This window comes from Streptomyces sp. Ru71 (assembly GCF_002920535.1).
Classification (GTDB): Bacteria; Actinomycetota; Actinomycetes; order Streptomycetales; family Streptomycetaceae; genus Streptomyces.
The window spans coordinates 114,670-162,667 of sequence record NZ_PQSS01000007.1; the positions used below are offsets into that span (position 1 = coordinate 114,670).

A 47,998-nucleotide genomic window follows, 5' to 3' on the forward strand; every position below is an offset into this window, starting at 1 on the left:
CGGCAAGCACATCTACACCGAGAAGCCGACCGCGACCGGCCTGGACGGTGCCCTGGAACTGGCCCGGCTCGCCCACGACAAGGGCGTCAGGCACGGCGTCGTCCAGGACAAGATCTTCCTGCCGGGCCTGCTGAAGCTGAAGCGCCTCATCGACGGCGGCTTCTTCGGCCGCGTCCTGTCCGTGCGCGGCGAGTTCGGCTACTGGGTCTTCGAGGGCGACTGGCAGGAGGCCCAGCGCCCGTCCTGGAACTACCGCGCCGAGGACGGCGGCGGCATCGTCGTCGACATGTTCCCGCACTGGGAGTACGTCCTGCACGAGCTGTTCGGCCGCGTCACCTCCGTGCAGGCCCTGACCGCCACCCACATCCCGCAGCGCTGGGACGAGCACGGCAAGCCCTACGACGCGACGGCGGACGACGCCGCGTACGGCATCTTCGAGCTCGAAGGCGGCGCCATCGCCCAGATCAACTCCTCCTGGGCCGTGCGCGTCAACCGCGACGAACTGGTCGAGTTCCAGGTCGACGGCACCGAGGGCTCCGCCGTGGCGGGCCTGCGCAAGTGCCGCGTCCAGCACCGCTCCGCCACCCCCAAGCCGGTGTGGAACCCGGACATCCCCGCCACCGAGGTCTTCCGCGACCAGTGGCAGGAGGTCCCCGACAACCAGGACTTCGACAACGGCTTCAAGGCCCAGTGGGAGCTGTTCCTCAAGCATGTGTACGCCGGTGCCGACTACCACTGGGACCTGCTCGCCGGCGCCCGCGGCGTCCAGCTCGCCGAGCTGGGCCTGAAGTCCTCGGCCGAGGGCCGCCGTATCGAGGTTCCGGAGATCGCGCTGTGACCATCCGCCTTCCCGACGCGCAAGGGGCCCTGCGCACCTACGAGCCGCGCACCGAACCCCTCCTCGTCACCTCCTCCACCCCCCTCACCTCCCGCACGGTCTTCTCGGCGGCGCACGTCGTCGCCGATCCCTTCGCCGACGTCACCCCCGACTCCCCGGCCGCCGTCGACTGGGACGCCACCCTGGCCTTCCGCCGCCATCTGTGGTCCCACGGGCTCGGCGTCGCCGAGGCCATGGACACCGCCCAGCGCGGCATGGGCCTGGACTGGGCGGGCGCGGCCGAACTGATCCGCCGCTCCGCCGCCGAGGCCAAGGCGGTCGGCGGCCGGATCGCCTGCGGGGTCGGCACCGACCAGATCACCGGCGGGACCCTGCCGGAGATCCGGGCCGCGTACGAGGAGCAGCTCGCCGTCGTCGAGGACGCGGGCGCGCAGGCCATCCTGATGGCGTCGCGCGCCCTGGCCGCCACGGCGAAGGGCCCCGAGGACTACCTGGAGGTCTACGGCCACCTCCTGCGCCAGGCCTCCGACCCGGTGATCCTGCACTGGCTCGGCCCCATGTTCGACCCGGCGCTGGCGGGCTACTGGGGGTCCACCGACCTGGACGCGGCCACGGACACCTTCCTGGAGGTGATCTCGGCGCACCCGGAGAAGGTCGACGGCATCAAGGTCTCCCTGCTGGACGCCCAGCGCGAGATCGACCTGCGTCGCCGTCTGCCGCAGGGCGTGCGCTGCTACACCGGCGACGACTTCAACTACCCGGAGCTGATCGCGGGCGACGAGCAGGGCTTCAGCCACGCCCTGCTCGGCATCTTCGACCCGCTGGGCCCGCTCGCGGCCGAGGCGGTCCGCGTCCTGGACACCGGCGACAGGGCCGGCTTCCGCGCCCTGCTCGACCCGACGGTCGAACTCTCCCGCCACCTCTTCCAGGCGCCCACCCGCTACTACAAGACGGGCGTGGTCTTCCTGGCCTGGCTGGCCGGCCACCAGTCCCACTTCACGATGGTCGGCGGCCTGCAGTCGGCCCGCTCCCTGCCGCACTTCGCCCGCGCCTACGAACTCGCCGACTCCCTCGGCCTGTTCCCGGACCCCAAGCTGGCCGAGGAGCGGATGAAGACCCTGCTCGCGCTGTACGGAGTGACCCAGTGACCGGCGACCTGTCCCGCTTCTCCATCAACCAGATGACGGTCAGGCAGCTGTCGCTGCCCGAACTCGCCGACGCCTGCCGCGAGTTGGGTGTCGACAAGGTCGGCCTGTGGCGCGAACCGGTCCAGGCGTACGGTCTGGAGGCGACCGCCAAGCTGGTCCGCGACGCGGGCCTGACCGTGACGACGCTGTGCCGCGGCGGCTTCCTGACCGCGATCGACCCGGCCGAACGCACGAGGGCGCTCGACGACAACCGGCGCGCGGTCGACGAGGCGGCCACCCTCGGCACGGACGTCCTGGTCCTGGTCTCCGGGGGCCTCCCGGACGGCTCGAAGGACCTGCGGGGCGCGCGTGAACGCATCGCCGACGCGCTGGCCGAGCTGGGCCCCTACGCCGAGGCGCATGGCGTGAAGCTGGCCATCGAACCGCTGCACCCCATGTTCGCCTCCGACCGCTGCGTGGTCTCCACCCTCGCCCAAGCGCTGGACCTCGCCGAACGCTTCCCGGCCCGGCAGGTGGGCGTGACCGTGGACACGTACCACATCTGGTGGGACGACCAGGCGCCCGCGCAGATCGCCCGGGCCGGCGCGAGCGGCCGTATCCACACCTTCCAGCTCGCCGACTGGACCACTCCGCTGCCCGAGGGCGTCCTCAACGGCCGCGGCCAGATCGGCGACGGCGCGATCGACATGCGGGAGTGGAAGGGGTACGTGGAGGCGGCCGGCTACACCGGCCCGATCGAGGTCGAGCTGTTCAACGACGGCCTGTGGGCGCGGGACGGCCGGGAGGTGCTGGACGAGACCGCGGAACGGTTCGTGGAGCACGCGATCCGCTAGCGGGGCCCGCGAAAAAAATATGCGGAACCGAGTACAACCCTTCCGCTACCTGGTGGGTCGTACTCGGTGTCAGGACTTCTGGAGGGGGACCCGGGGGGGATCTCGGGGGGTTCTGATACGGAGGGGAAACCGAGGGGCCCGGTCGACGGACCGGGCCCCTCGAAGACTTTCCCGGGCAGGTCGGATCCTCACAGCGCGGCCACCTCGTCCGCCGTTGGATACGACTCCTGCGCGCCCCGCCGGGTCACCGCCGCCGCCCCGACCCGCGCCGCGTACGCCGCCGCCTCGGCCAGGGACGCGCCCGTGCCCAGCTTCCACGCCAGCGCCGCGGTGAACGCGTCCCCGGCGCCGGTGGTGTCCACGGTGTCCACCTTCACCGACGGCACCCGGGTCACGCCCCGCGCGTCGGCGACCAGCGCGCCCTCCGCGCCCAGTGTGATCACCACCGAGCGCGGGCCCTTGGCGAGCAGCACCCGCGCCCACTCCTCGGGGGTGTCCCCGGCCCGCGCGTCCCCGAGGATCACCTTCGCCTCGTGCTCGTTGAGGATCAGCGGGTCGCAGGCGTCCAGCACCTCGCGCGGCAGCGGCCGCGGCGGCGACGGGTTCAGTACGAACCGGCTGCCCGGAGCCAGCGACCGTACGACCTCCACGACCGACTCCAGCGGGATCTCCAGCTGCGCCGACACCACCCTGGACGCCTGGAACAGGCTGCCCGCGGCCTGTACGTCCGCCGGGGTGAGCCGGCCGTTGGCGCCCGGCGACACCACGATGCTGTTGTCCCCGGACGGGTCGACCGTGATCAGGGCGACCCCGGTCGGCGCCCCGCCGACCAGCACGCCCACCGTGTCCACCCCGGCCGCCCGCTGCGAGTCCAGCAGCAGCCGGCCGTACGCGTCGTCACCCACCCGCGCCAGCAGGGCCGTTCGCGCCCCGAGCCGGGCCGCCGCGACCGCCTGGTTGGCGCCCTTGCCGCCCGGGTGGACGGCCAGGTCGGAGCCGAGGACGGTCTCCCCGGCCGCCGGGCGGCGCTCCACGCCGACCACCAGATCGGCATTGGCCGAGCCGACGACCAGCAGGTCGTAGTCGTACATGTGTTGACTCCCAACCGTCAGCCACCGAGCCGGCCCGATGTCGCGCGGGACGACCCGCACCGGCACTGTTCCCCTCGTCCCCGGCGCTCGCCGGGCCGGGCCGGGCGCTGTGCCGTGAACGCGTACAGCGTGCCAGCCCCGGAGCGGCGACGAGGGGATCTAGGCTGCCCCTGACCACTGCGGGTGACATGCCCGCGCCAAAACGGGAGAGAGTACGACTTATGCGCACACGCCGCGTCCTAGGTGCGTCCCTGGCCGCCGCCGCCCTCGTCGGTACGGCCGTCATCGCGGGCACGCCCGCCGTCGCCCAGACGAACGCGACCGCCTCCAGCTGCACGGCGAAGGCCCTGGAGACCGTCCTGATCCGCGACCGCACGAGCACCAGCGGCACGGCGCTGGGCCAGCTCAACAAGGGCCAGACCGCGTCGTCCCCGTGCCAGATGTACTACGGCGGCTCCTACACGGCGTGCGGCATCACCAGCACCCGCTGGGTCAAGGTCACGAAGAACGGCATCACGGGGTACGTGGTCGGGACGTGCGTGCTGCAGCCCGCGTAGCACGCGTCGGTTCCGGCCGGGCCGGGTGAGAAGTGCCGTGGCCGGTGGAACGTTTTGCGCGGACGGCGCCTCTGGAGGGCGACGGAATACCGAAGTCGCCCCCAGGAGGACCCATGCCGCACCGGCCCGGCACCCACGCTCCGACCCGCGCCGCCGTGCTCGTCACCTCGGTGCTCGGCGCGGACGCCCTGCTCCACCTGTACTGGACGACCGGCGCCACTTGGCCGGCGGCCGACGACGGCAGCCTGTCGCAGGCGGTCCTGGGCACGGACGTACCGTTCACGCCGCCGATCCTGCTGCCGCTCGTCGCGGTCCTGCTGACCGGCGCCACCTGCGTGCTCGCCCGCGTTCTGCGCCCCCGCCGGCCCGTCCTGCGGCTCGGCACCCTGGCCGTGGCGGCAGGTCTGTCCCTGCGCGCCCTCGCGGGCGTCTACTGGCTCTTCGCCAAGGAGACCGGCACGACGTTCTACTGGCTCAATCTCGTGCTCTACACCCCGCTGTGCGCAGCCCTGGCCGTCGCCGCCCTGCGGGTGGCGCGGTGGAAGGACGACGTCCGTGCCCGCTGAAGGACCCGATGACCGGACGGCCGCGCTGGTGCGCGCGGCCCAGCGCGGCGACACCCTCGCGATGGCGGAACTCCTGGACCTCCTGGCGCCGTACGTGGGCCGCGTGTGCGCGCCCATCGCGCTGGACCAGGGAGCGGACGCGGCACAGGAGGCCCTGACGGCGGTCTTCAGATCACTGCGCACCCTGAAGGACCCGGCCGCCCTGCACGGCTGGGTCCGTGCCATCGCCGTACGCGAGGCGGTACGCGCCGCGCAACGCGCCGCGCGTACCGTGCCGGCCGATCTGAGCACGCTCCCGGCCCGGGGCGACCCGCAGCTGTCCGCCGACATCAGGGACGTACTGGAACGGCTCTCGCCCGAACACCGTGCGGTGCTGATGCTGCGCGACGTGGAGGGCCTGGACGAGCGCACCGCGGCCGCCCTGCTCGGCGTGCGCACAGGCACCGTCAAATCGCGGCTCCACCGGGCGCGCGACACCTTCCGGAAGGCGTGGACGTCATGAACGAGTTCTGGCCGGCCACCGACGTCGACCCCGTGCGCCGTCTGCACGCCCTGGCCGCCGGCGTGCGCGGCGCGCACGTGACCGAGGCGTACGTGGACGCGCCCTTCGAGCGGGTCTGGTCCCTGCTCGGCGACCTGGAGGGCGGGTTCGGGCAGGTGGTGACCGACATGGAACGGCTGCGCGTCGTCCACCGCCGGGGCGAGCGGGTCGAGGCGCTGGCCCGCAGCAGATTCGGCCCGCGGGCCCGGCTGCGCGGGGTGCAACGCCCGGGCTGGTGCTGGCTGCAGAGCCGCTTCCTGCTGATCGGGGTGGCGGCGAGGCCGGACGGCACGGGCACGAGGGTGGCCTTCACGGGCGGAGTCCGGGTCCCGACCCGCGCGGCCCTGATCCCGGTGGGCGTACGCCGGGAGGGCACGCGCAACGTGTCCAGACTGACAGCACTGCTGTGACCGGGTGGGCGCCCGCCCGGTTCGATCAGCGAGCCCGCCATCACGCGGCCCCCAGCTGGCACCAGACGTACTTCCCCCGGTCCCCGAACCGGGCCGACGGCTGCCAGCCCCACACGTCCGCGCACGCCACGATCAGGCCCAGGCCCCGGCCCTCCTCCAGTTCCAGGGCCTGTTCCAGCTCCCTTGGCGGCTCGGGCGGTGCGGGGTCGGTGTCCCACGCCCCGATCCACACCGCCCCCTCCCGGGTACGGCGCACCCTGAGCGCCGCCGGCCCCTTGGTGTGCCGTACGGCGTTGGCGACCAGCTCCGCGGCGAGCAGCTCCGCCGTGTCCACGAGGCCGATCAGGCCGTGCAGGGTGAGGATCAGACGCAGGGTGCGGCGCGAGACGGTGACGGCTCTGGGGTCGTTGGGGAGGTAGAGCGTGTAGTCCCAGGTCTCGTTTTCGGACATGCGGCATCAACTCCGTCGTTTGCCAGGGGATTTCACGCCGGGTGGCATCGCCGCAGCCGTCATGGCACGACGGCGCGGTGCACTTCCGCTGCGTGTGCGCTACGTCACCGACGGTATGGGTTACATGTAACCTCGGGCAAGCTGATCGCGTAATCTGAACCCCAACGAGCGGCAGTGGCCGCATCGTTGGATCAAGGAGCAACTGATGGGCCCGAGGCGTGAACCGACCGCACGTGAGTTGCGCCTGGGTGTGGAACTACGCAGGCTCCGCGAGGCGGCAGGGCTCACCGCCATCGAGGCGGCGGCGCTGCTCGGGGTGAACCGGGTGCAGATCAGCCAGATCGAAGCCGGGGTCAAGGGTGTGAGTGAGCAGCGCGTGCGCCGCCTGGCCTCTCACTATGCCTGTACGGACGAGGAGTTCGTCGACGCACTCGTGGCGATGGCCACCGATCGCTCACGCGGTTGGTGGGAGGAGTACCGGGGTCTGCTGCCCACGTCTTTCCTGGACCTGTCCGAGTTGGAACACCACGCCCGGTTCCTGCACCACGTGGCCATCCTGTACGTGCCGGGCCTCTTGCAGACGGAGGGCTACGCCCGTGCCGTCTTCTCCTCCAGGCTTCCGGAACTGACCGACGAGGAGGTGGAGTTGCGGATCCGGCACCGGCAGGAGCGTCAGAGGGTCACCGCTCCCTATGTGGCGCTGATCCACGAGGCGGCGCTTCGGATCCGGGTCGGTGACCGTGCCACCTCGAAGGCCCAGCTCGCCCGGCTCCTGGAACGCTCGGAGGCGGACCAGGCGACCGTTCGCGTCATCCCGTTCGACCGGGACGGTTTCGTGCCCTCAAGCGCGATGACGTATGCGGGCGGTCCCGTGCCAAAGCTGGACACGGTGATGCGGGACGCGCCCCACGGGAGCGTGCTGATCGACGCCGAGGCCCAACTCAGTATCTATCGAACGCGCTTCCGTATGGTGGAGGCTGTATCACTGGAACCGGATGAGTCCCGCGACTTCATCCACCGGCTGGCACAAGAGCTGTGAGGCCTCCCATGAACACCTGGCGGAAGTCTTCCTACTCGGGCGAGGGCGACGGCAACGAATGCGTCGAGGTCGCCACCACCCCCACCCACACCGCCGTCCGCGACTCCAAGGACCCCGCCCGAGCCACCCTCACCTTCCCCACCCCCGCCTTCGCCGCCTTTCTCGCGTCGCTGAAGCGTCCGTAGGGGACGGTCCCAGGGTTCGGCCAGGGGCGTCCCGGAGGGCCGCGTAGGCCGGGACGCGGAACCATCGACCGCATGACCTCTCTCTCCCGACGCGCCGTCACCGGCGCCCTCGCGGCCGGCGCGCTCGCGCTCGTCGGCACACGCGCCCCGGCAGCCGCGGCGACCCCGCGTTCCGCAGCCTTACAGGCGGCCATCAGTGACCTCTCCCACCCCGAGGCGATCGCCTCGCAACTGCTGGTGGAAGGCCGGGACGGCCGCTGGTACGGAACCGCCGGCACCGCCGACATCGCGAGCGGCCGGCCGGTGCGGGCGGACGACCCCTTCCGGGCGGGCAGTGTGACCAAGGCCTTCGTGGCGACGGTCGTCCTGCAGTTGTGGGCGCAGGGCTGGCTGGATCTCGACGCCCCGATCACGCGCTGTCTTCCCGATCTGCCGCTGCCTGCCGGTTTCGGCGAGATCGCGGTGTCCCACCTGCTCAACCACACCAGCGGTCTGCCCGACCACCGGGGCCTGCCGGACCTCGGGACGCCGGAGGCGGTCGTGCGCCACCGCTTCGACCACTGGACACCGCGGGCCCTGGTCCGCACCGTGACGCACGAAGGCCTCAAGTTCACCCCCGGCGACAAGCAGGAGTACCGGGGCATCAACTACGTTCTGCTCGCGCTGCTCATCGAGGAGGTGACGGGGCGGCGGTACGGCGACGTGATCGCCTCGCGCATCCTGCGTCCCCTCGGACTGACCGGCACGGTGATCCCCGGCGGCGATCGCCGCGTCCACGGCTCAGCCGTGCACGGCTATCTGCGCATGACGGACGGCAGCCTGTGTGACGTGACGACCTACGACCAGTCGTCGTCCTGGGGCGAAGGCGAACTGGTCTCCACCGCCGACGACCTCTTTCGCTTCCAGCACGCCTTGTTCACGGGGGCGCTGCTGCCGCCCCGAGCGCGGGAGAAGCTCTTCACCCTGCCTCCGGTGACCATGCTGGACGGCACCGACGCCCGCTACAGCATGGGCTTGCAGGCGGCCCGGGTGAACGGCACCACGTTCTGGGGGAAGACCGGCGAGAACTACGGCTACCGCACCCGCATGTTCGCCACGCGGGACCTGAGCACCCGCTTCGTGCTGTCCTACACACCGACCCCGCTCAACGCGCGCGAGGACATGATCAAGCGAGTCGTCGACGTACTCGCGCCACCGTCCTCGTAGGAGATGGACCTAGCTCATGGACCAGACGTACGGGTCGTGCTCGACCGGTGAGGTCCGGCGGGTGACGGTTGTCGTGCGCGTCGGCTCGGGGGACTGAGTGCCGGAGTAGACGGCCAACGCGTTTTCGACGTCGGCCTTGCCGATCTCCAGCGGAACGTCGCGGGTCGGCTTGTCCGCGTTCTGCTTGGCCTTGCGGCGTTCCGCGATCAGTTGCACCTCCCGGTGGCGCATCGAGGCCGCTCGCTCGTAGTCCTGCTCCTCGATGGCCGCCTCTTTGCCCCGCCGGGCCTCGGCGATCTCCGCGTCGTACCGCTGCAGAGTCTCCTGCAGCCGCGCCTCGAACGTACGGATCTCACTGACGCGTACCTGTGCGCTCGCCTCGTCCAGCAGGTCGATGGCCGAACCCGGCAGATGCTGGTCGGGAACGTGGTGGCTGGCGAGTGATGCGGCGGCCTCCAGGGCCTCGTCGCGAATGGCCACCTGGTGGTGTTCCTCCAGGCGGTTGCGGCAGACTCTGAGGATCTCCAGCAGATCCTCGGGCGCGGGCTCGTCGACGGGGACGGGCTGGATCAACCGGTCGACGGCCGGTTCGAGGCCGCGTTGTTCGAGCTCCACCCTGGTACAGGAACCCAGAACCAGGACTCCGGGAGTGCCGAGCAGCGAGCGGAACAGGCTGAGGGGGTTGGTCGTTCCGTCGGGCAGGTGCAGCGGACTGAGGGCGCCACTGAGGTACACCACGAGGGACCGGTGAGAACGGACCTCGCTCAGCAGCGCGGTCACCAGGTCGATGCCCCGGCCCCGGTGCTGCGGGTCGGCGAGCAGAGTACCCAGGTCCAGCGACCGCACGGTCCGGTGCTGCAGGGCCGGCGGCACGTCACCCGCGGCGACGCTCTGCGCGAAGCCGAACGCCACCGCCGTCTTGCCGACGCCGGGTTCACCGACGAGCAGCGGCACGTTCCTGTTCCGGCGGGTGAGGATCTGGACGACCCGCTCGATCTCCTTCGTCCGCCCGACCACCGGATCGAGCCTGGACTGCCGGGCCGCCGCGGTGAGATCGCGACCGCACTGGTCGAGAAGGGGCCATGCCTGCTCCGCCTTGGCCGGCTCGTCGAACTCCCTCTGACGGCGTTCGGCCAGGACGCGCCTGACCTGCTGCCGTGCGATGTCCAGATGGGTGCCCAGCCGCATCAGGACCTGGGCGGCGACGCCTTCGCCGGCACGTGTCAGGCCGAGCAGGAGGTGCTCCGGGCTGATGTCGTTCCGCCCGTCGTGCTGTGCCTCGTCCAGGGAGAATTCGAGCACGTTCTTGGCGCGTGGCGTGAACGGAAGCGGGTTCTTCGGCGCCGGCTGCTGGCCCAGCCCGATGATCTCCTCGACCTCCCGGCGGACCGCTGCGAGAGAAATGCCGAGATCCTCAAGGGCTTTGGTGGCGACACCGGCACCCTCGTGGGTCAGGCCCAGGAGGATGTGCTCGCTGCCGATGTAGTTGTGGTTGAGCATCCGGGCTTCTTCTTGAGCCAGAACGACGACACGGCGAGCCCCGGCATCGAAGCGGTCGAAGAGCGTCGCCATCAACCACCCTCCCTGTCCACGGCGCTGCGGAGATCCTCTTGTGCCCGCCTGGTGTGCGGATGCTCCCCGCCGAGAATCCGTTCGCGCTCCGTCACCAGCTGGCGCAGCAGGGCCACGGCTTCGTCCTTCGCCCCCAGCAGCAGGAGGTTGCGCGCCAGCATGTGCCGGGTGCGCAGCGTATGGAGGTCCTCGGCGCCGAGCACGCGACCCCGGTCGGCGAGCAGGACCCGCAGCATGCCGACGGCCTCCTCCCGGTAGCCGGCCTCGCCGAGATTGACCGCGAGGAACTGCCGGGTGCGCAATGTGTCCTCGTGGTCCGGGCCGAGCAGCTGCAACTGGTCGGCGAGGAGCTGGCGCAGCAGCTGGGCGGCGGTCATCGCGTCGCCTGCGCCGCCGAGGCTGTGCGCGTACGACTGACGGGTCCGCAGTGTGTCGACGTGCTCCTGGCCCAGGACGCGGACCTGCTCGTCCAGGATCTTCTGCAGCGCGTCCGCAGCCCCCTTCCAGTCACCGTCCTTGCCCTGCTGTACGGCGGCGACGTGCTGCTTGCGCAGCTCAGGGCCGGCCGTGGCGGCGAAGGCGCGGTTGACACCGAGGGCGAGCCGGCTGGCTGTGCCGGCGCCACGGTTGAGCGGCACGGGCAGCCCCTCGGCCGTCATGTTCTGCCTGAGCCGTTTGTACAGGTCCTCGATGGTCAGCAGCTCGGGTCCGCCGACGATGCCCTCCCGCAGGAGGCGCATCAGGCGTCCGGAGAAGGCGGTGTGCGGTTCCCCGGCGAGGGCGAGGGCGAGTTGGTCGCGCGCCGCCGACGTCAGGACGTAGGTCCCCGCCACTTCGAGCTGCCCGATCTCCGTGGCGCCGTCTCCCGCCATGGTGCCGGTGAGGGCCCGGCCGGAGAAGCAGCAGTCGATGATCACCAGCTTGTTGACGGCTGGGCTGTTGAGCACCGCGTGCCGCAGCTTGTCGTATTCGAGGGAGTTGAACTCCGGGTGAGCCAACTCGCTGTCCGGCAGGGCGAGGGACAGGTCCCAGCGTGGCTCGCTGATGAGGCCGTGCCCGGCGTAGTAGATGAGGAGCAGATCCTCGGCTTCGGTGACCGCGGCCCACAGTCGCTGACCGACGGTCCGCAGGTCCCCTTCGTCGAGCAGCACCGTGCAGTGGTCCTCGGGGACCACCCCGTAGACCTGGTCCGTCAGCAGCTCAGCCAGGTCGGTGATCGTACGGTGGACGGCCGGCAGGTCGGGGAGCGCCGGATCGGAGTACTGACTGGCCCCGATCAGCACGATCCGGGAGCGCTGTGGATCGGGAAGACGCACGTCACTCCTGTACGTCCGAGTCCTGCCCCGGCTCCGGCTGCTCCTGCAGGGCCTGATGCAGGAGCTTCTCCACGTCGGCGCGCTTCACGCGTTTCGCGTCGATCTCGACGGTCGCCCCGCCTTCGCGCCGGACCTTGAGCCGGACGTCACTGCGGCGCGGATGGGCGAGCCAGGTGCGCAAGGAGGTGACCAGTGCGGTGACCGTGCCGCCGGTGCCGAGCGCCACGGTCAGGGTGTCGAGTACGGCTCCGAGCTCTTGCGGACCGGGCGTGTGACCGGTCCGGCGCACCCGGCCGGCAAGCTCGGGTTCCCCTCCGAGCCAGCCCGCCAGCGACTCGGTATCGGCCACAGGTGCCTCGCTCAGCACCGAAATCTCCGCAGTAGCCACGGCTCCCCCGAATGTCCTTGTGCGCCAAGGGCGTTGAGAGGGGCCAGTCTAGAACAGCGGCCCCACCTCCACGCCGCACTGCGGAAACGCACTCAAGGACCCTCAGCCGACGTCGTCCTTGCCGTAACGCCGGAACTCCGACGTGCGGGATGCCCATGGCCGGGTAGTCCGCGAGCTTCTCGCCGTAGTCGTTGTTCGGGTTGGACGGCGAGACGATCTCGATGGCGGCCGGCACCCGCGTCGCGTCGACGGCCAGGCCCTCCTCGTCGAGCACGGACTCGGGGATGACGACGGCGTCAGGGCGGCGCATACGGCCGATCGCAGGGTCCTCGATCACCGGGCCGTTGGCGCAGACGCAGCCGGGGTGGGTCTGAGGCAGCAGGGCGTCGAGCTGCTCGCGGGTGCGGCGGATCACCCCTTCGCGGCGCTTGGACGCGCGCCGCATGGCCAGCACCGGGCCGGAGGGGCCGATCTCCACGGTCCACGCCCCTGGAAGTCCCTGCGCATACGCGTCGAGTTCCTCGGCGAGGGCACGCGTCCTGGGGTAGTCCACGTGCCGAGGTTAGTGGCCAAACCCTTCCGGACCCTCCGCTGTCACACCCCACCGGTAACGTCGGATCATGGCTCAAGCGGAGGGGACCCCGTACGGCGGCGCGGAGGCGCGGCGGCTCGCCACGGTCGAAGGCGTGCTGGAGCGGATCACGTACGCCAACGAGGAGAACGGCTACACCGTCGCCCGGGTGGACACCGGCAGAGGCGCCGGTGATCTGCTCACGGTCGTCGGCGCGCTGCTCGGGGCCCAGGTGGGGGAGTCCCTGCGGATGGAGGGGCGCTGGGGGTCCCACCCGCAGTACGGCAAGCAGTTCCACGTCGAGAACTACACGACCGTGCTGCCGGCCACCGTCCAGGGCATCCGGAGATATCTCGGCTCCGGGCTGGTCAAGGGCATCGGGCCGGTCTTCGCCGACCGGATCACGCAGCATTTCGGGACGGACACGCTCCGGATCATCGAGGAGGAGCCGAAGCGGCTCGTCGAGGTGCCGGGGCTCGGGCCGAAGCGGACCAAGAAGATCGCCGACGCCTGGGAGGAGCAGAAGGCGATCAAGGAGGTGATGCTGTTCCTGCAGACCGTGGACGTGTCCACCTCCATCGCCGTGCGCATCTACAAGAAGTACGGCGACGCCTCGATCCAGGTCGTCAAGGAGCGGCCCTACCGGCTCGCCTCCGACGTGTGGGGCATCGGCTTCCTCACCGCCGACAAGATCGCCCAGTCCGTCGGCATCCCGCACGACAGCCCGGAGCGGGTCAAGGCGGGCCTGCAGTACGCGCTGTCGCAGTCCGCCGACCAGGGGCACTGCTATCTGCCGGAGGAGAAGCTCATCTCCGACGCCGTCAAGCTGCTCGGCGTCGACACCGGGCTCGTCATCGAGTGCCTGGCCGAGCTGGCCCAGCCGGGCGAGGACGGCGAGGAACCCGGTGTCGTACGGGAGAAGGTGCCGGGGAACGACACCGACGAGCCCGTCACCGCCGTGTACCTGGTCCCGTTCCACCGGGCCGAGCTGTCCCTCTCCTCCCAGCTGCTGCGGCTGCTGCGCACCGACGAGGACCGGATGCCGGGCTTCAAGTCCGTGCAGTGGGACAAGGCACTCGCGTGGCTCAAGCAGCGCACCGGCGCCGAGCTGGCGTCCGAGCAGGAGGCGGCCGTCAAGCTGGCGTTGACCGAGAAGGTCGCCGTCCTCACCGGTGGTCCGGGCTGCGGCAAGTCCTTCACGGTCCGTTCGATCGTCGAGCTGGCCCAGGCCAAGCGGGCCAAGGTGCTGCTCGCCGCGCCCACCGGGCGGGCCGCCAAGCGGCTGGCCGAGCTGACCGGGGCGGAGGCGTCCACCGTGCACCGGCTGCTGGAGCTGAAGCCGGGCGGGGACGCGGCCTACGACCGTGACCGGCCCTTGGACGCCGACCTCGTGGTCGTCGACGAGGCGTCGATGCTGGATCTGCTCCTGGCCAACAAACTGGTGAAGGCCGTACCGCCGGGGGCCCATCTCCTCTTCGTCGGGGACGTCGACCAGCTGCCGAGCGTCGGCGCGGGCGAGGTGCTGCGGGATCTGCTGGCCGACGGCAGCCCCGTGCCCGCCGTGCGGCTCACGCGCGTGTTCCGGCAGGCGCAGCAGTCCGGCGTCGTCACCAACGCGCACCGGATCAACGCGGGGCAGCATCCGCTCACGGACGGGATGAAGGACTTCTTCCTCTTCGTGCAGGACGACACCGAGGAGGCCGGCCGGCTCACCGTCGATGTGGCGGCGCGTCGGATTCCGGCCAGGTTCGGGCTCGATCCCCGGCGGGATGTGCAGGTGCTGGCGCCGATGCACCGGGGTCCGGCCGGGGCCGGCACGCTCAACGGGCTGTTGCAGCAGGCCATCACCCCGGGGCGGCCCGATCTGCCGGAGAAGCGGTTCGGCGGGCGGGTGTTCCGTGTCGGCGACAAGGTCACCCAGATCCGCAACAATTATGAAAAAGGGAAGAACGGTGTCTTCAACGGCACCGTGGGCGTGGTCACCTCGCTCGACCCGGTCGACCAGCGTCTGACGGTGCTGACGGACGAGGACGAGGAGGTTCCGTACGAGTTCGACGAACTGGACGAGCTGGCGCACGCGTACGCGGTGACCATCCACCGTTCGCAGGGCAGCGAGTATCCGGCCGTGGTGATCCCGGTCACCACCGGCGCCTGGATGATGCTCCAGCGGAACCTGCTGTACACCGCGGTGACCAGGGCCAAACAGCTGGTCGTCCTCGTCGGTTCGCGCAAGGCGATCGGCCAGGCCGTGCGGACGGTGTCGGCGGGGCGGCGCTGCACCGCCCTGGACTTCCGGCTCATGGGCGCCATGGGTTCCACGGCCGCCGCGGGCTCCATCGCAAAAAATGATCGATCAAACGAGTCGTGAAGGTCACAGAGCACTTCCCGACGGGCAGAGAAGGGGGCAGGATGAGCAAGTTGGCGGCACTGAGTGCCGCCGATAAGCCCAATGGTCGACCCCGAGTGCACTCTCCTGAGCCAAATGGGGGATGGTAGAGACAGTCAGGGCAACCTCGAAGATGAGGCACAACGTCGGTGAGGGAAGACGTGAGCGACAACTCTGTAGTACTGCGGTACGACGGCAACGAGTACACCTACCCGGTGGTCGACAGCACCGTCGGCGACAAGGGCTTCGACATCGGGAAGCTGCGCGCCCAGACCGGTCTGGTGACCCTGGACAGCGGGTACGGCAACACCGCCGCCTATAAATCGGCCATCACCTACCTCGACGGTGAGGCCGGCATCCTCCGGTACCGCGGTTACCCCATCGAGCAGCTGGCCGAGCGCTCCACCTTCCTGGAGGTCGCCTACCTGCTGATCAACGGCGAGCTGCCGACCGTCGACCAGCTCACCGCGTTCAAGGACGAGATCACGCGGCACACCCTGCTGCACGAGGACGTCAAGAACTTCTACCGGGGCTTCCCGCGCGACGCCCACCCGATGGCCATGCTGTCGTCGGTCGTCTCCGCGCTGTCCACGTTCTACCAGGACAGCCACAACCCGTTCGACGAGAAGCAGCGCGACCTGTCCACGGTCCGCCTGCTCGCCAAGCTTCCGACGATCGCGGCCTACGCCTACAAGAAGTCGGTGGGCCACCCGTTCGTCTACCCGCGCAACGACCTCGGCTACGTCGAGAACTTCCTGCGCATGACCTTCTCGGTGCCGGCGCAGGAGTTCGAGCTCGACCCGATCGTCGTCTCCGCGCTGGACAAGCTGCTCATCCTGCACGCGGACCACGAGCAGAACTGTTCGACCTCCACCGTCCGCCTGGTGGGCTCCTCGCAGGCGAACATGTTCGCGTCGATCTCCGCCGGCATCAACGCCCTGTGGGGCCCGCTGCACGGCGGCGCCAACCAGTCGGTGCTGGAGATGCTGGAGGGCATCCGCGACGCCGGCGGCGACGTCGACTCCTTCATCCGCAAGGTGAAGAACAAGGAGGACGGCGTCCGCCTGATGGGCTTCGGCCACCGGGTCTACAAGAACTTCGACCCGCGCGCCAAGATCATCAAGGCCGCCGCGCACGACGTGCTGTCCGCGCTCGGCAAGTCCGACGAGCTGCTGGACATCGCGCTGAAGCTGGAGGAGCACGCGCTCTCCGACGACTACTTCGTCTCGCGCAGCCTCTACCCGAACGTCGACTTCTACACCGGCCTGATCTACCGGGCCATGGGCTTCCCGACCGAGATGTTCACGGTCCTGTTCGCCCTCGGCCGCCTGCCGGGCTGGATCGCCCAGTGGCACGAGATGATCAAGGAGCCGGGCTCCCGCATCGGCCGCCCGCGCCAGATCTACACGGGCGTGGTCGAGCGCGACTTCGTCCCCGTCGAGGAGCGCTGAGCCGCAGCCGACGCCTCGATGTGTGCCCCGTGTCCGGCGCTGCCGGGTGCGGGGCATCGTCGTACGACCCGTCAAGCGGTGAGCGGCAAGCGGCAGCGGTGAGCGGCAAGAGGTAAAGCAGAAGGCGCCCCGGTGCGCCGGTCCCCCCACGGGCCGGCGACCAGGGCGCCTTCCCGTGTCCCGGTGCGGATTCCCCCCACGGGATCCGGCCGGGCGCTTGCGAGAACAGCGCCTGAATCGCTGTCTGAGCACGCCGGGCGAGCCCGCCGTGCTCCAGTGATGTGTGCCGGGACAACGCACGCTGGGAGGGCCGCTCAAAGCTTCCCGGTGTACGCGTCCCGGCAACGCAGCTCTGGAGAAGTCCCCCAAGACGACTCCAGATGCCAGTAGGCGCCCCCCAAGACGCTTCCTGACATCGCCAACTTAGACCCTCGCACCCCTTCGGTGGTTGGGTTCACATCACTGTGATCTGTGTCTCTTGCATACGTCCTTTAAATGCGCAAGAGCCCCGATGCGACGATCGGAACCCCCGCGTAAGGAAGATGCGCGAGGCTTGTGAAGAGCTTATGTGAGGCTGCCGCCGGACTCCAGAGGGGCTCCGGTCTTGTGCTGTGACGAACACATCACAGACAGTTCACCGGAACGCCCGCAGCCGCAGGCTGTTGGTGACGACGAACACCGAGGAGAAGGCCATCGCCGCCCCCGCGATCATCGGGTTCAGCAGCCCCGCGGCGGCCAGCGGCAGCGCGGCCACGTTGTAGCCGAAGGCCCACACCAGATTGCCCTTGATGGTGGACAGCGTCCGCCGGGACAGCCGGATCGCGTCCGCGGCCACCCGCAGATCCCCGCGCACCAGCGTCAGATCGCTCGCCTCGATCGCCGCGTCCGTGCCGGTGCCCATCGCCAGGCCCAGATCCGCCGTGGCGAGCGCCGCCGCGTCGTTGACGCCGTCGCCGACCATGGCGACCGTCCGCCCCTCGTCCCGCAGCCGCCGTACGACGTCCACCTTGTCCTCGGGCAGCACCTCGGCGATCACCTGGTCGATGCCCACCTGGTGGGCCACCGCCTCGGCCACCGTCCGGTTGTCCCCGGTCAGCAGCACCGGCGTCAGCCCGAGCGCGCGCAGTTGCGACACCGCCTCGGCGCTGGTCTCCTTCACCGCGTCCGCCACCGCGAGCACACCCCGCGCCTCGCCGTCCCAGCCCACGACGACCGCCGTACGTCCGGCCCGCTCGGCCTCCTCGCGCACCCGGGCCAGCGCGGGCGGGAGCGTGTCGAACAGGCGGCCCACGGCCACCTCGCGGCCGTCCACACGCCCCCGCACGCCCCGACCGGGGACGTTGGCGAAGTCCTCGACGGGCGGCAGCTCACCGGCCCGCTCCTCGGCGCCGGCCGCGACGGCACGGGCGATCGGGTGCTCGGAGGCGTGCTCCAGCGCGCCCGCGAGCCGCAGCACCTCCTTCTCGTCGGCGCCCTCGGCGGCGTACACCTCCTGCAGGGTCATCCGGCCGGTGGTGACGGTGCCGGTCTTGTCCAGGACGACGGTGTCGACGCGGCGGGTGGACTCCAGGACCTCGGGTCCCTTGATCAGGATGCCGAGCTGGGCGCCCCGGCCGGTGCCCACCATCAGCGCGGTCGGCGTGGCCAGGCCCAGCGCGCACGGGCAGGCGATGATCAGCACGGCGACGGCGGCGGTGAACGCGGCCGTCGCGTCCCCGGTCGCGCCGAGCCAGCCGCCGCAGGTGGCGGCCGCGATCAGCAGGACGACCGGTACGAAGATCCCGGAGACGCGGTCGGCGAGCCGCTGCACCTCGGCCTTGCCGCTCTGCGCGTCCTCGACCAGCTTGGCCATGCGCGCGAGCTGGGTGTCCGCGCCGACCCGGGTGGCCTCGACGACCAGCCGGCCGCCCGCGTTGACGGTCGCGCCGGTCACCGAGTCCCCGACCCCGACGTCGACCGGCACCGACTCGCCGGTCAGCATGGAGGCGTCCACCGCGCCCGAGCCCTCGACGACCGTCCCGTCGGTGGCGATCTTCTCGCCGGGCCGCACCACGAACCGGTCGCCGACGGCCAGCCGGGACACCGGCACCCGCACCTCGCGGCCGGCGCGCAGCACGGCCACGTCCTTCGCGCCCAGCTCCATCAGCGCCCGCAGCGCGGCACCGGCGCGGCGCTTGGAGCGCGCCTCCAGATAGCGGCCCAGCAGGATGAACGCGGTGACGCCGGCGGCGACCTCCAGATACAGCGTGGAGGAGGCGTCGCCGCGCGCGGGCGTGAGGTCGAAGCCGTGCCGCATGCCGGGCATGCCCGCGTCGCCGAGGAACAGCGCCCACAGCGACCAGCCGAACGCCGCCGCCGTACCGACCGAGACGAGCGTGTCCATGGTGGCCGCGCCGTGCCGCAGGTTGGTCCAGGCCGCCTTGTGGAAGGGCCATCCGCCCCAGACGACGACCGGCGCGGCGAGCGTCAGCGACAGCCACTGCCAGTTGTCGAACTGCAGGCTCGGCACCATCGCCAGCAGGACCACGGGCGCGGCGAGGACGGCGGAGACGACCAGCCGCTGCCGCAGGGACGCCGGCTCGGCGTCCTGCGGAGGCTCCTGCTCCGCACCCTGTTCCGGCGGGGCGGGCGGCGCGGGCTCCTCGGCGGTGTACCCCGTCCTGACCACCGTGGCGATCAGGTCGGCGACCTCGGTCCCGGCGGGGTAGACGACCTTCGCCTTCTCCGTCGCGAAGTTCACCGTGGCGGTGACGCCGTCCATGCGGTTGAGCTTCTTCTCCACGCGGGCGGCGCAGGAGGCGCAGGTCATCCCGCTGATGAGCAGCTCGACCTCGGACGTCTCGGGGGAGGCCGTCGCGGGGGCCGGTGAGGTGCTGGACATGTCCGTACTACTCCTGGGAACGGACCGGGCCGTACAGATCCAGTATCAGCTGGTCGGTACGGCCCGGTCGGACAGATGCGCGAGATGTGCGGTGCGGCTCAGGCCTTGCCGACCAGCTCGTAGCCGGCCTCGTCGACGGCGGCGCGCACGGCCTCCTCGTCCAGCGGGGCGGCGGAGACGACGGTGACCTCGCCGGCGGAGGCGACGGCCTTCACCGAGGTGACGCCGGGGATCTCGGAGATCTCGGCGGAGACGGAGCCCTCGCAGTGTCCGCAGCTCATGCCGCTCACCTTGTAGACGGCGGTGACGGAACCGGGGGTGTCGGTCTGGGCGGTCATGTCGTTACTCCTCATCGAGGCGTGTGGGTCCGGTGGGGCCCCTCGGGGCGCCACCTCCCTTACTTTATACCCCTAGGGGGTATGAACGCCATCATCGGGCGGCCGTCGGCGCGTCCGGGCCGTGCACAGCGCGGGCCGGAAAGGGGCGAGTACCCCGCGCGGGGGTGCGCCCGGCGGGACGAGAGCCCCGGGATAGCGTGCGGTGGTCCGGCCGTCGGGGGTGAGAGAGGGACCTGTGCGCGCTGTGGTGTTCGAGCGGTTCGGTGAGCCCGCCGAGGTGCGGCAGGTGCCGGACCCGGCGCCCGCCGAGCACGGCGTGGTGGTGCGGGTGGCGGCCACCGGACTGTGCCGCAGCGACTGGCACGGCCGGCAGGGCCACGACCCGGACATCCTCCTGCCGCACGTCCCCGGGCACGAACTGGCCGGGGTGGTGGAGGCGGCTGCGGCGGCGTCGGCCTGTCCGCCGTGATGATCGCGGCGGCCTCGGGCGCCCGGGTGGTGGCCGTCGACCTCTCCGAGCGCGCCCTGGAACTGGCGCGCGGCTTCGGAGCGGTGGCCTGCGTGAACGCCGGGCGCGGACGCCCTCGGCCCACCCGTCACCTGCGCGGCCTCCGTGAACGGCCTGCGCCGCCGCGGCCGGCACGTCCAGGTCGGCCTGGTCACCTCGACGATCCCGCTGGCGGACGCACCGGCCGCGCTCGCGGCGATGGGCACGGCGGCGGGCGCGGGCGTGACGGTCGTCGAGTCCTGACGGCCCGAAGTCACGGACTCCCACAGCCCCGAGCGCAACACGCCGCGCGCTGGCACCGGCGTGCGCCTTTGCTGCACTCGTGTCACGAACGCCCCGGTCCTGTCACACATGTCCCGGGTACGCGGGCCTTGCGTCACACCCGTTCGACAGCCCCTGCCCGTCCGCCGTCCGCCTCGTTCACCGAGCACAGGCTTGGTGAACGCCGGCGCAGCGCCCGGCTCCCCCGGCGGCCGTCCCCCGGCCGCCGCCGCGGCGCGCGCAGGGAGGTGCACGACATGACCGACCGCAGGCTCTGGTCGTACAAGGAGATCGCGGCGCACATCAAGGTGCAGCCGGACACCGTACGTTCCTACCGCAAGCACGGACTGCTGCCGCCGCCCGACCAGGTGGAGGGCGGCAAGCCCTACTGGTACGCCGAGACCGTCCGGGCCTGGGTGGCCTCCCGCCCGGGCAACCGGAACCGCCGGCAGGAGTGACACGCCCACCCGCCGTTCCGGGGCGGCAGGACGGGCCGCCGACGAGAGTGACGGGCCCCCGTTGCGGGGCAGCAGGGCGGGCCGGACCTGCTGCGTCAAGTCCGGCCCGCCGGCTTCCTGGCCGCCCCCCCGTGCCGCGCGACCGGCTGGTTGCAGAGCCTGCCGTCAGCGCCGGGCGCGGGTCTTGGAAAAATCCGCACTCGGCGAGAAGGGCGACGCAGCGCCACCGCCGGGCAGCAGCAGGCTCGTCGCCTCACCGCTGATCCGGTCGGCCATCGGTGACCCGGCCGGCGGCAGCCGCCGTGCCGCCGCGAACTGGCCCGGGGTGCAGCCGGTCATCGCCCGGAACTCGCCGCTGAGGTGCGCCTGGTCGTAGAAGCCGCAGGCCGCCGCCGTCTCCGCCTGGCCCCGCCCGGCCGCCAGCAGCCGCCGGGCCCGCTCCAGCCGCAGCACCCGTGCCGCGACCTTCGGCGCCAGACCGATCTGCCGGCGGAACCGGTTCTCCAGCTGCCGCACGCTCCAGCCGACCTCCTCGGCCAGCCGGGGCACCGGGAGCGTGCCGCCGGTGCGCGCCAGCTCCGCCCAGGCGTGCGCGACCCGCGCCGAGGCCGGGGCGGCGCCGGCCGACCAGTGGGCGAGGGCCTCGTCCAGCAGCGCGAAGCGTTCCGGCCAGGCGGGCAGCGTGGCGAGCGCGGCGGCCAGTCCCGCCAGCCGGCCCGAGCCCTGTCCGTGCGGCAGCTCGTCGGGGTGGACGACCCGGTCGGCCAGCTCGTGCTGCGGGGTGCCGAACAGGCTGAACGCCATCCACGGGGCCAGCAGCACTTCGACGCCGGCGAACCGGCCACCGTGCCCGCCGACGGCCGCGGTCGTGGTCGGGCCGCAGAACAGCGACGTCAGCGTGACCGGCGGGCTGCCGCCCCGGGAGACGCTCAGCGGTTCCTCGAAGCCGAGCACCAGTGTGGCCGCGCCGATCGGCGCCTCCAGCCGGCGCCGGGGCCCGCGCAGGGCGAGCCGTATCCCGCGGTAGCTGAGGACGCCGGGGCGCAGCCGGGGGTGGGGCAGCGCGAGGACCGTCTCCCAGGAACCGGCCGGGCCGCCGCCCCCCGACCGCTCACGCACCACGTCCGCCATCGCCGCCTCCCGCCCCACCGGAAGGCATCCCCGCCTCCCGCCCCCGCCGGAAGCCCTCCATGGTGCTACGGCACGGCCGCGACCGGAAGGAGGACAGGGCCGTCGGCCTACTCCCCACAGAAAATCGTCCGAATGTCCGGACAAAAGATTGACAGGCCTTCGCGTACGGGACTACAAAACCGGGGAGAGCCGGACACGAAGGGAAGCCGATGGCGTACGACCTGATCACCATGGGGCGGATCGGCGTGGACCTCTACCCGCTGCAGACGGGGGTCCCACTGGCCGAGGTGACCACCTTCGGGAAGTTCCTCGGCGGCTCGGCCGCCAACGTCGCCGTCGCCGCCGCCAGGCTCGGCCGCCGCAGCGCCGTGATCACCCGTACCGGCGACGACCCCTTCGGCACCTATCTGCACCAGGCGCTGCGGGACTTCGGCGTCGACGACCGCTGGGTCACCCCCGTCCCCGGACTGCCCACCCCGGTCACCTTCTGCGAGGTCTTCCCGCCGGACGACTTCCCGCTCTACTTCTACCGGCGGCCCAAGGCCCCCGACCTGGAGATCGACGCCCACCAGCTGGACCTGGACGCCGTGCGGGAAGCGCGCGTCTTCTGGGTCACCGGCACCGGCCTGAGCGAGGAGCCCAGCCGTACGGCCACGCTCGCGGCCCTCGCCCACCGGGCCAGGGCGGCCACGACGGTCTTCGACCTGGACTGGCGCCCGATGTTCTGGTCCGATCCCGGCGCGGCCCGCCCCTTCTACACCGAGGCCCTGCGCCACACCACCGTCGCCGTCGGCAACCTCGACGAGGTGGAGGTCGCCACCGGCCACCGCGACCCCCACGCCGCCGCCCGCGCGCTGCTGGCGGCCGGGGTCGAGCTGGCCGTCGTCAAGCAGGGACCCAAGGGCGTCCTGGCCGTCCACCGCGACGGCGACGTCGCCGAGGTCCCGCCGCTGCCGGTGAACGTCCTCAACGGGCTCGGTGCGGGCGACGCCTTCGGCGGCTCCCTGTGCCACGGGCTGCTCGCCGGCTGGGACCTGGAGACCACCATGCGACACGCCAACGCCGCCGGAGCCATCGTCGCCTCCCGACTGGAGTGCTCCTCCGCCATGCCGACGCCCGCCGAGGTGGAGGCCGCGCTGAGCGCGGGGGCGGTCCGGTGAGGGCGGGCCGGGTGGGCGGAGCGGCCCACGACGTGCCGTACGAGCAGGGCGGCGGGGACGGGCGGGCGCCCGCAGCCGGCCCCACCGTCGAAGTGGACGTCGCCGAGCTCGTCCGCATCCGCAGCCACCACCCCGAGGCCATCGCCGAGGCCGCCGCCCGCCGTGCGCGCCGGCCGCTGCTCGCCGAGGCCGGACGGCTGATGATCGTCGCCGCCGACCACCCGGCCCGCGGCGCCCTCGGTGTCGGCGGCCGGCACCTGGCCATGGCCGACCGGGCCGACCTGCTGCGCCGGCTGTGCACCGCGCTGGCCCGGCCCGGCGTCGACGGCGTCCTCGCCACCGCCGACATCCTGGAGGACCTGCTGCTGCTCGGCGCGCTGGACGGCAAGGTCGTCATGGGCTCGATGAACCGCGGCGGCCTGGCCGGCGCCCGCTTCGAACTCGACGACCGCTTCACCGGCCACCGCCCCGAGGACATCGAGCGGCTCGGCTTCGACGCGGGCAAGCTGCTGCTGCGCATCGACTACGACGACCCCGGCTCCCTCGCCACGCTGGAGGCCGCCGCCCGCGCGATCGACGCGATGGCCGCGCGCCGGCTGCCGGTCTTCGTCGAGCCGTTCATCAGCCGCCGCGGCGCCGACGGCCGGCTGCGCAACGACCTGTCCGCCGAAGCCGTCATCCGCTCGATCGCCATCGCCTCGGGCCTCGGCGGCAGCTCGGCCTACACCTGGCTGAAGGTGCCGGTCACCGACGACCCCGACGACATGCCCGCGGTGATGGCCGCCTCCACGCTGCCCGCCGTGCTGCTCGGCGGTGACGTCGGCGACGGCGAGGAGGACCGGGCGGCGGCGCTGAAGAGCTGGCACGGCGCACTGCGGCTGCCCACCGTGCGCGGCCTGATGGTCGGCCGCTCCCTGCTGTATCCGCCGGACGGCGATGTGGCCGCCGCCGTCGACGCGGCCGTCGCCCTGCTGCCGGGACCGTCCCTGTGAACTTTCCCTACCTCCGCCACCTCGCTGCTTGTACGGTGCAGTCAGCACCCGGCAGGACCGCGGGTCCGGAGTTCCCACCGATCGCCTCCGGCGCGGGAGGCCGCTTCGCCCTGGCAGGAGCGAAGTGCGAGCGACGACTCCCCGCCCGCTACGGCCCCGCGCCGGAGGTCCCCGCCGGCCGTCCCCGTCCCGGCCCGCCGCCCGCCCGGCTCATCTGTCTATCCCGGCTTCGAAACGGCAGACAGAGTGTCGGGCGCGCATCCCGCCCGGGCCTGCTGGGATGGAGGTGTGACGTGATGGCGACCCGACAGTCGGCGGTCACGGCACACGAGCTCTACCCACGGCACGTCTCGACCCGACGCCGCCATCTGTGAAGGAGTAACTGGGCATGACGAAGATCGTCAACCACTGGATCGGCGGCAAGACCGCCGAGGGCACGTCGGGCACCTACGGTCCGGTCACCGACCCGGCGACCGGCGAGGTCACCACGAAGGTCGCCTTCGCGTCGGTTGAGGAGGTGGACGCGGCCGTCGCGGCGGCCAAGGACGCCTTTCTCACCTGGGGTCAGTCCTCGCTGGCCCAGCGCACCACGATCATGTTCCGCTTCCGGGCGCTGCTGGACCAGCACCGCGACGAGATCGCCGCGCTGATCACCGCCGAGCACGGCAAGGTGCACTCCGACGCCCTCGGCGAGGTGGCCCGCGGCCTGGAGATCGTCGACCTGGCGTGCGGCATCAACGTGCAGCTGAAGGGCGAGCTGTCCACCCAGGTCGCCAATCGTGTGGACGTCTCCTCGATCCGGCAGCCGCTGGGCGTGGTCGCGGGCATCACGCCGTTCAACTTCCCGGCGATGGTGCCGATGTGGATGTTCCCCATCGCGATCGCCTGCGGCAACACCTTCGTGCTCAAGCCGAGCGAGAAGGACCCGTCGGCGTCGATCCGCATCGCCGAGCTGCTCGCGGAGGCCGGGCTGCCGGACGGCGTGTTCAACGTCGTGCACGGCGACAAGGTGGCCGTCGACCGGCTGCTGGAGCACCCGGACGTCAAGGCGGTGTCCTTCGTCGGCTCCACCCCGATCGCCCGCTACATCCACACCACCGCCTCCGCGCACGGCAAGCGCGTCCAGGCGCTCGGCGGCGCCAAGAACCACATGCTGGTCCTGCCGGACGCCGACCTGGACGCCGCCGCCGACGCGGCCGTCTCCGCCGCCTACGGCTCCGCCGGTGAGCGCTGCATGGCGATCTCCGCGGTCGTCGCGGTCGGCTCGATCGGCGACGAGCTGGTGGAGAAGATCCGCGAGCGCGCCGAGAAGATCAAGATCGGCCCGGGCAACGACCCGGCGTCCGAGATGGGCCCGCTGATCACCAAGGCCCACCGCGACAAGGTCGCCTCCTACGTGGCGGGCGCCGCCGCCGAGGGCTGTGAGGTCGTCCTGGACGGCACCGGCCACACCGTCGACGGCTTCGAGGACGGCCACTGGATCGGCCTGTCGCTGCTGGACAAGGTGCCGACCAGCGCCAAGGCCTACCAGGACGAGATCTTCGGGCCCGTCCTGTGCGTGCTGCGCGCGGACACCTACGAGGAGGGCGTGGCCCTCATCAACGCCTCGCCGTTCGGCAACGGCACCGCGATCTTCACCCGGGACGGCGGCGCCGCCCGCCGCTTCCAGCTGGAGATCGAGGCCGGCATGGTCGGCGTGAACGTCCCGATCCCGGTGCCGGTGGGCTACCACTCCTTCGGCGGCTGGAAGGACTCCCTCTTCGGCGACCACCACATCTACGGCAACGACGGCACGCACTTCTACACCCGCGGCAAGGTCGTCACCACCCGCTGGCCCGACCCGTCCGAGGCCCCGGCGGGCGTGGACCTGGGCTTCCCGCGCAACCACTGACACACCCGCGTGACACCGGTGCCCCGCACCTCCCGAGGGAGGGGCGGGGCACCGGCGCGTGATCAGCCCTGCGTGCCCTGCGCCGCCTCGCGCTGCTTTCTGACCTGCTCGCTGAGGTCGCCGGTGTCCCCGGCGGGCGGGGCGGTGACCGGCTTCGTGGCGCCGAACTTCAGGAAGTCCATCGTCACGGTCATGCCGGCGGCGCTCTGCTTCATCCGCACCGGCAGGTCCTTGCCGTCGACCCAGATGTCGCAGGTCAGCTTGGAGCCGCCGGCCCTCAGGCTCTGGATGACGGCCTTCTTCTCCGCCGCGCTGAGCCTGGTGCTCTTGTTGACCTGCTCCTCGTCCACGCTGCCCCGGTAGTGGGTGACCTTCTTGCCGAGGACCGTCTCCTCGCCGAGGTCCTGCACGTCCGTGGAGGCGCGCATGGAGCGCAGGGACGCGGTCGGGTCGGCGTTGGCCGTCATGTTGTCCACGGCCGCCTGGCCGAGCAGGGCCGAGATGTCGATGCGCATCCAGTGCTTGCCCTTCAGCGGGCCGCGCGGCTGCGGGTCGATGCCGTAGTAGTAGGCGCCGTCGACCATGATGACCCGCGTCGTCGGATCGTCCTGCAGGGTGCTCATCCGGGCCGCGGCGGTGTCCATCGCGACGTCCATCGCCGGGCCGTCGCCCCAGGAGTAGGTGCCGTCCATGCCGACCGGCTTGCCGGCCGCACCGAGCGTGGTCGTCGTCCTGATCTCGGCCGAGCCGAGCTGCTGGGTCCGGTCCGAGACGCGCGCCAGCGCCGCCATCGCCTGGTCGGCGCTCTTGGCCGCCACCTTGGCCGACTCCGCGCTGCACGCGGAGGTCGCCACCAGCGCCGCCGCCGTGCACCCCACCCAGACGGCCGTGTGCTTCAGCTTCATGAGTCCCCACCCGTTGCTGTGATTCAACTGTGGCTGCCGACTCTAGCGGGCCCCACCGACAGTCCAGGGGCGGCCCGAGGGCGTCCGGATACCGGACGGGCTGACATTTTTTTGACACGTTCGCTGCGGTTCCCGTTTACCCGGGACGAAACGGGTGACGAAGGGGTTGCGCCTAGTTGACCTTTGAAACCAAGGTCACATTGCGAGCAGGTTGCGTGGTCGCACCAATAGGACGTCACAGCCTGGGAAAGTCATGCGCAGCTCACCACTGTGCAAGTACGGATTCCGAAGGTAATCGGCCATTGACGTGGTGGTTTTCGTCGGGGTTCCATTCAGCGCCGGGAGCGGATGAAGAGACGTACGACGATCCGCCGGAGGCGATAGCGCTCCCGCCCCCACCGCAGTCACACGAGTCGATCGGAACCGCCGCATGACCGACACGCTCCGCTCTGTCGAGACAGCCGTCATAGAGGCAGCAGACGCCCCCCGGAAGCTCAAGCGCTCGATCGGAGTGGTCGGCGGCACGCTGCTGACACTGTCCTGCGTCACGCCCGCGTCCACGTTGTTCGTCGTGGTCCCCGATCTATTCGGCTCGCTCGGCACCGCCACCGCCCTGACGATCGCCATCGGCTCCCTCCTCTGTATCGCCGTGGCGTTCTGTTACTCCGAGCTGGGCACCCTCATCCCCAGCGCGGGCGGCGAGTACGCGATCGTGTCGACGATGGCCGGACGGCTCGCCGGCTGGCTGGTCTTCGTACTGTCCCTGCTGGTGGTGATGATCGTGCCGCCGGTGATCGCGATGGGCACCGCGGACTACCTCGCCCCGATCGTCCACCTCGACCCGTCCATGACCGGCGCCGGCGTGATGCTGCTCGCCACCCTCGCCGGCCTGCTCGACCTGCGCGCCAACGCCTGGATCACCGGCATCTTCCTGGTCCTGGAGGTCGTCGCCGCCGGTGTCGTGGCACTGCTCGGCTTCACCCACGGCCACCGCGGGGTGGGCAGCCTGGTGTCCATGCAGGTGGCCGGCGCCGACGGCCACACCGACACCGTGACCGCCATGCTGGTCGTCTCCGGGCTCGCCATCGCCCTCTTCGTCACCCAGGGCTTCTCCACCGCGATCTACCTCTCCGAGGAGCTGGAGAACCCGCGCCGCAACGTCGCCCGCACGGTCCTGGCCACCCTCGCCATCTCCACGGTCGTCATCCTGGTCCCGGTCGTCGCCATCACCCTGGGCGCCGGTGACCTCAAGGAGCTCACCGGCGGCGACATCAGCTCCATGGTCACCGCCTGGTCCAACTCCGCCGTCGGCACCTTCGTCAGCCTCTGCGTGGCCCTCGCGATCATCAACGCGGGCATCGTCATGGTCATCCAGAACTCCCGCGTGCTGTTCGCCTCCGCCCGCGACAAGGCCTGGCCCGAGCCCGTCAACAATGCCTTCTCCAAGCTCGGCCGCTTCGGCTCCCCGTGGGTCGCGACGCTCGCGGTCGGCGTTCCCGGCGCCGTCCTGTGCTTCGTCAACCTCGACACCCTCTACGGCGTGACGGGCGTGTCCGTGACCGGCATGTACCTGCTCGTCGCCGTCGCCGCCCTGCTCGCCCGCCGCGGCTCCCACAAGGCGACCCCCGCCTGGCGCATGCCGCTGTGGCCGGTGATGCCGGTCCTGCTGATCGCCGTCCTCGCCTACATCCTGGTCCAGCAGGAGGTCAGCTACCTGCTGTGGACCGGCGGCATCACCGCGGTGGCCACCCTGTACTGGGCCCTGTACCTGCGCCCGCGCCGCGACACCCGCTGGCTGGTGTCGATCCCGGAGGACGCCCAGGCCTGACGCCTCCCCCACGAAGGCCCCGCACCGGACACTCCCGGCGCGGGGCCTTCGCGTTCCCAGACCTGGCGTTGCCCTCAAGGCGGACGGCACTGCAGCCCCCCCAGGGGCGCGGGGAACTGCGCGAGCAACCCACCACGACCCGCACCCGGCCGACGGCACAGGCGCGGACCGAGGCATCCCCAGCGGCGCGGGGAACTGCGCGAGCGACCCACCACGACCCGCACCCGGCCGGAGGCACAGGCGCGGGTGTCCGCCTACCGCGACCGCGGTACGCCGCGGCCCCGCCGTACTCCCGGGGAAGGGGCCGGGCATCGGCCCCGAGGCTGCCGCCGTTGTCGGTGGCGGCCCGTACCGTGGACGCATGGATCTTCGCCTGCCCGGTCTGCGGGCGCTGCTGCGAGGGCCCCGGCGGCTGCTGGCCGCCGGGGCCGCCCTCGTGGTGCTCGCCGGGGCCGGCACCTGGACGGCCGTCGCCTCCGACGACCCGGCCCCGGTGCACCGCACCGACCAGACGCTGGCCGTCGACGGCGTGCGCCTGGACACCTCCTACTTCACCGCCCGCTCCGCCGGCCGCCGCCCGGCCGTCCTGCTGGGGCACGGCTTCGGCGGCAGCAAGGACGACGTCCGCCGGCAGGCCGAGGACCTCGCCCGGGACGGGTACGCGGTGCTGACCTGGTCGGCGCGCGGCTTCGGCAGGTCCACGGGGAAGATCGGCCTCAACGACCCGCGCGGCGAGATCGCCGACGTCCGGGCGCTCACCGACTGGCTGGCCCGGCGGCCCGAGGTGCGGCTCGACCGGCCCGGCGACCCGCGCGTGGGCGTCGCCGGCGCCTCCTACGGCGGCGCGGCCGCCCTGCTCGCCGCCGGGTACGACAGCCGGGTCGACGCCATCGCCCCGGCGATCACCTACTGGAACCTCGCCGACGCCCTGTTCCCGGACGGCGTGTTCAAGAAGCTGTGGGCCGGCGTCTTCTTCTCCACCGGCGGCGGCTGCCGGACGTTCGAGCCCGAGCTGTGCCGGATGTACCAGCGGGTCGCCGAGTCGGGCCGGCCGGACGCCGAGGCACGGCGGCTGCTGACCGAGCGCTCCCCGTCCGCCGTGGCCGCCCGCATCAAGGTGCCCACGCTGCTGGTGCAGGGGCAGAGCGACTCCCTCTTCCCGCTCGGGCAGGCCGACGCCGCCGCACGGGCCATCCGGGCCAACGGCGCCCCCGTCGACGTCGACTGGATCGCGGGCGGCCACGACGGCGGCGACCTGGAGACCGGCCGCGTCCAGGACCGGGTCGGCGCCTGGTTCGACCGCTACCTGAAGGGCGACAAGGGCACCGCCACCGGGCCCGCCTTCCGCGTCACCCGCACCGGAGGCGTCAACTCCACCGACGGCACCGCCCAGCTGCGCGGCGCGAGCGGCGAGACCTACCCGGGCCTGCGCGGCAACCCGCGCGCCATCCCGCTCACCGGCGGCGCCCAGCGCGTCGACAACCCGGCTGGCGCCTCCCCGCCCGCCGTCTCCGCCCTGCCCGGCCTCGGCGGCGGCAGCGGCGGTGCCGGCCTCGCCCAGCTGTCCTCCCTCGGCCTGGGCGTCTGGCTGGACTTCCCCGGCCAGTACGCCGCCTTCACCTCGGCCCCGCTGACCCGCGACGTGACCATCACCGGCTCCCCGACGGTCACCGTCCACATCACCTCGACCAGCGACGACGCCGTGCTGTTCGGCAAGGTCTACGACGTCGGGCCGGGCGGCGCCCGCCCCGTGCTGCCCGCCCAGCTCGTCGCCCCCGTCCGCGTCGAGGGCGCCCGGGCCGGCAAGGACGTCACCCTGACCCTCCCGGCGATCGACCACGAGGTGCGGCACGGCCACCGCCTGCGCCTGGTCCTCGCCGCGACCGACCTCGGCTACGCCTCCCCGGCCGCCCCGGCGACGTACACGGTCTCCCTCAAGGGCGACCTCAGCGTGCCGACGGCGCCCGGGGTGACCACCGCCGCGGCCCCGCTGCCGTCCTGGGTGTGGTGGCTGCCCCTCGCGGGCGCCGTCACCGCCCTGGCCCTGCTGCTGACCGGCCGCCGCCGCACCGCCGCCACCGCACCCGACCCCGCCCTGGCCGACGTCCCGCTGCAGATCACCGACCTGAGCAAGAAGTACGCGGGCGGCGAGAGCTACAGCGTGCGCGAGGTGTCCTTCCGCGTGGAGAAGGGCCAGGTGCTCGGCCTGCTCGGCCCCAACGGCGCCGGGAAGACCACCACCCTGCGCATGCTGATGGGCCTGATCCGGCCCGACGGCGGCGAGATCCGCGTCTTCGGGCACGCGATCCGGCCCGGCGCACCGGTGCTGTCCCGCCTCGGCGCGTTCGTGGAGGGCGCCGGCTTCCTGCCGCACCTGTCGGGCCGGGAGAACCTCCAGCTGTACTGGCGGGCCACCGGCCGCCCGGCCGAGGACGCCCACCTGGAGGAGGCGCTGGAGATCGCCGGCCTGGGCAGCGCCCTGGACCGCGCGGTGCGCACCTACTCGCAGGGCATGCGCCAGCGCCTGGCCATCGCCCAGGCCATGCTCGGCCTGCCGGACCTGCTCATCCTCGACGAGCCCACCAACGGCCTCGACCCGCCCCAGATCCGCGAGATGCGCGAGGTGATGATCCGGTACGCGGCAGGCGGCCGCACGGTGATCGTCTCCAGCCATCTGCTGGCGGAGGTCGAGCAGTCCTGCACCCACCTGGTGGTCATGGACCGCGGCCGGCTCGTGCAGGCGGGCGAGGTCGGCGAGATCACCGGCTCCGGCGACACCCTGCTGGTGGGCACCGCCCACCCCGTGGAAGGCCCGGTCGTGGAGAAGGTGGCCGCGCTGCCCGGCGTCGCCTCCGCCGTCCGCACCGACGACGGGCTCCTGGTCCGGCTCGACACGGACGGCACCGCGCCCGCGCTGGTCGCCGAACTGGTCCGGCTCGACGTGCCCGTGACCTCCCTGGGCCCGCACCGCCGCCTGGAAGACGCCTTCCTCACGCTGATCGGAGGCTCCGCATGAGCACGCTGACCGAGCGGGGCGCCACGGCCTCCGGCTACCGCCCCGGCCGCACCCTGCCGCTGCGCGTGGAACTGGTCCGCCAGCTCAAGCGCCGCCGCACGCTCGTCATGGCCGCGATCCTCGCCGTCCTGCCCTTCGTGCTGGTCGTCGCCTTCGCCATCGGCGGCGACCCGGGCGCCCGCAACGGCCAGGTCACCCTGATGGACACGGCCACCGCGTCCGGCGCCAACTTCGCCGCCGTCAACCTGTTCGTCTCCGCCGGCTTCCTGCTGGTCATCCCGGTCGCCCTGTTCTGCGGGGACACGGTCGCCTCGGAGGCGAGCTGGTCGTCCCTGCGCTATCTGCTGGCCGCGCCCGTGCCCCGTTTCCGGCTCCTGACGTCGAAGCTGCTGGTCGGGCTCGGCCTCAGCCTGGCCGCGATGGTGCTGCTGCCGCTCGTCGCGCTCGCCGTCGGCACCGCCGCCTACGGCTGGGGACCGCTGGAGATACCCACCGGCGGCGCCCTCGACGCGGGCACGGCGCTGCAGCGGCTCGTGGTCGTCGTGGGGTACGTCTTCGTCTCCCAACTGGTCACCGCCGCCCTCGCGTTCTGGCTGTCGACGAAGACCGACGCCCCGCTCGGCGCGGTCGGCGGCGCGGTCGGGCTGACCATCGTCGGCAACGTCCTCGACGCGGTCACCGCCCTCGGCCACTGGCGCGACTTCCTGCCGGCGCACTGGCAGTTCGCCTGGGCCGACGCGGTCCAGCCCCGCCCGGAGTGGTCCGGCATGATCCAGGGCAGCGCGCTGTCGGTCACCTACGCCCTGGTGCTGTTCGCGCTGGCCTACCGGGGCTTCGCCCGCAAGGACGTGGTCAGCTAGCCGACGCGCGATCCCGCACGCCCCATTGACCATCGCCTACGCATGAGTAAGTTGACTTCCCGGTAAGCCGGCACGGCCAGTCGGCACCGTCAGCCGGCAATGCCAGTCCGCACCGCACGTACGCACCGCGAGTCCGCACCTCTCGCGACACCGCGATCGGAGCCGTCATGGGCGTAGGCAGGGATCTGAGACGGGCCGGGCGGCACGGGGATCTCGCCGCCCGCACCAGCACCGAGCTGATCAGGGACGCGTCCGGCACCGTACGGGAGGCCCGCACCGCCGCCCTGGTGCCGCACGCCACGACGGGCAGCGTCGCCGACCTGCCCCACACCAACGCGGCCGAGGCCCCGGACGCCGTCGTGCTGCGCCGCCGCGGATCCGACGGCACCTGGCGGCCCGTCACGGCGGCCGCCTTCGCCGCCGAGGTCACCGCCGTCGCCAAGGGGCTGGTCGCGGCCGGGCTGGAGCCGGGCGGCCGGGTCGCGGTGATGTCCCGCACCCGCTACGAGTGGACCGTCCTGGACTTCGCGATCTGGTCGGCCGGCGGCCGGAGCGTCCCCGTCTACGCCACCTCCTCCGCCGAGCAGATCGACTGGATCGTGCGCGACTCCGGCGCCGCGTACGTCGTCACCGAGACCGACGACAACGCCGCCACCGTCGCTGAGGCCACCGCCCGCCACCCCACACCGCCGCGCGTGTGGCGGATCGACGCCGGCGCGCTCGCCGACCTCACCGCCCTCGGCCGGGGCATCCCCGACGAGGAGATCGCCGAGCGCCGCGCCGCCCTCACCCCGGCCACCGTCGCCACCGTCTGCTACACCTCCGGCACCACCGGCCGCCCCAAGGGCTGCGTCCTCACCCACGCCAACCTGCACGCCGAGGCCGCCAACACCGTCGAACTCCTGCACCCCGTCTTCCAGGCGGTCACCGGACAGACCGCCTCGACGCTGCTCTTCCTGCCGCTCGCCCACGTCCTGGGCCGCGCCCTGCAGATCGCCTGTCTGATGGCCCGCATCGAGATCGGCCACTTCCCGAGCGTGAAACCGGACGAACTGCGCCCGGCGCTCAAGGAATTCCGCCCCACCTTCCTGGTCGGCGTGCCCTACCTCTTCGAGAAGATCCACGACACCGGCCGCGCCACCGCCGAGAAGCTCGGCCGCGGCGCCTCCTTCGACCGCGCCCACCGTGTCGCGGTGCGCTTCGGCGAGGCGTACCTGCGCCGCTTCCTCGGCACCGGCAAGGGCCCCGGACCCGGCCTGTACGCCGCGTGGGCCCTGTACGACCTGCTCGTCTACCGCCGTATCCGCAGGGAGCTGGGCGGCAGGATGCGCTACGCCATCAGCGGCGGCTCCCCGCTGGAGCGGGACCTCAGCCTCTTCTTCCTGGCGGCCGGCATCGTCGTCTACGAGGGGTACGGCCTCACCGAGACCACCGCCGCCGCCACCATCGTCCCGCCCCTCGGTCCCCGCCCCGGCACGGTCGGCCTGCCGGTGCCCGGCACCGCCGTGCGCATCGCCGACGACGGCGAGGTGCTCGTCAAGGGGCCCGTGGTCTTCGGCGGGTACTGGAACAACCCGGCCGCCACCGGCGAGGTCCTCGACGACGGCTGGTTCGCCACCGGCGACCTCGGCTCCCTCGACCAGGACGGCTACCTCACCATCACCGGCCGCAAGAAGGACCTGATCATCACCACCGGCGGCAAGAACGTCTCCCCGGCCGTGCTGGAGGACCGGCTGCGCAGCCGCCCGCCCGTCGGGCAGTGCGTCGTCGTCGGCGACCGGCGGCCCTTCGTCGCCGCGCTGATCACCCTGGACCCGGACGCCGTCGCCCACTGGCTGGCCGTCCACAAGCTGCCCGCCGGCACCCCGATGTCCGAGGTGGTCGCCGACCCGCGGATGCGCGCCGCGGTCCAGCGGGCGGTCGACCACGCCAACCGGGCCGTCTCCCGCGCCGAGTCCATCCGCGCCTTCGCCCTGCTGCCGGACGAGTTCACCGAGGCCAACGGGCTGCTCACTCCGTCACTGAAGGTCAGACGGCACGAGGTGGGCGTCCGCTACGCGCGGCAGATCGAGGAGCTGTACGGCGCCTGACGCCCCGTGACGTGCCGGGACGACGAACGGCGGGCCACCGGGGAACCGGTGACCCGCCGTGTCGCGGAGGCGAGGCTGGGGATCAGTCGTTCTCGGCGAGCACCGAGATGTCGTCCAGGACGTGCGACAGCGAGTCGTCGCCCTTGGCCTGCGTGGAGTTCTCCGCGCACTGCTGGTTCTGCGGCGAGGACAGGACCGGGATGTCCTGAACGCCGACGTTGACCAGGGCGAGGATGTTCTGGACGTCGGCCTTGACCGGCAGACCCACGCAGGGCTTGTTCAGCGAGCCCTGGACCAGCGAGAGCTGCGGGCTCTGGTCACCGGCGGTGGCCGAGTTGCCGAACTCCGACTTGGCGCCGTTGCCGCTGGCGGACCAGGTGCCGTCGCCGTCACCGTGGGCGAGGGCCTGGGGGGCGGTCGCCGCCGTCACACCGGCGAGCGTCGCGGCGAGAGCCGCGGTGGCCCACAGCTTCTTCATGTTCATTCCCTTTCGAAAAAGCGGACTCCGGGGGAGGAGCTGCATGATCGTCAACGTCTGGACAGCCGCCCGGGTTGCGGCTTGTGCCCCGATTGGAGTAGCGAGCCGCCGGAGGACCGGCGGCTCGCCGTGGGGCCGGCTGGGCCGGCCCCGGGCCCGGCGGACGGGCCCGACGGCCGAGGAAGGGCCGATCAGCCGTTCTCGGCCAGGACCGCGAGGTCGTCCAGGACGTGCGACAGCGAGTCGTCGCCCTTGGCCTGCGTGGAGTTCTCGGTGCACTGCTGGGTCTGCGGCGAGGACAGGATCGGGATGTCCTGAACGCCGACGTTGACCAGGGCGAGGATGTTCTGGACGTCGGCCTTGGCCGGCAGACCGATGCAGGGCTTGTTGAAGGAGCCCTGGATGAGCGCCATCTGCGGGCTCATGTTGCCGTACGTGGCCGAGTTGCCGAACTCCTGGTGGGCGCCGTTGCCGCTGGCGGACCAGGTGCCGTTGCCGTCGCCGTGCGCGAGGGCCTGCGGCGCGGCGGCCGCGGAGGCGCCGACGACGGAGATGGCGACCGCGGCGGAAGCCAGTACCTTCTTGATCACTTGCTTGTCCCTTCTGAAGAAACCCCGTCCACCGGAGCGCCCTGGTCAACTCCGCCCGGTCGGCTTGGTTCCTGCCATTCACTCCGATGGCCCACAGCACGGGGCTCCTGGACGAGCCGCCCCTAGCGGTCTTCCGTGAATTCCGCAGCGCTGAACGCGCCGATCGGGTGAAGACCCGCAACCAAACCCCGTCGGCCGGGTTGATGCGGGGGCAGGCAACGTGCGTCCTTGGCCAGAGGCCAGGAGCCAGGAAAGGAAAGCGAAATGCTGAAGAAGGCAACGGCCGCGGCGGCGGTCGCCGCGGCGATCGCCGGTATCTCGGCTGCGGCAGCCCCCCAGGCGCTTGCCACCGGCGACGGCAACTCCACGTGGTCCGCCAGCGGCAACGGCGCCCACGAGTCGTTCGGCAACTCGGTGACCAAGGGCAAGATGAGCCCGCAGGCCACCCTGGTCCAGGGCTCCGTGAACAAGCTCTGCGTCGGTCTTCCGGCCAAGGCGGACGTCCAGAACATCGTCGCCCTGGTCAACGTCGGTGTCCAGGACATCCCCGTGCTGTCCTCGCCGCAGTTCCAGGAGTGCGCCGAGAACTCCACGCAGGCCAAGGGCGACGACTCGCTGTCGCACGTGCTGGACGACATCTCGGTGCTCGCCGAGAACGGCTGACCCCCGCGCCGTACGCGTCGCGTCCGGGCCCGTCCGCGTTCTCCCGCGGGTGCCCGGGCGCGCATCGCGCGGTCCGGCCGACACGGACCGTCTTCCTTTCCCCGCCGTCGCGGCGGTGTATTTCCCTTCTCCCGCCCGAAGCCGGCGCTGATGCTGCATACGGGTTGACGCAGGGGTCCGGCGTGTCCATTGCGTGAAGTCGTTCGAGTGAATTACCCGGTGGCACACGTTCCGTGGATTCAGCGGATGTCTATCTCTCGTTCTGCAGCCTGCAGGTCATGGTGCGAGCCGTTCCGACTGTGCTCGCTCGGTTTCGCCCTAAAAGGCCGACCGACACCGGTGCATGACCGCAGAGAAGGGAAATTCCATGAAGAAGTGTGCTGCTGTCGTCGCCGGCCTGGTGCTGGCCCTGGGCGGCGCTGCCCCCGCGTTCGCCGACGGCGGTGCCGAGGCCGAGGGTGCCGCCGTCTACTCCCCGGGCGTCCTGTCCGGCAACGTCGTGCAGGTGCCGATCAACGCGCAGGTCAACGCCTGTGGCAACAGCATCGACCTGATCGGCCTGCTGAACCCCGCGGGCGGCGGCGCCTGCGTCAACGACTGACGACCGGACACCTCAGCCGCTCGGCTGTGACAAGGCCGGCCTTGGACAACCGCTTCACTGTGCCAAGGCCGGCTTTTCCCACTTCTCCCAGCAGGAAGAACACGAGATTGCGACAGACCCTGAGCAGGGGAGTGATCGCGGCCGCCGCCGCGACGAGCATTCTGTCCCTGTACGGAAGCCAGGCCCTCGCCGACGGGCACGCGGCCGGGGCGGCCCTCAACTCGCCGGGCGCACTGTCCGGCAACAGCGTCCAGGTCCCGATCGAGGTGCCTGTGAACGCCTGCGGCAACTCGATCGACGTCATCGCCGCACTCGACCCGGCGTTCGGCAACTCCTGTGCGGGTGCCGTGCGCTCCGCCCACTCGCGCGCCGCCGTTCCGGCCGACCACGACGGCGGCTACGGCGACCACGACAGCGGCTACGGCTACGGCGACGACGACACACCCGGCGGGGGCTACGACCACGTGCCGGGCGTCGGCCGCGCCGACCTGCCGGCCGTCGGCCACGTTCCGGCCGTCGGTCACGTGCCGGGAATCGGCCACGGCCACGGCCACGGTCACGGCCATGGGCCGGGCGGTGGCTACGGGGACGAGGAGGGCGGTGGCTACGGGGACGAGCAGGGTGGTGGTTACGGAGACACCCCGGGTGGCGGCTACGGCGACACCCCGGGCGGTGGCGGTTACGGGGACCACTCCTCCCCGCCCTACACCACACCGCCTCCGCACACCTCTCCGCCGGTGACGACGCCGCCCCCGAGCACGTCGCCGCCGTACACCACACCGCCTCCGCACACCTCTCCGCCGGTGACGACGCCGCCCCCGAGCACGTCGCCGCCGTACACCACACCGCCTCCCACGACGAGGCCACCGCACACCTCACCCCCGCCGCACACCTCGCCGCCTCCCACGACGAGGCCGCCGCACACCTCGCCGCCTCCCACCACCAGGCCGCCGCACACCTCGCCGCCGCCCCACACCTCCCCGCCGCACACCTCGCCGCCGCCCCACACCTCCCCGCCGCACACCACGCCCCCGCCGTACACCACGCCGCCGGGCGGGCACCACGGAGGCCACGGGCACCACGGGCATGACCACCCGAGCATGCCCGACACCGGAAGCGCCGCCATGCTGGCCGCCTCCGGAGTCAGCGCCGCGCTGATCGCGGGCGGCGTGATCCTGTACCGACGGGGTCGATCCGCGTCCCACCGATGACGCGTCGGCCCACGGCCCCGCACCCGGCACCCGGGTGCGGGGCTTTCGTGTTCCCGGCGTCACCTGTGCGGCGGAGCGGCTCACCCGGACGCGGCGGCGCGGTGGCACTTCTTCCTCTCGTATGACTGAGTGTCAGTACCTAACGGCGGGTCAGCAGGGCTCGCGCCGACGGTACGAGAGTGGAGGAGGGAGCAGGCATGGCCCCACAGCAGCGACGCGTCCGGTGCCGGCGGACGGCGGTCGTCGCGACCGCGCTCGCCGCGTCGGCGGCCCTGGCCACCGGCCCCGGTCACGCTACCGGCCCCGGTCACGCCATCGGCGCCGGCCCGGACTCCGGCGCCGGCATGGCACGGGCCACCGGCTCGCCCGCCCCCGCACCGGTCGCCCCGACGACCCCGGTCCCGTCCACGACAACGGTCCCGTCGACGACCCCCGCCCCGTCCACATCGCCGGCAACCGCCACCCCGCCCGGCCCCGCCTTCGGCGCCTACCTCGACTACGGGCCGCGCGGTGTGGCCCGGATGGCCGCGCTCAGCCAGTGGCTGGGCGGCGCCGAGATCCGCGTCGGGCACACCTATCTGCCCGGCGACCGCTGGCGGAACATCGAGGGCCCGCCCGGCTTCCTCGACGTATGGGCGCAGTGGCGGCGGCAGAAGGCCGACCGGATGTTCGTGCTCAACGTGCCGATGCAGGAGCGCAACGAGGAGCACGTCCCCGACGACGAGGTGCGCCGGCTGCTGCGGCAGGGCGCGGCCGGGCAGTACGACCACCACTTCCGCCGGCTCGCCGAACGGCTGGTGGAGCTTCAGGTGCCGGACACCGTGATCGTGCTCGGCTGGGAGATGAACGGCATCACCTACACCCACCGCTGCGGCCCCGACCCGCAGGCGTGGAAGACGTACTGGCGGCGGATCGTCACCGCCATGCGGTCGGTGCCGGGGCAGCGGTTCCGGTTCGACTACACGCCCAGCCGCGGCCGGGACGCCGTGCCCTGGACCGAGTGCTACCCCGGCGACGACACCGTCGACATCATCGGCATGGACGCCTACGACCAGCCGTCCGGGATGCCCTTCGACGAGCAGGTGAACGAGCCGTACGGGCTCAAGGACCACGTCGACTTCGCCAAGGCGCACCACAAGGCGGTCTCCTACCCGGAGTGGGGCCTGTTCCGCAACGGCGACAACCCCGACTACATGCGCCGGATGCTCGGCTGGATGGCCGAGCACAAGCCGGTCTACAACACGCTGACCGACTACTGCCCGCACGGCGTGTGGCAGTGCTCCGGCAATCCGCGCGCCGCCGAGGTCTACCGCTCCGTGCTGTCCGGCCAGGGCCGGCCCACGGCACCGACGACCCCGCCCGAGCCGACCGTGCCCACGACACCCACGATCCCCGAGCCCTCGACGACACCGCAGCCGTCCAGCAGCTGTTCGCCGCTCGACCTGGGCGACTGGGTGGAGCACTGGCTCGGCAGGAAGCTCTGCCTCAGGCTCGACTGGTGGTCGCGGGCCCACTGACCGCCGCGCGGCGCCGCAGCAGCTCCTTGGCGTGGCGCCGCGCGGCCACCTCGCACAGCGCCGCCGTCAGCAGCGGCGCGGTGCGCCGGCGGGCCAGCAGCAGCCGCTGGTTGACGACCGGTTCGGGCCGCCAGTGCCGCTTGTACGGCTCGTCGCCGCGCAGCAGGCTCAGCGTCCCGCGTCCGGCCGCGTACCCGGCGCAGGCGTCCAGCAGCATCACCGCCACGTCGGCCCGGCGCTCGCGCAGGCAGGGGTGGGCGCCGTACAGGTAACCGCCCGCCAGCCGGGGCGACAGCAGGGTCAGGTCGACCGCCACCACCTCGCCGTCCAGCAGGAACTCGGTGACCACCGCGTCCCCGGAGCGCACCATCGGGCCGGCCGCCCGCACCAGGTGGTCCCGGAAGCGGGGCCGCAGATGCTCGCCGGTGACGCCGCGGCCCCGCCACTGCAGCCGGTGCAGATCGAGCAGCCGCCCCAGCGCCCCGGCCACCTCGTCCGGGGCCACGGTCCGGCGCCGCACGCCGAGCGCGTCCAGCTTGCGCAGCTTGGCCCGCACCCGCTGCTGCGCCTTCGCCGAGGGCAGCCGGGCCACCAGGTCGGCGAGCGGCGCGGCGGGCAGCTCCAGGCACAGGGAGTCCTCGACCCGGCGCCTCGGGCCGCTCCAGCGGTCGTAGATCCGCTCGGCCGCGCCGCCGGGCCGTACCTCACGCAGGTCGATCAGCGCGGTGCGGGCGGCCGCCGTGAGCAGCTCCGTCAGCGTGGTGAGGGCGGCGTCGCCGTGGTCGTCGTCGACCAGGACGTCGCCGTAGTCGGAGATCGCCCCGCCCAGCGGCACCAGCGCGGGCAGCGGGTGGCGTACGGCGGTCAGCGGGGCCGCGGCGACCAGGTCGGCGCCGTGCCGCACCAGCAGCAGCCGCAGCCGGCCCGGCCGGCCGTAGGAGCGCCACCACGCGTGCAGCCAGGGGTGGCTCTGGAACGGGGTCGCGGTGGAGCAGCGCCGGTGCAGCCGGGTCCAGGACGGGCCCAGCGCGGCGAAGGCGGCCTCGTCGGTGACGAGTTCGGCCGTGTACGCGGCCGGTGCTCCGGTGCGGATCAGGGTCACGGCTTTTCCTGTCGGGGTCACAGCTTTTCCTGCGCGTCGGCGGCCAGGGCCGGCCCGGGCACCGAGGCGGGGCGGGTGGTGCCCTCGCTCTCGCGGCGCGGCCGCACCAGCAGCGCCAGGCCGGCGAGCAGCCCGCCGGCGCTTCCCCCGACCAGGGCGGTGAGCGCGGGGGACGGCGAGGACGGCTCGGCCGGCTCCACCGCGCGGGCGAACTGCTGCAGTTCGACATGGGTGGCGGCCTTGGTGTCGGCCGCGTGCCGGGTCAGGGCGCGGGCGACGGCGTTGGCCATGTCGGCGGCCTCGGCGGGTTCGGCGGAGGTGGCGGTGACGGAGATCATCGGGGCGTCCGGCGAGGTCTGCGCCTGCACACTGCCCGCCAGCTCCTTCACCGGAACCCCGGCCCACACCTGGGCGTCGCCGAGCACCGCGAGCTGGGTGGCGACCCGGCCGTAGGCCTGCGCGAAGCCGAGGGCGGTGGCCGGGTCGGCCTTGTCGGTGGGGACGGCGACGACATAGGCGGTGGCCGTGTACCGAGCGGGCGTCAGCGCGCCGTACGCCCCGCCGAGCAGGGAGCCGGTCAGGGCGCCGGCCGCGAGCAGCGCCCAGGGCGGCAGCGCCCGGGTACGGGCGAGCAGGGGGCGTCGGTGGGTGCGGGCGGGGGTGTCGGTCATGGCGTGCCGGCTTTCTGCTGAGGGGTGTCACGGGACGCGGTGAGGGCGGCTGTGTACACGTCCATGAGCGCCTCGGCGCTGCGGCCGATGGCGTAGTGGCGGGCGGCCTCGCACGCGGTGCGCGGGGCCGGGCCGCGTGCGCGGACGGCGGCGATCGCGGCGGCGAACTCCTCGGGGCCGCCCGTGACGCGCCGGGCACCGGGCGCGGTGTGCGGGGGCAGGTCCTCAAGGGCCGGGCAGGAGGCGTACAGCACGGGCAGGCCCGCGGCGAGTCCCTCGACGACGGCCAGACCGAAGGCCTCCTCCGGTGAGGGGGAGGCCAGCACGTCCATCGCGCAGGCCAGGGAGGGCAGGTCGGGGACGGGGCCGCCGTCGGGTGCGGCGGGCCGCTCGCCGGTGAACAGCACCCGGTCGCCGACGCCGGCCTCGTGCGCGGCGCCGCGCAGCCGGCCCTCCTCGGGGCCGCCGCCGACCAGCAGCAGCCGGCAGTCGCCGGGCAGGAGGGCGAGGGCACGGATCAGCACGTCGAAGCGTTTGGCGGCGGCGAGCCGCCCGATGCCGCCGACGACGTAGGCGTCCTCCGAGAGCCCCAGCCGGCGCCGGGCGCGCAGCCGGCGCACCGGGTCGAAGCGGAAGCGGTCCACGTCGATGCCGTTGGGGACGACCGCGACCCGGGAGGCGGGCACGCCCCAGCGGCCGAGCCGGGCGGCGACCGTGGGGGAGACGGCGACGGTGGCGGAGCCCAGGCGTTCACCGGCCAGGTACAGCGCGCGCACCCCGGCGGACAGCGGGCGGCCCTCCATCTGGGTCTCGCCCAGGGAGTGCTCGGTGGCGACGACCGCCCGCACCCCGGCCAGCCGGGCGGCGATCCGCCCGTACAGGCAGGCCCGGTACAGATGGGTGTGGACGAGGTCGTAGCCGCCCGCGCGGATCACCTTGACCAGGCGGGGCAGCGCGGCCAGGTCGCGGTTGCCGGCCATGCCGAGGTCGATGACGCGCACCCCGTCGGCGACCAGCCCGGCGGCCACCGCGCCGGGGTTGGTGAGCGTGACGACCTCGCACTCGACGGGCAGGTGCCGCAGCAGCAGCCGCAGTTGCTGCTCCGCGCCGCCGACGCCGAGGCCGGTGATGACGTGCAGGGCTCTCATCGCGTTCCTCGCAGGGGGCGGCGGCGCAGCCGGTGCAGCCGGTGCTTGAGGAAGAGCCGTACGGCGGTGTCCCGCTGCCCGACGTGGACCCGGGGCAGGGCGTGCGGGCCGGTCAGTGCGCCGGGGTCGATGGCGCAGGCGTAGGCGTATCCGGCGCTGCGTACGGCGGTCACCACGCGGGGGTCCACGGCGCCGTAGGGGTAGCAGAAGCCGCGCACCTCCCGGCCGGTGACCTCGGCCAGCAGGGCGCGGCTCGCGGCGGTCTCGGCGCGCAGGGTGGGCTCGTCGGCGCGGGTCAGGTCGATGTGGGTCAGGCCGTGCGAGCCGATCTCGACGCCGGCGGCGGCCGCGCGCCGCACCCCGTCGGCGGTCAGCAGCGGCTTGCGCGGGCCGAGCGGGTCCCAGGCGTTGTCGCCGCCGAGCCGGCCCGGCAGCACGAACAGCGTGGCGCCGAAGCCGAACCGGCGCAGCAGCGGCAGGGCGTGCTCGACGAAGTCGGCGTAGCCGTCGTCGAAGGTGAGCCCGACCAGGCCGCGGCCTGCTCCGCGCGCGCGGGCGGCGATCAGGTCGGCCAGGGACACCCCGCGCAGCCCGTGCCGGCGCAGCCAGCCCAGCTGCGCGGCGAGCCGGTCGGGGGTGACGGTGATGCGATACGGGTCGTCGCGGTCCTCGTGCACGGAGTGGTACATCGCCACCCACGGGAACGGGCCCGGTGCGACGCCGGCGTCCCGGGGAGCGTGGTCAACGGGTGCGGCCATGCGCGAACCTCCGTGTGACGGTCCGTACGGAGCTCCGTACGAGTGCGGGGGCGCGGCCCTGGGTGTCCAGGGCGAGGCAGAGCAGCGCGAAGACCCCGGCGACGGTCGCCGCGCCCACGGCCGCTGCGGCGACGGCCGACTCCGGGCGGCTCGCCGCGAACGCGCCGGCCGGCGTCGCCGCCGCCGCGGCGGTGAGCGGCCGGGGCAGTCGCCGCAGCACGGACCGCGCGCGGACCGGGACACCGCGCGCGCCCGCCCCGGCGAGCAGCAGGACGGCGGTGACGGTGATGCCGCAGGCGTTCGCCGCGGCGATGCCCCGCACCCCCCAGGGGCCGACGGTCGCCGCACCCAGCCAGCAGGTCGCGGCGATCCCGGCGGCCATCGCGGCGACGGGGTACCAGGTGACGCGGTGCGCCGAGAAGTAGGCGCGGACCAGGACCCCGACCAGGGTCTGGCCGAGCAGTCCGAGCGCGTACACGCGCATCACCCCGGCCGTGGCAGCGGTGTCGCGCGCGGTGAACGCGCCGCGCTGGAAGAGGAGTTCGACGATCGGGCGGGCACAGGCGACGACGGTCGCCGTGCCCAGCAGTACCAGGCAGGTGGCCATCGCCACGTCCCGCTCCACCCGGCCGCGGGCCCGCTCGGTGTCGCCGTCGGCCAGCGCGCGGGCCACCACCGGGAAGGTGACCGTGCACAGCATCACCGACAGCGTCATCGGGATCTGCGCGACCTTCTGCGCGTAGTTCAGGTGCGAGATCGCGCCGGCCGGGAGGGCGGAGCCGAGATACCGCTCGACGAGCACCTGCGACTGCCGGCACAGCGCGAACAGCAGCACACTGGCGAGCAGCGCCGGCGCCATGGGCTGCGCACCACCCGCCTCCCCGGCCGCCTCGCCCGCCGACCGCCGCCGCAACTCCCGCACCACCGACGGCAGTTGTGCGACGACCATGAGGCAGCCGCCGGCCGCGACGCCGACCGCCGCCGCCCGGACCCCGAACCGGCCGCCGAGCAGCGGCATGGCGGTGACGATGCCGGCGTTGTAGGCCACGTAGATGGCCGCCGGGGCGGTGAAGCGGCGGTGCGCGCGCAGCAGGGCGCTGCAGTACCCGGCGAGGCCGAAGCTGAGCACGCAGGTCGCCGTCAGCCGGGCGCAGTCCGCGGCGAGCGCCGGGTCGGGCAGGCCGGGCGCGAGGGCCCTGACGAGGTAGGGGGCGCCGGCCATGAGAGCCGCGCCGGTGGCGGTGAAGGCGAGCGCCAGCCGGGGCAGGGTGGCCGCGAGGAGTGCGCGCACCGGGTCGCCGGGGCCGCCTCGCGCGCGCCGGGCCAGCGCCACGCTGAACGCCGGGACCAGCGCGAACGCCAGCCCGTCCTCGATCAGCAGCGTCGCCGCGAACTCCGGCAGGGTCCAGGCGACGAGGAACGCGTCGGTGTCCCTGCCCGCCCCGAACAGCCGCGCCAGCGCCTGGTCGCGCACCAGCCCGAGCAGGGCCCCGGCCACGGACAGCGCGGCGGTGACGAGCGCGGCACGGGCGAGGAAGCGGCGGGAGACGGGGGTGAGGTGGTCGGTGGGGGTGGGCTCGCTCGACGGGGCGGTGGGCGCCCTCTGCGGGGCGGTGGCGGGTGGGGGCGTGGGTGGTGTTCCGGGGGCCGCCTGGTGCGCCTGGCCGGCGGGTGTGGCGGCCGGTGTGCCGGTGGGGTGCGGAAGGGGCGTCCGGCCGTCGGCGCGGGGCAGCGGGGGAGGCGTCACGGTCATCCTGCCGTGGCCTCCTGACCGGACCGGCCGGCCAGTGCCCACCAGGCCGCCAGGCCCAGGCAGACCGCGGTCAGCACGGTCGAGGGGCCGCCGATGTCGGCGTACACGAAGTCGACGAGCTGCCACACCAGCAGCCCGCAGGCGGCCAGGCCGCAGTCCAGGGCGGAGCCGGCCCGCCGCCGGGCGCGCGGCAGGGCGCGCAGCGCGCACACCAGCAGCGCCAGCCAGCCGCCGGCCAGGGCGAGCAGTCCGAGCAGGCCCTGTTCGCTCAGCACCAGCAGGTACATGTTGTGCGGGGACAGCAGCGGCTGCCGGCGGAAGGCGGCGCCCGCGCCGTCGGTGTCGCTGCCGGAGGACAGCGCGAGGGAGGCGTGCGCGTCGCGGTGGTCGGGGAAGCCCTTCAAGCCGACGCCGGTCAGGGGGTGTTCGCGCCACATGTCCACGGCCGACGCCCACAGGGTGTACCGGTCGGTCACCGACTGGTCGGGCGCGTCGGCGACCCGCGTGATGCTGGAGACCCGTTCCTGCAGCATCGCCGTGCCGACGCCGAGACCGCCCACCAGGACCACGCCCGCCGCGACCACGGCCGCCGCCACCTTCAGCGCCCGCCGCGGCCCGGCCAGCGCCAGCTGGACGGTGCAGGTGAGCGCGGTCGCGATCCACGCGCCCCGGCTGAAGGACACCGCGAGCGGCGGCAGCAGGAGCACGGCGCACACACCGGCGGCCGCCCTGGGCCGTACGTCCGGGTGGCCGAGCGCCAGGCCGACGGCGGTCACCAGGCCCAGGGAGACCACCGTCGCCATGCCCATCACGTCCTGCGGGCCGAAGGTGCCGACCGCACGGACGTCCTCGCCCTGGTAGGAGGCGCCGGTGGCGGTGGCGTACTGGTGCACCCCGACCGCGCCCTGCCACAGCGCGAGGCCCACCAGCGACCAGGCGAGCAGCCGGGCGTCGCGCCGGTCGCGGATCAGCAGCAGCACGGCGGCCGGGACGAGGACGAAGACCTGGAGGTAGCGGCCCAGACCGCTGATCCCGGCGCCGGGCGAGGCGGCGTGCAGCGCGGCCAGCGTCACCCCGGCCACCGGCAGCCCGAGGATCACGGCGGCGGCGGGGGACAGCGGGCGCCGCCGCTGCCGCAGCAGCCGTACGACGCAGACCAGGACCACCAGCGCGGAGGCCGCGTCGGCGGGGCCCGCGCCCTCGGCGTCCGGGTTCTGCTCCAGTGCCAGCAGGGCGAGCACGGGCACCACCGCCCACACCGGGGAGCGCGGCGGGCGCAGCGGCAGCGGCAGCGCGAGGCTCATGGTCCGTCAGCTCCCGCTCGCCCGCAGCAGCGCGGCGGCGGTGCGCAGCAGGATGCACACATCGCCCCACAGCGACCAGTTGTCGATGTAGGCGTTGTCGAAGCGGGCCCGGTCCTCGATGGAGGTGTCGCCGCGCAGCCCGTGGATCTGGGCCAGCCCGGTGAGGCCGGCCGGCATGCGGTGGCGGGCCGCGTAGCCGGGGTGGGTACGGCTGAACCGGGCGACGAAATAAGGGCGTTCGGGGCGCGGGCCGACCAGGCTCATGTCGCCGCGGAAGACGTTCCACAGCTGCGGCAGCTCGTCCAGGGAGGTGCGGCGCAGGAAGCGGCAGAAGCGGCTCATCCGGTCGTCACCGGCCACGCTCCACCGGGTGGCGGCCTCGTGCGCGTCGGCCGGGCGGTGGGTGCGGAACTTCAGCAGCGTGAAGGGCCGCCCGTCCTGTCCGATCCGCTCCTGCCGGAACAGCACACCGGGCCCGTCGGTGGCCCGCAGCACGGCCGCGCACACCAGCAGCACCGGGCCCGCCGCGAGCAGCAGCGCCCCGGACACGACGACGTCCAGCAGCCGCTTGCCGGCGCCGCCCGAGTGTCGCGCGCCCAGCCGCAGCCGGCGGCAGGAGAACCCGGCGAGCTGCTCCCGGGAGGCGGAGGAGGGGCAGTCGGCGTCGAGTTCCCACACCGTGCAGCCCGACTCGGCCAGCGCCCGCAGCAGCGGCCCCTGCCGGGAGCGCACCTCGGGATGGACGGCCAGCACGTCCCGTACGCCGTTCTGGATCAGCGCCCGCTGCACCTGGTGGCCGGTGGTCAGCACGGGCAGGCCCTCGGCGCCCTCGGGGTGCTCGGCGACCACGCCGACCGGGCGCACCCCGCAGCGCGGGTGGCGCAGTACGGCGGCGGCCACCCGCTGCGCGGCCGGCGCGGGGCCGACGACCAGGGCCGGGCGGGGGCGGCGCAGCAGCGCGGCGCGGCGCCGCCAGTGGACGGTGCCCCGGGCGGCGCAGGCGACGGCCGACTGCAGCAGCACGCCGAGCAGCAGGGTGCGGGCGGGCAGCGCGTGCTCGGGGCGGTGGGCGGCGACGGCGGCGGCCAGCGCCAGCCAGGCGACCGCGATCCGGCCGCAGACGGCGGGCAGTTCGTCCAGCACACCGCTCACCGGCCGTGCGGGGCGCGGGCGCAGCAGCAGCGTCGCGGCGACCAGGGCGGCGGCGGCCGGCAGCGCGAGGCGGTGCGCCCCGGCGAGGGCGAGCGCGCCGGCCAGGGCGGCGACCGCGTCGGCGGTGAGCAGCGGCAGCGGGGAGCGGGCCGGGCGGGCGGCCGGCGCAGCGGGAACCGGAA

The 47,998-nt window shown here is 72.9% G+C and carries 41 protein-coding genes and 4 pseudogenes (1 of these 45 cut by a window edge); 26 read left to right on the plus strand and 19 right to left on the minus strand.

Going from position 1 to position 47,998, the window contains the following annotated elements:
* The 3 genes in view from C3489_RS06850 to C3489_RS06860 are tightly spaced (at most 32 nt apart) and all read left to right on the plus strand, a layout consistent with a single transcriptional unit that may run on beyond the window.
* On the plus strand, positions 1-838 hold the 3' portion of the coding sequence (locus C3489_RS06850; protein WP_103780849.1) for a Gfo/Idh/MocA family protein. The gene continues 314 nt to the left of window position 1, outside the view; the window shows 838 of its 1,152 coding nt (coding positions 315-1,152); its start codon lies beyond the left edge, outside the window; the stop codon is at positions 836-838.
* Complete coding sequence (locus C3489_RS06855; protein WP_103780850.1) at positions 835-1,986, plus strand: dihydrodipicolinate synthase family protein; 1,152 nt, start codon at positions 835-837, stop codon at positions 1,984-1,986. Before C3489_RS06850 ends, C3489_RS06855 begins: the two co-directional genes overlap by 4 nt.
* A gap of 32 nt (positions 1,987-2,018) precedes the next feature.
* Positions 2,019-2,819 carry a sugar phosphate isomerase/epimerase gene (locus tag C3489_RS06860; RefSeq protein WP_103780892.1) on the plus strand — a complete coding sequence of 267 codons (801 nt, stop codon included), beginning with the start codon at positions 2,019-2,021 and terminating at the stop codon, positions 2,817-2,819.
* Positions 2,820-3,007: 188 nt separating this feature from the next.
* On the opposite strand, the gene C3489_RS06865 is transcribed toward C3489_RS06860, so the two are convergent.
* Positions 3,008-3,910 (minus strand): ribokinase, encoded by a 903-nt coding sequence (locus tag C3489_RS06865; protein ID WP_103780851.1) that lies wholly within the window; start codon positions 3,908-3,910, stop codon positions 3,008-3,010.
* 221 nt (positions 3,911-4,131) lie between these two features.
* Between C3489_RS06865 and C3489_RS06870 the strand changes: the two genes are divergently transcribed.
* From C3489_RS06870 to C3489_RS06885, 4 genes are all read left to right on the plus strand, one after another.
* Entirely contained in the window at positions 4,132-4,467 is a 336-nt protein-coding gene (locus C3489_RS06870) for a hypothetical protein (protein WP_103780852.1), read from the plus strand.
* A 113-nt stretch (positions 4,468-4,580) separates the two neighbouring features.
* Positions 4,581-5,033 (plus strand): DUF3995 domain-containing protein, encoded by a 453-nt coding sequence (locus tag C3489_RS06875; protein WP_103780853.1) that lies wholly within the window; start codon positions 4,581-4,583, stop codon positions 5,031-5,033.
* Positions 5,023-5,535: an RNA polymerase sigma factor gene (locus tag C3489_RS06880; protein ID WP_103780854.1), complete on the plus strand. Its 513-nt coding sequence runs from the start codon at positions 5,023-5,025 to the stop codon at positions 5,533-5,535. Before C3489_RS06875 ends, C3489_RS06880 begins: the two co-directional genes overlap by 11 nt.
* Positions 5,532-5,984: a hypothetical protein gene (locus tag C3489_RS06885; RefSeq protein ID WP_103780893.1), complete on the plus strand. Its 453-nt coding sequence runs from the start codon at positions 5,532-5,534 to the stop codon at positions 5,982-5,984. Before C3489_RS06880 ends, C3489_RS06885 begins: the two co-directional genes overlap by 4 nt.
* Before the next feature lie 40 nt (positions 5,985-6,024).
* Here C3489_RS06885 and C3489_RS06890 read toward each other — a convergent pair whose 3' ends face one another.
* Positions 6,025-6,435, minus strand: coding sequence for an ATP-binding protein (locus C3489_RS06890; protein ID WP_103780855.1), 411 nt, complete (start codon positions 6,433-6,435; stop codon positions 6,025-6,027).
* 205 nt (positions 6,436-6,640) lie between these two features.
* On the opposite strand from C3489_RS06890, the gene C3489_RS06895 reads away from it, so the two are divergent.
* The 3 genes from C3489_RS06895 to C3489_RS06905 all read left to right on the plus strand — a co-directional run bounded on the left by C3489_RS06895 (position 6,641) and on the right by C3489_RS06905 (position 8,865).
* Entirely contained in the window at positions 6,641-7,474 is an 834-nt protein-coding gene (locus C3489_RS06895; RefSeq protein WP_103780856.1) for a helix-turn-helix transcriptional regulator, read from the plus strand.
* Positions 7,475-7,482: 8 nt separating this feature from the next.
* Positions 7,483-7,659, plus strand: coding sequence for a DUF397 domain-containing protein (locus C3489_RS06900; protein WP_103780857.1), 177 nt, complete (start codon positions 7,483-7,485; stop codon positions 7,657-7,659).
* 72 nt (positions 7,660-7,731) lie between these two features.
* A complete protein-coding gene (locus C3489_RS06905) occupies positions 7,732-8,865 on the plus strand; it encodes a serine hydrolase (RefSeq protein ID WP_103780858.1) in 1,134 nt (377 codons plus the stop codon).
* Between the two features lie 9 nt (positions 8,866-8,874).
* Here C3489_RS06905 and C3489_RS06910 read toward each other — a convergent pair whose 3' ends face one another.
* The 4 genes and pseudogenes from C3489_RS06910 to C3489_RS39010 form a co-directional block, all read right to left on the minus strand.
* Positions 8,875-10,437, minus strand: a complete 1,563-nt coding sequence (locus C3489_RS06910) for a Clp protease N-terminal domain-containing protein (RefSeq protein ID WP_103780859.1) — start codon at positions 10,435-10,437, stop codon at positions 8,875-8,877.
* Complete coding sequence (locus C3489_RS06915) at positions 10,437-11,753, minus strand: caspase domain-containing protein (protein WP_103780860.1); 1,317 nt, start codon at positions 11,751-11,753, stop codon at positions 10,437-10,439. The genes C3489_RS06910 and C3489_RS06915 overlap by 1 nt, the downstream gene beginning before the upstream one ends.
* 1 nt (position 11,754) lies before the next feature.
* On the minus strand, positions 11,755-12,141 hold the full coding sequence (locus tag C3489_RS39005; RefSeq protein ID WP_258054592.1) for a hypothetical protein: 387 nt from the start codon (positions 12,139-12,141) through the stop codon (positions 11,755-11,757).
* Positions 12,142-12,280: 139 nt separating this feature from the next.
* Positions 12,281-12,694: pseudogene (locus tag C3489_RS39010) on the minus strand (Uma2 family endonuclease); the annotation flags it as partial.
* A gap of 67 nt (positions 12,695-12,761) precedes the next feature.
* On the opposite strand from C3489_RS39010, the gene C3489_RS06930 reads away from it, so the two are divergent.
* On the plus strand, positions 12,762-15,080 hold the full coding sequence (locus tag C3489_RS06930; protein WP_103780863.1) for an ATP-dependent RecD-like DNA helicase: 2,319 nt from the start codon (positions 12,762-12,764) through the stop codon (positions 15,078-15,080).
* A gap of 179 nt (positions 15,081-15,259) precedes the next feature.
* A complete protein-coding gene (locus tag C3489_RS06935; RefSeq protein WP_103780864.1) occupies positions 15,260-16,549 on the plus strand; it encodes a citrate synthase in 1,290 nt (429 codons plus the stop codon).
* Between the two features lie 634 nt (positions 16,550-17,183).
* On the opposite strand, the gene C3489_RS06940 is transcribed toward C3489_RS06935, so the two are convergent.
* On the minus strand, positions 17,184-19,430 hold the full coding sequence (locus tag C3489_RS06940; protein ID WP_103780865.1) for a cation-translocating P-type ATPase: 2,247 nt from the start codon (positions 19,428-19,430) through the stop codon (positions 17,184-17,186).
* A 98-nt stretch (positions 19,431-19,528) separates the two neighbouring features.
* Positions 19,529-19,768, minus strand: coding sequence for a heavy-metal-associated domain-containing protein (locus C3489_RS06945; protein ID WP_103780866.1), 240 nt, complete (start codon positions 19,766-19,768; stop codon positions 19,529-19,531).
* A gap of 235 nt (positions 19,769-20,003) precedes the next feature.
* Here C3489_RS06945 and C3489_RS06950 point away from each other — a divergent pair.
* Both C3489_RS06950 and C3489_RS38575 read left to right on the plus strand, forming a co-directional pair.
* Positions 20,004-20,519 (plus strand): annotated as a pseudogene (locus C3489_RS06950) (zinc-binding dehydrogenase).
* A 275-nt stretch (positions 20,520-20,794) separates the two neighbouring features.
* On the plus strand, positions 20,795-20,995 hold the full coding sequence (locus C3489_RS38575) for an AlpA family transcriptional regulator (protein ID WP_181139530.1): 201 nt from the start codon (positions 20,795-20,797) through the stop codon (positions 20,993-20,995).
* A gap of 165 nt (positions 20,996-21,160) precedes the next feature.
* Here C3489_RS38575 and C3489_RS06960 read toward each other — a convergent pair whose 3' ends face one another.
* Positions 21,161-22,126 (minus strand): AraC family transcriptional regulator, encoded by a 966-nt coding sequence (locus tag C3489_RS06960; RefSeq protein WP_103780868.1) that lies wholly within the window; start codon positions 22,124-22,126, stop codon positions 21,161-21,163.
* A gap of 209 nt (positions 22,127-22,335) precedes the next feature.
* Between C3489_RS06960 and iolC the strand changes: the two genes are divergently transcribed.
* The 4 genes and pseudogenes from iolC (at position 22,336) to mmsA (ending at position 26,169) form a co-directional block, all read left to right on the plus strand.
* The gene (gene iolC, locus C3489_RS06965; protein WP_103780869.1) at positions 22,336-23,286 is read left to right on the plus strand and encodes a 5-dehydro-2-deoxygluconokinase; all 951 of its coding nucleotides are present in this window, start codon (positions 22,336-22,338) and stop codon (positions 23,284-23,286) included.
* 32 nt (positions 23,287-23,318) lie between these two features.
* On the plus strand, positions 23,319-24,278 hold the full coding sequence (locus C3489_RS06970; RefSeq protein WP_258054593.1) for a deoxyribose-phosphate aldolase: 960 nt from the start codon (positions 23,319-23,321) through the stop codon (positions 24,276-24,278).
* Positions 24,279-24,358: 80 nt separating this feature from the next.
* Positions 24,359-24,451: pseudogene (locus C3489_RS06975) on the plus strand (5-deoxy-glucuronate isomerase); the annotation flags it as partial.
* Between the two features lie 215 nt (positions 24,452-24,666).
* Positions 24,667-26,169, plus strand: a complete 1,503-nt coding sequence (mmsA, locus tag C3489_RS06980; protein ID WP_103780870.1) for a CoA-acylating methylmalonate-semialdehyde dehydrogenase — start codon at positions 24,667-24,669, stop codon at positions 26,167-26,169.
* 62 nt (positions 26,170-26,231) lie between these two features.
* On the opposite strand, the gene C3489_RS06985 is transcribed toward mmsA, so the two are convergent.
* Positions 26,232-27,074, minus strand: a complete 843-nt coding sequence (locus C3489_RS06985) for a hypothetical protein (RefSeq protein WP_103780871.1) — start codon at positions 27,072-27,074, stop codon at positions 26,232-26,234.
* A gap of 430 nt (positions 27,075-27,504) precedes the next feature.
* On the opposite strand from C3489_RS06985, the gene C3489_RS06990 reads away from it, so the two are divergent.
* The 4 genes from C3489_RS06990 to C3489_RS07005 all read left to right on the plus strand — a co-directional run bounded on the left by C3489_RS06990 (position 27,505) and on the right by C3489_RS07005 (position 34,868).
* A complete protein-coding gene (locus C3489_RS06990) occupies positions 27,505-28,902 on the plus strand; it encodes an APC family permease (protein WP_103780872.1) in 1,398 nt (465 codons plus the stop codon).
* Between the two features lie 361 nt (positions 28,903-29,263).
* On the plus strand, positions 29,264-31,918 hold the full coding sequence (locus C3489_RS06995; protein WP_181139532.1) for an alpha/beta fold hydrolase: 2,655 nt from the start codon (positions 29,264-29,266) through the stop codon (positions 31,916-31,918).
* A complete protein-coding gene (locus C3489_RS07000; RefSeq protein ID WP_103780873.1) occupies positions 31,915-32,778 on the plus strand; it encodes an ABC transporter permease in 864 nt (287 codons plus the stop codon). Before C3489_RS06995 ends, C3489_RS07000 begins: the two co-directional genes overlap by 4 nt.
* Before the next feature lie 167 nt (positions 32,779-32,945).
* Positions 32,946-34,868, plus strand: coding sequence for a long-chain fatty acid--CoA ligase (locus C3489_RS07005; RefSeq protein ID WP_103780874.1), 1,923 nt, complete (start codon positions 32,946-32,948; stop codon positions 34,866-34,868).
* Positions 34,869-34,950: 82 nt separating this feature from the next.
* On the opposite strand, the gene C3489_RS07010 is transcribed toward C3489_RS07005, so the two are convergent.
* Positions 34,951-35,346: a rodlin gene (locus tag C3489_RS07010; protein WP_103780875.1), complete on the minus strand. Its 396-nt coding sequence runs from the start codon at positions 35,344-35,346 to the stop codon at positions 34,951-34,953.
* Between the two features lie 191 nt (positions 35,347-35,537).
* Complete coding sequence (locus C3489_RS07015) at positions 35,538-35,936, minus strand: rodlin (protein WP_103780876.1); 399 nt, start codon at positions 35,934-35,936, stop codon at positions 35,538-35,540.
* A gap of 264 nt (positions 35,937-36,200) precedes the next feature.
* Between C3489_RS07015 and C3489_RS07020 the strand changes: the two genes are divergently transcribed.
* The 4 genes from C3489_RS07020 (at position 36,201) to C3489_RS07035 (ending at position 39,928) form a co-directional block, all read left to right on the plus strand.
* A complete protein-coding gene (locus C3489_RS07020) occupies positions 36,201-36,599 on the plus strand; it encodes a rodlin (protein WP_103780877.1) in 399 nt (132 codons plus the stop codon).
* 367 nt (positions 36,600-36,966) lie between these two features.
* On the plus strand, positions 36,967-37,200 hold the full coding sequence (locus C3489_RS07025; protein WP_103780878.1) for a chaplin: 234 nt from the start codon (positions 36,967-36,969) through the stop codon (positions 37,198-37,200).
* Between the two features lie 107 nt (positions 37,201-37,307).
* Positions 37,308-38,411 (plus strand): chaplin, encoded by a 1,104-nt coding sequence (locus C3489_RS39800; RefSeq protein ID WP_103780879.1) that lies wholly within the window; start codon positions 37,308-37,310, stop codon positions 38,409-38,411.
* Positions 38,412-38,608: 197 nt separating this feature from the next.
* Complete coding sequence (locus C3489_RS07035; RefSeq protein ID WP_103780880.1) at positions 38,609-39,928, plus strand: glycoside hydrolase family 26 protein; 1,320 nt, start codon at positions 38,609-38,611, stop codon at positions 39,926-39,928.
* On the opposite strand, the gene C3489_RS07040 is transcribed toward C3489_RS07035, so the two are convergent.
* The 7 genes and pseudogenes from C3489_RS07040 to C3489_RS07070 form a co-directional block, all read right to left on the minus strand.
* Positions 39,897-41,030 (minus strand): GNAT family N-acetyltransferase, encoded by a 1,134-nt coding sequence (locus C3489_RS07040; RefSeq protein ID WP_258054594.1) that lies wholly within the window; start codon positions 41,028-41,030, stop codon positions 39,897-39,899. The two genes, C3489_RS07035 and C3489_RS07040, sit on opposite strands and share 32 nt — an antisense overlap.
* A gap of 17 nt (positions 41,031-41,047) precedes the next feature.
* The gene (locus tag C3489_RS07045) at positions 41,048-41,701 is read right to left on the minus strand and encodes a lipopolysaccharide biosynthesis protein (RefSeq protein WP_103780881.1); all 654 of its coding nucleotides are present in this window, start codon (positions 41,699-41,701) and stop codon (positions 41,048-41,050) included.
* The gene (locus C3489_RS07050; RefSeq protein ID WP_103780882.1) at positions 41,698-42,849 is read right to left on the minus strand and encodes a glycosyltransferase; all 1,152 of its coding nucleotides are present in this window, start codon (positions 42,847-42,849) and stop codon (positions 41,698-41,700) included. The genes C3489_RS07045 and C3489_RS07050 overlap by 4 nt, the downstream gene beginning before the upstream one ends.
* A complete protein-coding gene (locus tag C3489_RS07055; protein ID WP_103780883.1) occupies positions 42,846-43,607 on the minus strand; it encodes a polysaccharide deacetylase family protein in 762 nt (253 codons plus the stop codon). Before C3489_RS07055 ends, C3489_RS07050 begins: the two co-directional genes overlap by 4 nt.
* A complete protein-coding gene (gene murJ, locus C3489_RS07060) occupies positions 43,591-45,360 on the minus strand; it encodes a murein biosynthesis integral membrane protein MurJ (RefSeq protein WP_103780884.1) in 1,770 nt (589 codons plus the stop codon). The genes C3489_RS07055 and murJ overlap by 17 nt, the downstream gene beginning before the upstream one ends.
* A complete protein-coding gene (locus C3489_RS07065) occupies positions 45,357-46,664 on the minus strand; it encodes an O-antigen ligase (protein ID WP_103780885.1) in 1,308 nt (435 codons plus the stop codon). The genes murJ and C3489_RS07065 overlap by 4 nt, the downstream gene beginning before the upstream one ends.
* A 6-nt stretch (positions 46,665-46,670) precedes the next feature.
* Positions 46,671-47,998 (minus strand): annotated as a pseudogene (locus C3489_RS07070) (sugar transferase); the annotation flags it as partial.

What these genes read in the sequence shown, in the direction of transcription:
- C3489_RS06865 (WP_103780851.1), bottom strand. Translation starts at nt 3,910, where the DNA reads ATGTACGACTACGACCTGCTGGTCGTCGGCTCGGCCAATGCCGATCTG.
- C3489_RS06995 (WP_181139532.1), top strand. Translation starts at nt 29,264, where the DNA reads ATGGATCTTCGCCTGCCCGGTCTGCGGGCGCTGCTGCGAGGGCCCCGG.
- C3489_RS07065 (WP_103780885.1), bottom strand. Translation starts at nt 46,664, where the DNA reads ATGAGCCTCGCGCTGCCGCTGCCGCTGCGCCCGCCGCGCTCCCCGGTG.
- mmsA (WP_103780870.1), top strand. Translation starts at nt 24,667, where the DNA reads ATGACGAAGATCGTCAACCACTGGATCGGCGGCAAGACCGCCGAGGGC.
- C3489_RS07045 (WP_103780881.1), bottom strand. Translation starts at nt 41,701, where the DNA reads ATGACCGACACCCCCGCCCGCACCCACCGACGCCCCCTGCTCGCCCGT.
- C3489_RS06885 (WP_103780893.1), top strand. Translation starts at nt 5,532, where the DNA reads ATGAACGAGTTCTGGCCGGCCACCGACGTCGACCCCGTGCGCCGTCTG.
- C3489_RS06905 (WP_103780858.1), top strand. Translation starts at nt 7,732, where the DNA reads ATGACCTCTCTCTCCCGACGCGCCGTCACCGGCGCCCTCGCGGCCGGC.
- C3489_RS07035 (WP_103780880.1), top strand. Translation starts at nt 38,609, where the DNA reads ATGGCCCCACAGCAGCGACGCGTCCGGTGCCGGCGGACGGCGGTCGTC.
- C3489_RS06945 (WP_103780866.1), bottom strand. Translation starts at nt 19,768, where the DNA reads ATGACCGCCCAGACCGACACCCCCGGTTCCGTCACCGCCGTCTACAAG.
- C3489_RS06895 (WP_103780856.1), top strand. Translation starts at nt 6,641, where the DNA reads ATGGGCCCGAGGCGTGAACCGACCGCACGTGAGTTGCGCCTGGGTGTG.
- C3489_RS07025 (WP_103780878.1), top strand. Translation starts at nt 36,967, where the DNA reads ATGAAGAAGTGTGCTGCTGTCGTCGCCGGCCTGGTGCTGGCCCTGGGC.
- murJ (WP_103780884.1), bottom strand. Translation starts at nt 45,360, where the DNA reads ATGACCGTGACGCCTCCCCCGCTGCCCCGCGCCGACGGCCGGACGCCC.
- C3489_RS06940 (WP_103780865.1), bottom strand. Translation starts at nt 19,430, where the DNA reads ATGTCCAGCACCTCACCGGCCCCCGCGACGGCCTCCCCCGAGACGTCC.
- C3489_RS07050 (WP_103780882.1), bottom strand. Translation starts at nt 42,849, where the DNA reads ATGAGAGCCCTGCACGTCATCACCGGCCTCGGCGTCGGCGGCGCGGAG.
- C3489_RS06960 (WP_103780868.1), bottom strand. Translation starts at nt 22,126, where the DNA reads ATGGCGGACGTGGTGCGTGAGCGGTCGGGGGGCGGCGGCCCGGCCGGT.
- C3489_RS07020 (WP_103780877.1), top strand. Translation starts at nt 36,201, where the DNA reads ATGCTGAAGAAGGCAACGGCCGCGGCGGCGGTCGCCGCGGCGATCGCC.
- C3489_RS38575 (WP_181139530.1), top strand. Translation starts at nt 20,795, where the DNA reads ATGACCGACCGCAGGCTCTGGTCGTACAAGGAGATCGCGGCGCACATC.
- C3489_RS06870 (WP_103780852.1), top strand. Translation starts at nt 4,132, where the DNA reads ATGCGCACACGCCGCGTCCTAGGTGCGTCCCTGGCCGCCGCCGCCCTC.
- C3489_RS07000 (WP_103780873.1), top strand. Translation starts at nt 31,915, where the DNA reads ATGAGCACGCTGACCGAGCGGGGCGCCACGGCCTCCGGCTACCGCCCC.
- C3489_RS06860 (WP_103780892.1), top strand. Translation starts at nt 2,019, where the DNA reads ATGACGGTCAGGCAGCTGTCGCTGCCCGAACTCGCCGACGCCTGCCGC.
- C3489_RS07055 (WP_103780883.1), bottom strand. Translation starts at nt 43,607, where the DNA reads ATGGCCGCACCCGTTGACCACGCTCCCCGGGACGCCGGCGTCGCACCG.
- C3489_RS06890 (WP_103780855.1), bottom strand. Translation starts at nt 6,435, where the DNA reads ATGTCCGAAAACGAGACCTGGGACTACACGCTCTACCTCCCCAACGAC.
- C3489_RS06930 (WP_103780863.1), top strand. Translation starts at nt 12,762, where the DNA reads ATGGCTCAAGCGGAGGGGACCCCGTACGGCGGCGCGGAGGCGCGGCGG.
- C3489_RS06900 (WP_103780857.1), top strand. Translation starts at nt 7,483, where the DNA reads ATGAACACCTGGCGGAAGTCTTCCTACTCGGGCGAGGGCGACGGCAAC.
- C3489_RS06875 (WP_103780853.1), top strand. Translation starts at nt 4,581, where the DNA reads ATGCCGCACCGGCCCGGCACCCACGCTCCGACCCGCGCCGCCGTGCTC.
- C3489_RS07005 (WP_103780874.1), top strand. Translation starts at nt 32,946, where the DNA reads ATGGGCGTAGGCAGGGATCTGAGACGGGCCGGGCGGCACGGGGATCTC.
- iolC (WP_103780869.1), top strand. Translation starts at nt 22,336, where the DNA reads ATGGCGTACGACCTGATCACCATGGGGCGGATCGGCGTGGACCTCTAC.
- C3489_RS07010 (WP_103780875.1), bottom strand. Translation starts at nt 35,346, where the DNA reads ATGAAGAAGCTGTGGGCCACCGCGGCTCTCGCCGCGACGCTCGCCGGT.
- C3489_RS06985 (WP_103780871.1), bottom strand. Translation starts at nt 27,074, where the DNA reads ATGAAGCTGAAGCACACGGCCGTCTGGGTGGGGTGCACGGCGGCGGCG.
- C3489_RS06990 (WP_103780872.1), top strand. Translation starts at nt 27,505, where the DNA reads ATGACCGACACGCTCCGCTCTGTCGAGACAGCCGTCATAGAGGCAGCA.
- C3489_RS06910 (WP_103780859.1), bottom strand. Translation starts at nt 10,437, where the DNA reads ATGGCGACGCTCTTCGACCGCTTCGATGCCGGGGCTCGCCGTGTCGTC.